This window comes from uncultured Ruthenibacterium sp., from assembly GCF_963558415.1.
In the GTDB taxonomy this organism is placed as follows: Bacteria; Bacillota; Clostridia; order Oscillospirales; family Ruminococcaceae; genus Ruthenibacterium.
The window spans coordinates 1-57,671 of sequence record NZ_CAUWGY010000009.1; the positions used below are offsets into that span (position 1 = coordinate 1).

Consider the following 57,671-nt stretch of genomic DNA (forward strand, 5'->3'; position numbering starts at 1 on the left):
AATTTGCATATCCATGTGTTTAAAATTCAATACCACGGCGAGCGGTCACACCCTGTTCGTACGGGTGGCGATGACAGCGCATCTCGGTGGAATAATCGGCGGCCTGCTGCATCCACTGCGCAGGTTCGCGTCCTGTCAGCACCACTTCCTGTCGATTGGGCCGCTGCAAGACCGCCTGCTGCAAAAGTTCCTTATCGATCATATCCAACTGCCAAGCGGCACACGCTTCGTCCAAAACCAATAAATCGCACGGGCTCGACAGCGCCAGACGCAGATTTTGCGTTTGCAGATAAGCGGTCTGTTTCTTTTCATCCTCATTCATCTGAAAAACGAATTTCTGTCCGGCCTTGCCCCGGTATACCTTGGCCCCCAATTGTTTCAGAAGATGCACTTCCCCAGTGGAACTGCCTTTCAAAAATTGCACCACTGTCACCGACATTCCATTTCCCAATGCCCGCAGTGCGAGTCCCATGGCCGCGGTTGTCTTTCCCTTGCCATCTCCCCAATACAAATGTACTCGTCCCTGCTCTTCCATATGGCGCCTCCGGTTCTTTTTCCAGTGTTTTTTATCATACCACAAAAAACGGCTGCAATGCAAAATGCGGGACCTTTTTCAGGTCCCGCATTTTTTATACCCAAAGGGGATTGTCCCACAGATTCAACTTGGTGCCAAGGCCCATTTCCTTCGCATTTTTATACAGCATATTGGCAATAAGAATGTCTACTGAGCCAACACCCAGCGTTCCGCAGAAAATGAACTCGTCGTCATTTTCCCGACCCAACTGCTCCACGACCATCTGCGGCATCTCGACCACATCCTCCTTGTTCAGGCGGCCCTCGTGGTACAATTTGCCCTCCAATGTCCCATTATAATGAGAAAGCTGTGTCCAGTTATCCACAAAAATTTTGTCTGCGCTGGTGAGCACGTCTTCCTCATAGGAAGCCGCCTCCATCTGAATGACGGTTGCATTCTTTTTGATCCATTCTTTTTTCAAAAACGGTTTTGCCGCTGTGGTTTCGGTGACGACTACGTCCGCATCCTTCAATGCAGTTTGAGCATCGGTGCAGGCCACCACATTGTATTTTCCCTTGAATTCATCTGCCAGCGACTGCGCTTTGCTCTCGTCCAAATCCACCATATAAATGGTTTCCAACCCCGGCAGAACCTCCATCATGGCCATAATCATCGTACGGCCGATGACACCGGCCCCAAACAGCGCTGCCACCTTGGAGTTTTTACGTGCATTGTATTTGGCCATTACGCCTGCCGCCGCACTGGTGCGCATGGCTGTAGTAATGGTTCCATCCAAAATCGCCTTGGGGAAAACGGTATGAGGATCGCTGAGCACTACAATATCCACACCATAGGGCAACCCCTTGGAAGGATTGTCTTTTGCTTCGGACGCCCACTTGAAACCAACTACGTCCTCATCTCCCCCAATATAGGATGGCATGGACATGCAGTAGGAGTCCCAATCATCCGCATCCATCTCCGGCATACGCAACTGCACCTTTGGCGGATTGCTGACTTTTCCTTCTCCCAGCAGACGGAAGGTTTTCTCGGTGGCTTCCAAGATCTTCTTCATATCCAAAAGGCCCGCCTGAATGACGTCCTCCTGTTTTAAAAATAAAATTTCCGGTACCATTTCCAACACCTCTGTTCTCTGTATGCTGCCGGCCATATCCAGACCGTTTCAGCACGTTTCATTATAGCATCAATATTCATGAAATCAAGCGTTTTGTGAATATTTATTCAGAAAAATGCAAAAAGCAAGGAGTCCCGCTTGGTGGGACTCCTTGGATTAGTTTTGTTTTTCTACAATTTTATACTCATTGTCCATTTGGAAGAAAGGGCACTCGCGGGTATATCCGCCCAAACAATCGCCCATTTCATCCTCATCAAGCGGCACACAGCAAACCCGTTCACCGTATTCTTCATCCCAAACATAATTGAGGCACCACTCACAATGGGTCATGATTCAGACTCCCTTTCATAGCTTTCGTCCGTGAGGAAGGCATCCAATCGGGCAGCCTCTTGTTCAAAATCACAACCGATCAGCGAACGACCCGAAGGCAAATTGATTCCCCAGCAGTAGTCCTGATCGGGAACCGTGAGCTGTTGCGCATCGCTGGTGAGCAACGCAGGCATTTTAAAAGCCAATTGCCACAGTTCGCCGTTGGTCAAATTCGTCTCGATCATCGGAAGCAGCTTGTCCGCAATCAGGTTGATTTTGGCCGGACTGAGCGTAGCAATTTGATCCGCAGCCGCCTGAATGACTTCCTGCTGGCGTTCGACCCGCTTCCAGTCGCTGTCTAAATGACGGATTCGCGCATAGACAAGGGCTGTGGGACCATCCAAACGAGCCTCTCCGGCTTCCCATTTGTCCTCGCCGGCAATTTGATTCATATATTCCGCCTCAGCCTCGCTCAGGTCCACCACCACTCCGCCGATATCGGTGATGCCCTCCTCAAAAATAGTAAAATTCACACGCACGTATTTGCTTACGTCCACTTTATAATAATCCTGCAATGTCTTGAGCAGAAGTTCTGCCCCGCCATAGGCATATGTATGTGTCAGCCAATCATCCCCGTGGTTTGGAATGGACACGCCTACTCCGCGCTCAAAAGACGCCAGTTTCCAAGTGTTCTCCTTGCTGTTGATGGAAAGAAGCATGATACTGTCCGCTCGACCTGTATCCGATTTGTTTTCCTCCCGCTCGTCCGAACCAATGAGCAAAATATTTGTGATGTCCTCATGAACATTCACTTCTCCGTCCGGCGGCGCGATGTTTCCTCCGTTCTCCATCACATCAATGTAATCCAGGTCCAAATGCTCAAAAGAAAGTTCTTCCTCATCTTCCGGAATGGACTCGGCAATGCTATAACTTTCTGATGTGGGCCGAGAAAGCAAATTCATTTTGCTGTTGATGTAAATCGCGCCGGCCGCAACAACCAACACCAAAAGTGCCAAAGCCGCTGCCAAGATAATCAAAATAATTTTGGCACGCTTGGACAATTTCTTTTTCATGGTTGCTTCCTCCGAATTTAAATCTGATGTTACGGCTGTTTGTGCCGCGATGTTTTATTGTAGCAGATATTTGTTAAACTTACATGAAAAATTTGTGTCAAAAAGCGGCTCTTTTCAGTAGAGCCGCTTTGCTTTTTAAAAACCCATGCTCTGCATGCTGTACGGTCGTCTTTACCGCTCCTCCGTTCAGAATTTTCGATTATTCTGCGGAAAATTTATGAAAGCCATATTTCTCTTCTTTTTTGCGCTCTTCTTCCAATCCTAAGCAAAACGCCTGGCGAATCCGGTTCAAAACAGACGCAGATTCCCAGATATCGTAAGCTGTGCCCGCCAAGGCCAGGATCCCTGTTCGGGTGGCGTTTTGTCCGGCAGGAGAAACCGTTGCATCTGCAAACTCTTTTGTATGCAGATCCATCTGCTCGCAACCTTTGATTCCAATCATTCCGTGAAGCGTCGGGATTCGAAAGCTAACGTTTGCCGCATCGGTCGATATCCGATCACGCGGGTCCACTGTCACCGGCTCACCCAGGCGATCCAGATTGGCTTTTAACACATCCTCCAAAGGTCCATTGTTTAAAAATGTGGTGTTTGCCGCCGAGAAGTTTGTGGCCTTCATCTGGACACCCATACTGTCGGCCACGCCTTGCACACAGCGCGTTACCCGCTGGACCGCCAGCTCCGTCTTCCATTGAGCGTCACACCGGATAAAATATTGCAGACATGCATAGTCCGGAATGATATTGGGCAACACACCGCCATTTTTTACGATACCGTGTATATTTGCATCCAAATACTGTTTGATTTGATTGATGCTGACATAGCTCATTACGGCCGCATCCAGCGCATTGATGCACTGCGGACCAGCTTCGTTTGCATGACACTTTTTACCGAAGAATTCAAACTGGATGGGATAGATCCCCATGCTGCTGATCTGTGTGCAAGTATGCTTATAGGGATGCAGCATCAATGCCACATCCAACTCATCAAATACACCCTCATCCAAAAACTGCACTTTGGTGCAACTTACTTCTTCATCCGGAGTTCCATACACCACAATGGTTCCTTGGCCGTTCAAAACCGTTTTCAACGCTGCCGCCGCGCCTGCGCTGATCACACCGATCAAATCGTGTCCACACCCGTGGCCAATTTCCGGCAGCGCATCATACTCACACAAAAAGCCGATCACCGGCCGACCCGAGCCATAGACGGCGCGAAACGCTGTGGGAACCCCGCTCAACCAAAAAGCCCCGCCTGTCCAGCCAGTTTTCCAGCATCTGCGCGGACTCGTTCTCCTCAAGCCCCAGTTCCGGATGTTCATACATCCGGCGAGAGATCTCCCAAAGTTCCGCAAGCCAAGACTCTACCTCATCAAACATTTGTTGTTTTGGGTCCATTCACACACCTCCTGCCGCCTTCTCATAAAATGGTACTTGCGCGTATTTATTACACGATTGGCCGATTGCAAATCGGTTATAGTATAGCAACTGAACTTCCTTTTGCATAGTTTTTGCTGTAAAAAAACAAAAAATTGTTTTGTAAAAAGACGAACGAAAAAAGCAGAATCCCAAAATTGCGGCTGTACAAAGGAAATCGGGTATAGTATAATATAGGATGAATTACGCCCAGAAGCGGGCGTGGAAACCGGATGGTAAAGGAGTGGAGCGGTTTTGATCAAGTTCTACAATCCCCTGGGCAAAGTATGCATGACCAACGAATACTTTGCGGGCCTTGTCGGCGCAGCCGCGCAAAGTTGCTACGGCGTTTGCGGCATGGCCACAGGCGGTAAATCCGACAGTTTCAAAACCTTGTTCCTCGGCAGCGATTTTCCTGACAAAGGCGTGCGCGTGACCGAGGAAGATGGAAAGCTTGTGATTGAACTGCATATCAAGGTGACTTATGGGTTGAACATCGCTGCCATTGTGCGCAGCATTACCCACAAAGTAAAATACGCCGTGGAAAGCGCTACTTCTCTGGAAGTGCGCCGCATCGACGTGTGCGTGGACGACATCGTCTGATCTTCGCCCGGACGGGGCATCTGCGGCAATGGCCGACAATTTTTTGAGGTGAATAAGCATGATTACTGGCGCAATTCTCAGAGACAGCATTCTCTCCGGTGCGAACAACCTGGCCAACCAGCGTGCGCGCGTGGACGAGTTGAACGTTTTCCCCGTTCCCGATGGTGATACGGGTACCAACATGAGCATGACCATTGGAAGCGCTCGCACCGAGCTGGAGGCTTTGGCAGACGACTGTACCGTGGAGACCGCCTCTCAGGTAGTCGCCGGTGCGATGCTGCGCGGTGCACGCGGAAATTCCGGTGTAATCTCCAGTCTTTTGTTCCGTGGCTTTTCGAAAGCCTTGAAGGGCAAAAAGGCCGCAGATGCGGCTGACCTGGTAGCCGCCCTGCAAAAAGGCGTAGAAGGAGCCTACAAGGCTGTGATGAAACCCACAGAGGGCACAATGCTGACCGTTGCTCGTGTAGCCGGAGAAGAGGCCGCCAAGGCGGACGCCTCCTCGATGGATCCTGCACAAATGTGGGAGCTTATCTGCAATGCTGCACAGGCCGCACTGGACAACACACCCAATCAGTTGCCTGTTTTGAAAAAAGCTGGTGTGGTAGACGCGGGCGGTCAGGGTCTGATGTGCATTTTCCTGGGTATGCTCAGCGTATTGCGGGATGGAAAAATCATCGAGGCCAGCGAGGCACCTGCTAAAAAGTCCAAACTTTCCACTGACGGAGCGGACAAAGGCGTTTACACCGACGATCTGATGACCGTAGAGGATATTGTAAACGGTTATTGCACTCAGTTTTTGGTAAATAAAAATGAGAATGCGTCCAGCGATAAGTTGCGTGCGTTCTTGGAGTCCAATGGTGACAGCGTGGTGGTCATTGAGGACGATGAAGTCATCAACTGCCATGTGCACACGCAGGACCCGGGCAAGATTATCAGCCATGCACTTCAATACGGCTATCTGACCAGTTTTAAAATCGAGAACATGCATGAGCAATTCCTGGCCCGCCAGAAACAGGGCGCTGGATTGCGCAAACAAGCTGCGGCGGAGGCCAGTACTCCTGCCAACGAATTCAGCTATGCCGCTGTGGACCAGAGCCGTGATTTCGGTTTTGTAGCTGTGGCCGCAGGGGATGGATTGAAAACCATCTTTGCTGATTTGGGCGTAGACGCCGTAGTATCCGGCGGACAGACTATGAACCCCGCCACCGAGGACATTGTGGCTGCCGTGCAGAGTGTGCCTGCCAAAACGGTGTTTGTGCTTCCCAACAATAAAAACATCATCATGGCAGCAGAACAGGCCCAGAAAATTGCCGATCGAACCATCGTGGTTCTGCCCACCCGCACCATTCCTCAGGGCATTACCGCTATGTTGAACTTCGACCCGTCCCTGTCTGCGGATGAGAACAATGTGAATATGATGCAGGCCGCCGACCATGTGGCCACAGGCCTTGTCACTTTTGCCGCCCGAGATTCGGACTTTGACGGCAAGAAAATCAAAAAAGGCGAAATTTTGGCGCTGGAAAACGGAAAGCTGGTAGCTACCGGCACCGACATCACCAAAACCACTTATCGTCTGGCCCGCAGCATGTGCAAAAAGGACACCAGCTTTGTCACGGTGATCTCCGGCTGCGACGTCAGCGAAGAGGACGCAGAGCGCACAGCGCAGATGGTTCAGGCCAAGTGCCCCTCCGGTGTGGAAGTTACGCATCTGGTAGGCGGCCAGCCGGTCTACTACTACATCATCAGCGTAGAGTAAAAGGTTCAAAATTTCAAAGCGCCGCCAAAGTGGCGGCGCTTTTTCGTAAATGAAAGGAGGGGCGGCATGGATATTCGTTATTTAAAAGGCGTGGGCGAAAAACGGGCCGCCCAGCTCTCCAAACTCGGTATTTCTACTGTGGATGACCTGCTGGCATTTTATCCCAGGGATTATGTGGACTACTCTCATCCTTATCCCGTAGCCAACGCTCCCTATGACATAAAATGCGTGGTGCGCGCCACTGTTTACAGCATCGGCGCATTGACCCGCATCCGCGGCGGAAAACAAATGGTTCGCGTTGTGGCAGGCGATGATACTGCTGGTTTATCTATTGTATATTTCAACAATCCGTATATTTCCAAAAAACTGGAATCCGGCCGCGAATACTGCTTTTTTGGAAAAGTATCCGGTGGCTTTGCGCAACGGGAAATGATCAACCCCGTAATGATGACCACCGAGGCTGCAGGGGCCACGCCTTTGGTACCTGTATATCCGCAAACCGAGGGGATTAACAGCAGTTATCTTGCCAAGTGCGTGCGTATGGCCTTTGCAGCGGCACCAGACATTGACGAACCATTGCCGCTCTGGATGGTGGAAAAATATCGACTGTGCTCCAAATCGGACGCAGTCCGAATGATACACTTTCCCCGCTCAAGCGCTGACATCACCTGTGCACGGCGGCGGTTGATTTTTGAGGAGCTTTTGGCACTTCAACTGGGTCTGCTCTTACTGCGAAGCCGGGGTGAGCGCTGGACCGGCGCCCCTATGCACCCTGTGGATCTCGGCCCCTTTTGGGCGTCGCTTCCTTTCACGCCCACCGGTGCACAAAAACGAGCAACGGAGGAAATCCTGGCAGATTTGGTCCGGCCGGCTCCTATGAATCGCCTGCTGCAGGGCGACGTGGGAAGCGGAAAGACCCTTGTTGCTGCCGCAGGAATCTATGCGGCCTGGAAAAATGGATACCAAAGCGCACTGATGGCACCCACGGAAATTCTGGCTGCCCAGCACGCGGAAACCTTGGGAAAAATGTTGGAGCCCCTTGGGATGCGCGTGGCGCTTCTGACCGGAAGCGTAAAGGGAAATGCCAAAAAAGCCGTGCATAAGGCCATTGCCCAGGGAGAGGCCGATCTGGTGGTGGGTACCCACGCGGTGTTGGGCCCGGATGTGACGTTCCAGAAGCTGGGATTTGCAGTAACGGATGAGCAGCACCGCTTTGGCGTGCGTCAGCGCTCGGCACTGGCAGGCAAGGCCGATCATCCACATCTTCTGGTCATGAGCGCTACACCCATTCCGCGCACACTGGGGCTTTTGATGTTTGGCGATTTGGATATTTCCATTCTGGATGAACTTCCGCCGGGGCGTACACCGGTCAAAACTTATGCAATTACCGGGAAAAAGCGTGCGGACATGTACGGGTTCCTGCGCGCACAGCTTCAGCAGGGACGCCAAGCATACATCGTATGCCCGGTAATCGACGAAAGCGAAACCGACATGTTGTCCGTAACCTCTTATTACGAAGAGACTGCTCGTCCCCTTTTGGCTGGATATCGGGTAGGACTGATGCACGGACGACTGAAGCCAGCCGAAAAGAATGCCGTCATGCAACAATTTAAAAACGGCGAACTGGATGTTCTGGTATCCACCACGGTGATCGAGGTGGGCGTGGACGTTCCCAATGCCAACATGATCGTGATTGAAAACGCGGAGCGCTATGGTTTGTCGGCATTGCACCAGCTCCGGGGCCGTGTGGGACGCGGCAAGGGAGAGGCCTATTGCATTTTAATCAGCGACCACACAGGCGAAGCGGTAAAAAAGCGGTTGTCTTTCTTGTGCCACACCACCGACGGATTTGCCATTGCAAAATTTGATCTTGAGACCCGCGGCCCGGGAGATTTCTTTGGAAGTCGGCAGCATGGTCTGCCCAGCCTTCACATTGCAAATTTGATGACCGACGCCAAGGCGTTGTACGCCGCTCAGCAAGAGGCCATCCAACTGGTTGCAGCGGACCCCGGACTGCATCAACCGGAAAATGCAGGGCTGCGCGGTTTGGCGGAAGGTTTGTTCCGGGAACAAACCGCCTTAAACTAAGTCTTTTCCTTTGTGATTTTAGGAGGTATTTGATTATGAACATTCGAAGAGCTCTTGAATCTGACATTCCGGGCGTGAACCGGTTATTGTTTCAAGTGAACCAAGTCCACCACCAAGGTCGTCCCGATCTCTTTAAAAGCGGCGGGCGAAAATACACCGATTCGCAGCTAGTGGAAATTTTTTCAGATGACAGCCGACCGGTTTTTGTGGCGGAAAATGAAAACGGCCAAGTTCTCGGCTATGCCTTCTGTATGTTTCAACAGCATATTGACGACAATATTCTAACAGATGTCAAAACATTATACATTGATGACATCTGTGTAGACGAGGAATGCCGGGGTCAGCACATTGGGCGGAGACTGTACGACTATGTAATAGATTTTGCCCGTGCGGCAGGCTGTTACAATGTAACGTTGAATGTGTGGAGCTGCAATCCCACGGCACAAGAGTTTTATGAAAAATGCGGTATGAAACCGCAGAAAACGGGAATGGAACAAATCTTATGAAACGACTGCTGATGCTGATGAATCCCTATGCGGGTACCCAACAGGGAAAACAATTTCTGACCGATATTTTGGCGCTGTTTTATGAACGTGGATACGCACCCTTGACTTTTGTCTCCCACAATCCGGGCGACTGCACAAAACTTGCCCAAGAATACGGCGAACAGGCTGATTTGGTCGTATGCGCGGGCGGAGACGGAACGCTGAACGAAGTATTGACGGGTCTGATCGAATCCGGTTGCCAGACTCCTGTGGGCTACATTCCTTGCGGCTCCACCAACGATTTTGCCAGCAGCCTGCATTTGTCTCGAGACCTTCTTCAAGCGGCCCGAGACATTCTGGATGGACGTGTTCAGCTTTTGGACGCCGGAAAATTTGGCGACCGGTATTTTTCCTACATTGCCTGCTTTGGTGCGTTCACCCGTGCTTCATATGCCACACCTCAGCATATGAAAAACATGTTGGGTCACTTTGCCTATATTCTGGAAGGGATTCGCGACATTGGAGACTTAAAACCGCGTCACATTCAGGTCGTAGCCGGTGAGCACATGGTAGAAGGCGACTATCTGTTCGGCGCCGTGTGCAATTCCACTTCGGTAGGTGGACTTCTCAAACTGGACCCCAACGTGGTGGATTTGTCCGATGGACAGTTTGAGATCATTCTACTGAAACAACCTTCTAACATTCTGGAACTGAACGATTGCCTGTGGAAACTGAATCAGCAGCGGTATGATACTCCCATGGTAGAATTTTTCCGAACAGACAAGGTCACCTTTTATACCCCCGATGCGCCGGACTGGACTTTGGACGGCGAATACGCCCCAGGCTCTGAAAAAATTGAAATCGTGAACATGCACCACGCATTTCGCTTAATGGTCAACGACTAATAAAAACCGCCTGTTCCGTAAGGAACAGGCGGTTTCTTGTTTTAACGGCGCACGCGCACCCGTACGGGCACAGGCTGGGGTTCTCCCCACAATAAGCGTGCCAAAATGTCCCAAAGGGAAAAACGGATGTTCATAGAACCCCTCTCTTTCTATATCTGATTGGATGGTTCTATCATATATGCTTTTTGCTTTACCGTATGTGACAACATCACCATTCAGTCCAAAAACTGGATGCACGCTCCCAGAACCCCGTCACCAATATAACTGCTGAGGGTTGCGTCAATTTCGCCTTCCCAGAAATGTTCGTAATCCGGGAAAGCAGACTTGACCCGCTTGGCCAGTTCTGCCATTTCCTCCGGTGCTCCACCGTTGGCCACTGCCAAATTATAGCGCCGATGCCCGACCGAATAACGGCCCAGAAGTTCTACGATCTTGGGCTGCACCGCCTTTCGGCCACGAACCTTAGCCACACTGGACAGTTGCCCGTCCGCTGAAAACCCAATGATCGGTTTGATGTTCAACATAGTCCCTGCCACAGCGGTGATTTTTCCAATTCGTCCACCCTTTTGCAAATATTCCAATGTATCCACCGAAAAAAAAGGAACCGTGTTTTCCAAAAGATGCGGCACACGAACGTTCAACAATTCTTCCCACCGCATACCGTTCCGAATATCTTCTGCAACCTGCAGCAAGGTGCTTCCAATTCCAAGGCTTCCGCTTTGCGAATCAAATACCCGCACATCCAAATCCGTGCGCTCCTGCCCTTGCAAGCGCATCAAGTTGTATGTGCCTGAAAGTCCTGCCGAAAGATGAATGGCCAATACTTTTTCATATCCTTGGGCAGCGATCTCATCCAAAATTCTCTTAACGCTTCCGCCGTCCGGCAGCGAAGTATGGGGCATCTCGCCCGCCTTCTGCCGTTTGTAAATATCCGCTGCGAAAATATCAACACCGTCGGAAAATTCACCGTCTTCGCAGCGAATCTTCAGCGGCACCACAAAAATCGGTTTTCCTTTTCGCTGTTTTTCACTCAAATCCGCGCAAGAATCCGTCAAAAGAGCAATTTTTTCCGGATTATGAGCAAAGCGCGCCTTTTCAGTTGACAAACAGACCACCTTACTTTACCATAATATATCAAACTGGACACTGTCACATAACAGTGTTATGTGATTATTATAAAAGGTTCTTTTTGCTCTGTCAATGACATAAGGAGTGTTTTTATGTGTGATTACCAAGAACGCCGGCGCCAGCAGGCCCAAAAGACCGAACAGGCCATTTTAGAGGCTGCGATGGAACTTTGCCGCCAGGAAAGCTTTGATAAAGTATCCGTGCGGGACATCTGCAAATATGCGGGAATCACCACCGGCGCATTTTATCACCACTTCCGTTCCAAGGACGAACTGTTGAGTCGGGGATTTACCTCTTTAGATGTTTACATGGAACAGGTTTTGCGCGGACATGAATCCGAACCGCCGGAGCAGCGGCTGCGGTTGATTTTATTCAGCTACGCCTCATTTATGGAGGATTTGGGTTGGGAACTGGTGGCCCGCTATTACCAGCACCGGCTGGGGCAGCCCGATTTTCATTCCATCGACCCCAGACGTTTCACCCTGCAGGCCTTGCTGAAATGTCTGACAGATGCACAAAGCCAAAAGCTTTTGCTGACCGTCCAAACGCCTGAGTGGATCGCTCAATTTTTATTAACCGCGGCAGCTACTCTCTTTTGGAAAAATTAGAGCAGGATTATCTCTTTTTCAAAAGGATTTTTCAGGCAAATCCAAAGTGAATTTGTAAAAGTTTTTTCACAAATCGGTACGGCAATCAAAATATGCTATAATAAAAAGCGGCTGGCGATTGACTGCACAGTCTCATCCACTTTCTCACAGGAGGCCTGTTTGAACATGTTTTGGGATACTTCTAGCACAATTGCTCCGGGGAATGGTTTTTCCCTGTTTTCGGCCACTCACTTGGCTTGGCTGACGGCGGCGGCCCTTCTTTTCTTTGTAGCGGGAAGATGGTATCGCACCGCACCGGAATCCTCGCGCCAGCGCTTACGCCTTTTGATTGGCATTTTGCTTCTCATCGACGAGTTTTTGAAGGATGCCTCCACGCTGGCCACCGGGCGCTTTGAATGGGCGTTTCTTCCCTTTCATCTGTGCAGCATCAACATCTTTGTGATTTGGGCGCACATTCTCCGCCCCAGCGACGCGAAAAGCGAATTTCTGTATGCGATTTGCCTTCCCGGCGCACTTGCAGCGCTCTTGTTCCCCTCTTGGGCCCAACTGCCGGCTTGGAATCTAATGTGCATTCATAGCTTCTCTGTACACATCCTTTTGATGCTTTATCCCATTCTGCTGCTGTGCGGAGGATACCGTCCTCATTTTTCCCGGCTGCGGCCTGCGTTATTCCCCTCGCTGGTGACCGTATGCGTGGTTTTTGGAATCAACAAACTGCTCGGCACCAATTTCATGTTCTTAGACAACGGCGGGTCGGGCAACCCGCTTGCTTGGGCAGAAAGCGCTCTTGGAAATCCGGGATATCTGATTGTTCTTCCCGTTTTGATTGGACTGGTATGGCTCATTCTTTACCTTCCGCTGATGGTCCTGCGCAAAAAACGTGCTGCTTGATTTGGCTGCTACCGTTTTATAATCATAAAAAAGCCCCCGCCAAATGGCGGGGGCTTTTTTATGATTAATCCAATTCTTTCTCGTAACTGAGTATCTCTCCTGTGGCGGCATCCACCTCATAAGAATACTCCATCCGGTCCACATTCCACTCCAGTTCATACTTTGTGCGGCCATCGTCCCGGTCCAGTTCGATTTTCAAACGGGAGATGTCTGTCTCAGACAGGCCCGCGTGGGACAGCGCCGCGCTCAGAGCCTCATCTTCCGTAATCTGAGCCGATGTCGAACCAGCCTGGGTCTGGCCCGGTGCATAAAACTCGGCGTCAGAGTCAAAGGACAGAATTTCGCCTGTCTGCGCATCGATATCGTAGTCGTATTCGGTGTTGTCTTTATAGAACTCGACTTCGTACTCCTGCCGGCCATCGTCCCAGTCCAGTTTTACGTGTACAAACGTCACATCCGCTTGTTCCAATCCCGCGTGTTCCAGCGCAATCTGCTTTGCCTGCTCTTCGTCGATGCCTCCAGTGACCGTCGACGTAGAAGCAGTTGACTCGGTACGGGGGGTCACTGTGCCCGAGGGAGAGGCAACCGGAGCCACCGCAGAAGAAGAACCGGAAGCGGAACTTGCTGCGTTCGCACAACCCGCCAGCAGCACACCTGTCAAAGCCAGAGCAATCAAACCAAATTTTGTCTTTTTCATATTGTAATCATCCTTTCCCATGAGAGGGTGTTCTTTTGTTCTGGCTTTAGTATAGGCGCCAAAGATTAAAGGCGCATTAAACAAAGCAACTTTTTTTCATTTTTTTCAAAGAACTCGAGAAAGTGTAAACGTAAACGATGTTCCCTTGCCCAGCGTGCTCTGCACTTGTACGCTCCCGCCATGTGCCTCGGCGATCCATTTTACCATGGACAGTCCCAATCCGGCTCCCTGCGTACTGCGGGCCGGATCCGCCTGCCAAAACCGGTTCCACACCTTGTCCAAATGTTCCGGCGCAATGCCAATGCCATTGTCCTCTATCGTGCCGGTTACCCATTGTTCATTTCCTGAGAGCGTCACACGAAGCCACCCGTCTTGCCGGCCATATTTGATTCCATTTTCCATCAAATTCATCAGCAGCCGCATAAGCATGGTCTCATCGCCCTGTACCACCAAATCCGGCTGAATTTCGGTTTCAATGGAAATGTTCCGAACCCGGGCTGTCTCCTCCATCTGTTCGGCCACAACCGTCGTCAGCTCGCTCAAATCCACCCGTTCCAAATTCAGCCGCTGCCGGCTGCCAGTGGTGCGCGCCAACAGCAAAAGCTGAGAAATCAATGCCGCCATCTTTTCGGCCTGATCGAGTACCGCACTCAGGGCCGACCGCGCCTGGTCCAGCGTGTCTGCATTTTCCAGAGCGTCCTCACACTGCGACAAAATGATGGAAGTGGGTGTCCGCAGTTCATGAGATGCGTCGGAGGCAAACTGTTTCTCCGCTTCAAAGGCGGCCTGCAACCGCTCGAACATATGATCAAACTCCGCCGCCAGAGCATAAATTTCATCGCGGCCTTCGCCCAAAGCAATGCGGCGGGACAAATCGTTTCCTGCACTGATCTCTTGCGCGGTCTGGGCAATACGCCGTACCGGACGGAAAGCTCTGCGGGCAATAAAATAACCGCCCACAGCCGCCGACACTACAAAAAACGGAAACACGACCAATGCCAACTGCAACATGGCCCGCAAGGTAGAATTGACATCGTCCGCGGAAGCTACACCGCGCACCCACACCGCACCGTAGCCGTCAATTTCGTGCCGTGCATCGTACACATACCAGTTGGTCTGCCCGGTTCCCACGGCGCGCATCCGGCGGTCGGAAAAGGCAGATGTATTGTCAAACTGACCCGGAACTGCACCGTACAGCGGCTCACCCGCGCTGGTGTAAACGGATAAATATACACCATCGTCGAAATATTCCAACTCATTGCTGATTTCCAAGCTGCCATTCACTGCCACCATGGCAGCTCTGCTCTCTTCCACCAGAGATACCATGCGGTCCCGTGTGGCCAGACGGGCGGACTCGCCTCCCGCGGAAAACAACAGCCACAGCGCCAGCCCGGCCAGCAGCGCCATAAAAAGCGTGAACCAAAGCGTCACTTTCAGCCGGATGGTCAGCCGCCTCATGGTTCCTTTCGCAGCACATAGCCTGCGCCTCGCACCGTATGCAAAAGTTTTGGTTCAAATCCGTCATCCAGCTTTTTGCGCAGATAGCGAATGTAAACATCCACTACATTGGAACCGCCTTCATAGTCATAATTCCAGATATGACGGCTGATTTTCTCCCGAGAGAGCACTACGCCGCTGTTGCGTGCCAAATATTCCAGTACGGCAAACTCTTTGCTGGAAAGCGTCACAGGCTTACCGGCCCGTTCCACCGTTCGGCCGGCACAATCCACCACAAGGTCCGCCACGGTAATCACATCGCTGACGGCGCCCGTATTGCGGCGCAAAAGCACACGCAAACGGGCCAGCAATTCCTCGAAGGAAAAGGGTTTTACAAGATAATCGTCCGCACCTGCGTCCAGTCCTGTAACACGGTCCTCAATGCTGTCCCGTGCGGTCAAGAGCAACACCGGCGTTCGATTGCGATCGTTGCGCATACGGCGCAACACATCAAGGCCACTGAGCCCAGGAAGCATAATATCCAACACCAGCGCATCATACTCCGCCCCAGGCAAATGATCCAGCGCGCTCTGCCCGTCGGTACAACTATCCACACTGTAACCGGCATCTTTTAAACGTTTGGTGAGCAGACGGTTTAATTCCGGCTCATCTTCTACCACCAAAATGCGCATGGCACAGCCTCCTTTTCACCCCAGCCTTTTTACAATTGATTTTATTTTATCATAGCCCCTGTTGTTTGTCATCCCAGCGCCACATCGAGAATCATCATGATCACAAATCCTACCAAAACTCCCCATGTTCCCGCTCGGGACCTTTCATCCCGGCGCGCTTCGGGAATCAACTCCTGCGCGACCACGTACACCATTGCACCTGCCGCAAAGCTCAAAAACCACGGCATAAGAGGCTCCACGCTTCCGGCGGCCAGCACTGCCAAAATTCCGCCCACCGGCTCTACCACACCGGAGAGCGCTCCCCCGGCAAAGCTTTTCAGACGAGAGTCCCCCTCTTTGCGCAAGGGCAAGGAAATCGCCGCACCCTCCGGAAAATTCTGCAAGCCGATTCCCAAAGCCAAAGCCGCCGCTCCCGCTGCCTGCCCCGCCCCCTGCGTTCCTGCCGCCAGCGCGCAGGCCAGGCCTACCGCCATTCCTTCCGGAATATTGTGCAGTGTGATTGCCAAAACCAGCAGTGTGGTGCGCCGATTTTTTCCAGTTTCCTTTCTTGAGCGGAGCAAGAGCGGTCGTAGCATATCCAAAAGCACTAAAAACAGCGCACCCAATAAAAATCCTCCTGCCGCCTGCACCCATCCCGAGTGCCCCTGTGCCACCGCGGTATCGATGGCGGGCAGTAAAAGGCTCCACACAGACGCCGCAATCATCACCCCTGCTGCAAAGCCCAAAAACACACGCTGGAATACCGGAGCGATTTCTCTTCTGAAGAAAAAGACCACCGCTGCCCCTGCTGCGGTCATTAAGCAGGTAAATCCTGTTCCCAACGCTGCCATTTGTACCGGTCCCATGCTTCTTCCTCCTTTTTTGCGCTGAGGCGCAGATTCTCTCCATGCGCACAAAAGCGCGCACTGGGTCTGTTGTCACCCTATGCACACAGCAATCAAATGGTTCCTGTAACTCCGTCTTGACAATCCTGTCAGGGTGCGCTAATATTTGAATATTGTGTAAATTTGGTGAAAAAACGGGTCGATCAATGGACCCGATGGGTTGTGTGTGAGAATATGGTCGAGCAAGTCTTGGTATTAAAGGAAGAAGCAGATTTTTCAGCCGGAAACTTCGAACGGACGGAGTGGAAAAACGGTCGGTTGATGCTTGTTTCGAGTGAAAATGAAGACACCGTACGCGGCAGCTACACTTCGCCTGAGTACCGCGCTGTGGCATTTGAGGAATTGGCGGTCTGCTGGAACGCCAGTATCCCCGCAGGGTGCTCGCTGGAGGCCTTTGCCCGCGTGCGTATTTCTGAACAGTGGAGCCATTGGTTTTCCTATGGAAAATGGAGCGTTTTTTCTTCTCGTTCCAGCTTATCCGGACAAGACGCAGGCCGGGTGCGAATGGAAAACGGCGTTCTCGTCATTGATGCGCCCGGAGGAGCGGACCAGTTTCAGATTCGGGTGGAATTGACGGCCCAACCGGGCGCAGAAGTTCCCACTGTCTCTTTGCTGGCGGCCGGTATCCGCGCGCAAAAGGTTTCGCTGGATGTAGGCGATGCTGTACAGCACCGGGTGCTGCCCTCTCCTGCATACTCTTTACATACCCGGGACCCTCGGCTGGAACCGATGCTGGCGGGCCCGTGCACTTTGGCCATGCTGGCCAACCGCTGGGGTGCTGACGTTCTGCCGGAAGAGGCTGCTTATGCGTGTTATGACAGCGTTCTCGGCAACTGTTCCAATCCCTGCTTTGCAGCCGCTTTTTTGGGCTGCTACGGGCTGGAAAGCTACGTGATGTACTTGGACTGCGCCGGACTGAAAAAGGAAATCAAAAACGGCTGTCTGTGCGCGGCCTGGATGAACTTTTCTCCACAAGAGGGTGGTTCCCGCGCCGTGGTGGTGCGCGGATTTGAGACCGACCAGGACGGAGCAGAATATGTTTTCGTGAACGATCCGGGCTGTGCGGACGATGCTTCCACCGAACAGCGCTGGCCTTTGGAACGGCTGCGGCAATTTTGGGACCGAATGGTCCTTGTGGTACATGGAAGGCTGGACAACTGCGATGTGTGTGCGCCTGCCCGATATGCCGGAGAGTTGCGGCCCACACAAATCCCAGGAGAATACGCGCTTTTCATCCGCGGAGAACGCCACAGCATTCCCACGGATTTGTGCACGCGCAACGGCCGTTGTACCGCCACAGTGTGCTACACTGTGCGGGATGAACACGCCTATGCGACTACTGCACAAAAAAGATTCTACTATACGAACGTGACCTCTTCGGGCCACATTTGGCTGGATACAAGCCTCATGCCGGCAGGGACCCGCCTGACTGCCTATCTGATTACCGATCGCGGAAATATGGTGACCGCCGGACTGACTGTGGAAGCTCGGAATGATTTATAAAAAACAGGGAACCCTCCTTATTAAAGGAGGGTTTCTTTTGAATGTATTCATCAATGACGCCTGCATCGGATGCGGTCTTTGTGCGGACACCTGTCCCGAGGTTTTCCAAATGATCGAATACCGGGCACAACCAAAGGTTTCCACCGTACCTGCAAAGTGGGCGAACAATGTTCAGCAAGCTGCAGACACTTGCCCTGTGAGTGCCATCGAACTGTCTTAAACAAAAAAGCGGAGCTATACAGCTCCGCTTTTTTATTTATGCGAACTGAGCCATCACAATGGCCACAAACATCATCAGGCAACCAAGCATCTCTTTGGCCGAGAGTGCCTCGCCCAGCAGCAGCCAGCCAAACAATACGGCAAACACCGACTCCAAACACATGATGAGAGAAGCAACCGTGGGATCGGTGTCCTTTTGTGCCAACACCTGCAATGTATAGGCCACGCCGCAAGACAAAATGCCCGCGTACAAAATGGGCACGCCAGCACTGAGAATGGCAGGAACAGACGGGGTTTCGAACAGGAACATACACACCACAGACAATGTGCCTGCTACCAAGAACTGCAAACAGGACATACGTACGCCGTCCACTTTTTGAGAAAAGTGGTCGATGATCAAAATATGTGCGGTAAAACCAAATGCTCCCAATAAAACCAGCACATCGCCCTTGGACAAGGAGAAACTGCCGTCCATGCACAAAAGGTACATACCAATGGCGGCCAACACCACACTGCCCCACAATAACTTGCCCGGTCTTTTTCCTACGAACAACCGGCAAAGCGGGACAAAAATGACGTACAGCGCTGTGATAAATCCGGCCTTTCCCGCAGTCGTATACTGCAGACCAAACTGCTGCAATGTAGATCCGGCAAACAGGGCCAAGCCGCAAAGCGTTCCGCCCAGCCAAAGGTCTTTTCCCGCATTGCGCCAACCCAGACGCACATGACGCATTTTATCAAACAAGACAATGCACGGAATCAGCACAATGCCGCCTAAGAGCAACCGAATCCCGTTGAATGTAAAAGGTCCATTCTGCTCCACGCCCGCGCTCTGCGCCACAAAAGCTGCGCCCCAGATCAAAGCTGTGAGCAAAAGCAGCAGATTTCCCTTCCATTTTTTTCGCTCCAAATCAAAACACTCCCCTCTGTTTACCGCACGCGATGCAGCAACTTTTCTTATTATAACAGATACAAAGCCCGCAGTGTACCTTTTTCTTTGCACTGAATAAAAAAAGATGCTATACTGATAATATTTCAACCAGGAGGCGATGTTATGGAAAATAAGCCATCCTTTTTTCTGCGCCCCGGTCAGCCTCGGGATCTTCCGGAACTAGCCCGTCTGTTTCGGGACACCATCCGAACGGTCAACCGGAACGACTACTCTGCGCAACAGGTAGATGCTTGGTCCGGACGCTGGAAAACCATTTTATCCCGCACGGATTTCTTTGGCCCGCTGTTTACGTTGGTGGCTGTTTCACAAGGGCATATTGTGGGATACGGCAACATCACTTCTGATGGATATTTGGATCATTTATACGTTCACAGCCGCATGCAGGGTTGCGGTGTAGCCACGGCGCTGTGCGAAGATTTGGAACGCCATGCCAAGTCCTGCGGGGCACAGGAGTTGACCGTTCAGGCGTCTGTGACTGCCCGGCCTTTTTTCGAACATCGCGGCTACCGATTGATCGAAGAGCGCACTTCCGAACTGGATGGTGAAAAGCTGACCTGTTTTTGGATGCAAAAATAACAAAAAGACCCTTCCCAAGAAGTGGTGTTCATAAGACAGTTAACAGACACAGCAGTTTGCACTGCTGTGTCTGTTCTTGCGTTTTATCCTGCTCTGCGATAGTATGGGACAAAACAAACCTACATAGGGAGATACACGATATGACAGAAATTAGATATGTCCAAGCGGAAGATAAAGAATTTTGGTATGGTCTTGATAAGCATTTGCCAGAACAAGAATTTGATAATAAAATTAGGAATCAGCAGGGATATATTCTATTCGAAAACAAAAAACCAATTGGGTTATTGAGATACAATCTTTTTTGGGATAACACGCCATTTTGCACAATGCTTGTGATTGATTTGGGTTATCGGGGAAAAGGATACGGAAAAAAGCTCATGGAGCATTGGGAAACAGACATGAAATCTCGAGGATATGGTATGCTGCTAACATCTACGCAAGTTGACGAAGAAGCACAACATTTCTACAGAAAATTGGGATATAAAGATTGTGGCGGATTCGTAATCAATATTCCAAAGTATGAACAGCCAATGGAACTGTTTTTGATAAAAAGTATTTAGATAAATTGAAGTTTGTCGAATCGCGAAGGGCGCACTTCTATACGAGTATTCCTTGTATGTGCGTCCCGCGGAGCAAAACAGCCCGGACACCTAAATGTCCGGGCTGTTTTGCGTCACTGCGTTTCGAACAAAGAGCGGTCCCCCTTGCGCCACTACATCGACTATCCCTACATAACAAAAGGCATGACCATTTTCGTCATGCCTTTTGCCTATTCAACTGTCTTATGGACACCGCCCGAATTGGGAAGTATCTTTTCTTTTGGAGGAAGCCAGGCCTAATCAGCGGCCCACCTCGGACAGACGGAGTCCCTCGTTGTGTTCCAAGGCCCAGTCAATATTCCACGGGCTTGTGAACAACAAAAGGCGACGCCCCTTGAAGTCCTCTACCCGCTTTGTATCACTTGTCAAATTCAAAGTCTTGGGGTCCAAATCCTCGTTCTCGATCCAGCGGATATAACTGTAAGAAAGATCGTTGCGGCGAATGTCCACATTGTACTCGTTTTTGAGACGATACTCCAGCACTTCAAACTGAAGCACACCTACCACTCCGACAATGACCTCTTCCATGCCGCCGCCCAGCTCTTTAAAAATCTGAATGGCACCCTCTTGGGCAATTTGCTCCATACCTTTCACGAACTGTTTACGCTTCATTGTATCCACTTGCGAAATACGCGCAAAATGTTCCGGTGCAAAAGTGGGAATGCCCGCATAGGCAAAGGGGACTTTGGCCGTGGTGATCGTGTCGCCAATGGAGAAAATACCCGGGTCAAAAATACCGATGATATCTCCTGCAAACGCCTCGTCCACGATCTCTCGCTCTGAGGCCATCAATTGCGTGGACTGGCTGAGTTTGATTTTTTTGTCTCCCTGTACATGGTACACGTCCATACCGCGTTCAAAGCGGCCGGAGCAAATGCGCATAAAGGCAATACGATCTCGGTGCGCCTTGTTCATATTGGCCTGAATTTTGAAAACGAAGGCCGAAAAATCATTTGAAAACGGGTCAATCTCACCGCGGTCAGACACACGGGGCAAAGGCGGCATGCTCAGACGCAAAAAATCCGCCAAAAACGGCTCTACGCCAAAGTTGGTTAGTGCCGAACCAAAGAACACTGGTGTGAGTTTTCCATGGTCCACCTTGTCCTTATCAAATTCGTAAGCCGCGCCGTCCAAAAGCTCAATGTCATCCTTCAGGGTATCGTGCAGAGGTTTGGTCAGCAAATCATCCAGGTTTGCATCTCCCAAATGCGCTTCGATTTTCTGAGCCTGCTGTGTGCCCACTTTTCCCACATTCTGAAACGCAAGAATCTCCTTTGCATTCCGATCGTACACGCCCTTGAACTCCTTGCCAGAGCCGATGGGCCAGTTCATGGGATAGGTTTCAATTCCCAATACTTGCTCGATCTCTTCCAACAAATCAAAGGGATTGCGTGCCTCCCGGTCCATTTTATTAATGAACGTAAAAATGGGAATGCCGCGCATCGTGCATACTTTAAACAACTTTTTGGTCTGGGCCTCAACGCCCTTGGCGGCATCGATCACCATGACCGCCGAATCCGCCGCCATCAGCGTGCGGTAGGTATCCTCGGAAAAGTCCTGGTGGCCAGGAGTATCCAGAATGTTGATGCAATAGCCGTTGTATTCAAATTGAAGCACGGAAGAAGTGACCGAGATTCCGCGCTGTTTTTCAATCTCCATCCAATCGGACACAGCGGCGCGGGCACCTTTTTTGCCTTTGACAATACCCGCTTGCTGAATAGCACCACCGTACAAAAGCAACTTTTCTGTCAGCGTGGTTTTACCCGCGTCCGGGTGTGAGATAATGGCAAATGTGCGCCGTTTCTCAATCTGATCCACAAAATCTTTCACAGTACTCCTCCTACCGGCCCGAATCTATCTACGGCTGTTTTTCAGCCGTCTGTTATTGTATGCCTTTTTTAGCTCCAATGCAAGAGCGGCATGACCTCAAAAACTCCTGTATCATTGGATACAGGAGTTCTTTCATTATATTACATAGAGTCCTTTGCCGTCAAATCTTTTTCATTTGACATATAAAAAAGAGCCACGGCCTTAAACCGTGGCTCTTTTACTTGTGTGCAATTAACCTTCGCTGGTTTGCGTCTGAGTCTGCGGCTGAGATTCCTGCAATGTCAAGCTGACTTCTACCATCTGCTTGCCGCGCACGACCTGCACCTCAATGGTGTCGCCCACTGCGTGGTCGTCCAGAATGCTGGTGACGTCGCTTGTTGTGCTGATGGCATTGCCGTCGATGCTAACCAGCAGATCGCCTACTTCCAGACCGGCTTCATCCGCTGCGCCGCCCTCGTTCACCTGTGCGATATACACGCCCATCTGGGATACGCCGTACTGCATTGCGGTCTGAAGATCGCTGATGGAGATGACCGACACGCCCATAGCCGGACGGCCTGTGACGTAACCGGTTGTCATCAGGGACTCTGCCACTTCCATGGCGGTGTTGATAGGAATTGCAAAACCAAGACCTTCTACGTCGCTGCCGTCCGATTTTGCATTTACGATGCCGATCAGTTCGCCGCGCTCATTGAACAGGCCGCCGCCGGAGTTTCCGGGGTTCACAGCCGCGTTGGTCTGCAGAAGGCTCATGGTCTGATTGTTCACGGTGATATCACGGTTCAGCGCGGAGATGATGCCATCGGTGACCGTACCGCCCAAAGTGCCCAGAGGATTGCCAACTGCCAGAGCGAACTCGCCGACTTTCAAGGTATCGGAGTCACCGATCACCGCCGGGGTCAGACCCGTCGCCTCGATTTTCAAAACAGCGATATCTGTTTTGCTGTCCGTACCTACGAGAGTAGCGTCGTATTCCGTCTTGTCGGACAGACGAACCTTGATGGAGCTTGCGCCCTCGATCACGTGATTATTGGTAATAATGTAGCCATCCTCGGAAATAATCACGCCGCTGCCTGCACCGCTGGTGACGTACTGGCCAAAGAAGTTGCTGTAAGAAACTGTCTCCGTGGTAACCTCCACGACGCTTGGACCAACCTTTTCGGCGATTTGTTCCACACTCATGCTGGCCGAGTCGGTAGGTGTACCGCTGGTGGTACCGTCCGAGCTATCACTGGAGTTATCCGGTGCAGCCTGATAAATTACTGTGCGGCCACCGTTGTTGGCCACCACACTTCCCACATAGCCACCGCCAAATCCGATTGCACCACACAGCACCAACGCAAGCACGGCACACGCAATACGTTTTCCACGTCCGTTGCCAGGTTTCTTGGGGGGCTGCATGCCCATGGGAGAGTAAGGTGGCTGGCCACCCGCCATCGGATCCGGCTGAGCGCCGTTGTTAAAGTCGTACTGGTTGTTGTTCATGGGTTCGCCGGATTGGGGAGTTCCCGTGCAATTATTTTGATTAAGATTCGAATAATCGAATTCCCAATTGTTATTCATGATTACATCCTCCTTTTCTGATGTTGACCTTATTGTACCTGCGGGGTATGAAAAAAGTATGCCAGGCTTGTGAAAGAACGGTGAAACTGCAGGGTTAAAAAACGGACTTGTATCCAAGGTGTCACGCATGTATCTTTAAGAAATTTTCTGTGTTTCTTTCGAAATTCTTTCGTTTTTCATATCGGTGTTCTTATGGTTTCCTTTTTAAAATAAAAGCATCAAATGGAAACGAGGTGTGCGTTGATGACGGTGCGCGAATACGAGGCCATGGTACTTCAATATGAAAAACTGGTATATACAGTTTGCTATCAGTTTGTGCAAAACAGTCATACTGCTGAGGACTTGGCGCAAGAGACCTTTCTTTCAGCCTGGACACACCGGGACGACTGCCGTCCCGACGCCCAAAAGGCCTGGCTATGCCGCATTGCCGCCAACAAGGCCAAGGACTATCTGAAAAGTGCCTATCACCGGCACGCTCAGGCCACAGACGATGAAATGCTCTGTCAATTCTTTGACACGAATCCGTCTCCGGCTCATACCGCAGAAATACGGGAAATGGCAAACAGTGCACTGGAAAATATTTGCGAGATGGATGACATTTACCGGGATGTATGTCTGTTCTACTTTGTGAATGGCTGTTCTGTTTCTGAGATCGCGCACAGGCTAAACCGGCCGCTGCGCACAGTTCACACACAGATTTACCGTGCCCGCACCCGGCTGCGCCAGCAACTGGCAACCGCTTAAACAATATGGTATACTGGGACGGGCGACCGGGACCTTTCCCGGAAAACAATGCACCGGGAGGTTGTTTATGGACGCGCATATTCTTGTTGTGGAGGACGACGCCGAAATCCGCAACGCCATTGGCATCTATTTGGAAAATCAGGGTTACACCGTTCACAAAGCGGAAAATGGAGCCGATGGCCTGGCCCTTTTAAAACACCAGGAAATTCATCTTGCGATCGTGGACATCATGATGCCCGTGATGGACGGCATTACCATGGTAATGAAGCTGCGAGAAGAATACGAATTCCCTGTGATTTTCCTTTCGGCCAAATCCGAGGACATCGACAAAATCACCGGCCTGAACATCGGTGCAGATGATTATGTGACAAAACCTTTTGTTCCGCTGGAGCTACTGGCGCGCGTTCACTCGCAGCTTCGCCGATACGAACGATTTTTAAAACTGGCCGGGCAAACCATTCAACCGCCCGAGCGCTGTTATATGATTGGCGGACTGGAATTAAACGAAGATACCGCCGCTGTCACCGTAGACGGCACACCCGTGAAAATGACACCGCTGGAATTTAAAATTCTGGCGCTGTTAATGAAATATCCCGGACGTGTTTTTTCCGCCGAAGAAATTTACGAGCGGGTGTGGAACGAACGGGCAGTAAACACGGACACCATCATGGTACATGTGCGCAACATTCGCGAAAAAATTGAGATCGATCCGCGAAATCCCAAATATTTGAAGGTGGTGTGGGGCATTGGATACAAAATTGAAAAACTTTAATCTGGCGCGTTTTCTTCTGACTGCCGTATATCCTTTGGTGGCAGTGTTTGTATTTGCCCAGATGTTCCCCTACTTCGAAAGTTCCATGAATCAGGGCATCGCCGAAGGTCATTTTGAAATAAGCGCGCTGTTTTACTTCGGTGGTTTTTCATCCCTGTACGCACTGATGCTGATCGGCAGCTCGGCGGTGGGCGCCGTACTTGCCATTCCCCGTCCACTTGGAATCGGACGCGGTCTGTGGTGCCGCCTGCCTTTGGAAGTGTATCTGGCACTGATATTGCTCATCACCCAAACCCCTTGGACCGTGGCCCGGATTTTGGTCGGCATTTTTAACGGCAGCTACGCCGAGGACATGCAGCACATTTTCTCCTCTTCGGAACCCATGGAGGGGCCTGTGAATCTTTTGCTTGCCTCTCTTTTGTATTTGTTGTTTCTGTGCATGTTCCAGGTGGGCGCCGTATGGATGGCCGCCTTGCGGGATGGCGTATGGAAATATCTGCGCACCCACAGTCTGACTGTGCGCCTGCTTATCTGGATTTTCAAAAAATGCGGCGTATGTCTGAGTGCCGTAACCGTAGCGTTGCGCCGGGCCATACACGGCTTGGGCCAGGTGGACCTGAGCGCACCCGTGGAAAAAACTCTGCTCAAGTGGCTGTTTGCCAATTTTTTACTGGTGACGTTGTGCTGCTGTCTGTGGTTTTGGGGATTGATCGGATGCATCATTTATTCGGTGATCCTGTTCTTTCTTCTCCGCAAGTATATGCAAAAAATCCAGCGGCAATACAACGAGTTGCTGGTTGCCACACAGCGCATGGCCCAGGGCGATCTACATACGCCGGTGGAAGGCGATGCGGGCATTTTCTATCCTTTGCAGGACAGCCTCAACGACGTGCGCACCGGATTTGAAAAGGCGGTCGAAGAAGAAGTGCGCAGCCGCAACATGAAAACCGAATTGATCACCAATGTCTCCCATGATTTAAAAACACCTTTGACCGCCATCATCACCTATGTGGACCTTTTGAAAGACCCCTCTTTGAGCGAGGAAAAACGCACGGAATACGTAGCAACGCTCGACAAAAAGAGCCAGCGTCTAAAGCGGTTGATTGAAGATTTATTTGAAGTAAGTAAGGCTACCAGCGGAAATGTTGTTCTTCATCCCCAACCCATGGACTTGACCGCTCTTTTAAAACAGGTACAGTATGAGATGGAAGATCAACTGGATGCTTCGGCCATTGATTTCCGCTGGCATCTGCCCACGGAAAAGGTACCTGTGATATTGGATGGCCAACGCACCTGCCGCATCTTTGAAAACCTTTTGGGCAATATTTTAAAATATGCCATGTCCGGAACCCGTGCCTACATTCAACTGGAAGAGGACGATGGGCAGGCAGTGGTAACGATGAAAAACATTTCTGCCACCGAACTGACATTTGATCCTTCCCACATCACCGAGCGCTTTGTGCGTGGGGACGCCTCTCGTAACACGGAGGGCAGCGGGCTTGGATTGGCCATTGCCCAAAGTTTTACCGAATTGCAGGGCGGACGATTTGCAATCGAAACAGACGGCGATCTGTTCAAAGCCATTGTCTCTTTTCCGTTGAAATCGATCGCTCCTCAAAACGAGCCGGAACCTTCCCCTCAATAACTTAAAATGCCGGTCAAACCTTGCGGTTTGACCGGCATTTTTGAAATTTCGAACATTATTCCCGACCGCTCAGGTGATGTTCCACCCGGCGGACCAGCATATCCAGCGCCACTGCATTCCGGCCACCTTCCGGCACGATAATGTCGGCATAGCGCTTGGAAGGCTCCACAAACTGCTCATGCATGGGTTTTACAGTAGTCAAGTACTGGGTGACCACACTTTCCAGGCTGCGGCCCCGCTGCTTTACATCCCGCACTACCCGGCGAAGAATGCGCACGTCTGCGTCCGTATCCACATAGATTTTCACATCCATCTGACTGCGCAGCCGCTCGTCGGCCAAAATCAAAATGCCTTCTACCAGGATGACACCGGTGGGCACAATGAGCATGGTCTCACTGGAACGGTCGTGCTGTTTAAAATCATAAACCGGAGCAGCAATGGTCTCACCACGGCGCAGCGCAGCCAAATGCTCCACCAGCAATTCGGTGTCAAAAGCGGACGGATGGTCGTAATTTAAGCGTTGCCGCTCGTCCAAAGGCATGTCCGGATGACTCTTATAATAATTGTCGTAACTGAGCACAGTCACCTGGTCGCCCAGCCGCTCTTTCAGGCGTTTTGTCAGCGTGGTCTTTCCGCTGCCGGTTCCGCCCGCGATGCCAATGACAAAGCATTCCATTCCAATCCCTCCTGTCCGTTAATAGGCGATTTTGAACACTGCTTTCTTCACATGATCAAATCCTTGGGCTCGAATGCCCGGTTTATGGGGTTCTTCCACCATGAAAACGGCAAACCGATCCGTGCCCAGCACCAGCGCGGCGCTGGTGTCGGAATGGTAAAGAGCCGTATCCTTTTCCTCGTCGTAAGGCTGTTTTTCCGTCAGTTCTCCCAGGGCCACCTCACACAGTTCTGCCCCTTCCAAGTCCACCTGCAAATCCATGTAGCGGGTGTGGGTCTCAAAAGGAATCTCCTCGCTGGGTTTGGGGTCCAGTTCAAACACGTTTACATACACATTGTCCCCGTCAATGTCGGTGCGTCCCAGGGCGAGTTCGGCCAGATCATGGGTCTCGATGTATTCGATGGCCGTGTCCAGGTGTTCAAACAGGCCCGTGTACTGATTTAAGTTTTCCAGTCGGTCAAAAATCATATGGCAAAGACCTCTCTTTCTGTTTTGAGTATAGCAGATTTTTCCCTTTGCCACAACCAAAAAGCGGCCCTCTTGCAAGAGGGCCGCTTGTATCATTCTTATTTTACTTCCGGCAGGCTGGCCGCGGCGGCAGACTGACCCACTCGACGGGTCTTTTCATCCGGTGCCTCGGGACGGAACGCCACGTCGGGATATTCTTCATTCATCACACGGCTGGCCACATCCAGAATGATGTCGCCGCCCTTTCCGGACATGACGCGGCCCATCATCTGCACGTGACGAATGTCATAGAACATGGCATACAGCGCCAGCGTATGACCCAGATACACGCCGATGGACTCATACACCTTCACAGCGCGGGGGTCGTTCTCAGCCATCAAAGCCTGTACCTCTTTCAGCTTTTCGGCCGGGCTTTCCCCTTTCAATTCAATGCCTGCACGGGGCGCCAGCTTGATGACGCTGTCCTGGCTGAAGTACTTCACGCCGCAGCCGATGTCGCCGCTCCACTCATCTTCCATGGCGTCGGGCTGACCGTCCACGGGAGCGAAGGCCAGCTCGTTCAGCCAGCCGCAGATGTTGCCATCGCCGTCCACATAGCCCACGGCTTCGCTTGTGCCCATGGCAATGCCCATGATGCCGTTCTCTCCAAGGCCCATGGCGCCCGCCAGCGCAGACACGTCGCCATCGTTGGCCACGACAACGGGAATTTCGTATCCCAGCGTATTGGACAGCTCTTTGGCGGCACGCGTATAAATATTCTTGACCTTCTTATCAAAGTCCTCTTTGCCTACTTTCAAGAACAGGCTGGCCACCATGCATTTGTTGTCGATGTACACGCCTGCGGAAGAAATGCCGATTCCGTCCACATGGCCGCCCTTTTCCAGAATTTTGGCCGCAGCGGTATGGAAGGCCGCCAGAATGCCCTGGTAGTGATAGTCGGGATTGGAGATGGTTTTGGGGAACCAGACCACTTCTTCGCTGTAGATGGGCTCGCCGTCGATGACAGCGGACACCTTGCGGTCCGAGCCGCCGGCGTCAAAGCCGATGCGTCCGCCGTTGGTGTGACGGCCGATGCTCTCAGACCGGTGCACGGCCGTGGGTTTTTGGTCGTAGGGAAGGCTTTCCACCACAAAGTCGGTCTCGTACACCTGCTCCATAAAACCCTTGTCAAAGGCGCGGGAACCATTTTCGCTGTACGCGCGACGAATGGTCTGAGCCACTTCATCGTCGCCGCAAATGCTCACTTTGAAACCGCCCCAACTCCATAGAAGGAACTTGACTAGACGATCCACATAATAATCATCCGCTTTTTTCATCTCCGGAGTGCCGTAAATGCGCGTCTCGTACACACCTACCTGACCACCGGAACGCTCCACAGCGATGCACAACGGTTTTTGTGCGTTTTTGGAATATTCTTTAAAAAACAAGCCCAGAGGAACAAACCCCTGGTCCAATTCCGGCAGATTCTTGACCGGAATGTCCACGTTGAGAAATTTCATATTCCTTCTCCTTTTCTGTTGTGGGGTATTTGCCGGCTATGTGCACCGGACTTTGTAGATTCATTCTAACACAGGAACGCAGGGAAATCTTGCACGATTTGTATGACATTTTTGCATTTTCTGCCATGAAAAAAGCGCCGCCTAAAAAACAGGCGGCGCCAAAGCAACAAACATCGTTTTCAACGGTATCTTGAACCAAGGATGTTTTCGCATTTCTATGCGTTTTTTCGGTTTTTCTGGCTTTTGATGACCTTCATGCGTGTGAATTCTTCGCGCTCGTGTTCCTCCAACGTGCTGGAAATAAACCGAATGTTATTTTCCAGCTTGGGAATGACCACGTTTTCCAACATATTGGCCCGGCGCTGCGTCTTTTTGATGGCCGTAGCCAACCGGTACACGCTGTTTTCAATGCCTGCCAATTTGGCGCACAGGTGTTTGACCCTGTCAAAGCACATGTAGGCATAGTCCAGTTGCGAATTGGTATCTGAAAAACCGTAATAAGGGAAAATCGGCGGACTGTCCAAATGACCCGTGGGCAAATCTACCCCCATAATGCTGTGACTGGTAACCGAAAACCCTTTTTCTTCGGGCACCGCATTCTCCAGCGAGCGGTCGATGCCCAGAGTGATGTTGGCGCTCTGCAATGCCGTGTAAGAGCGGATGAATGTATCGCCGATTTCCTTTTGCATATCGGCGGCCTCGTCAATCAGTTTCATCATCTCTCGCATAAGGACGTTGCGCTTGCGGTCCAGCAGGTCAAAGCCCAGTTTGGCCAGAGACAGGTTCTTTTTGCAGGCGATCAGATTGCCTTTGGTGGGAAATATCTGTTCGGCCATGGTACAACACCTCCCGGATAGTCAAAATAGAAATCAATGCTTGCCGTAGTGTTTTTCCAGCACTTTTTCGTCGATGCGCTCCAGTTCTTCCCGCGGCAGAATGGACAAAAGCCGCCAGCCCAGATCCAGGCTCTGATCGATGGTGCGGTCCTCATTGGGACCCTGACCCAGAAACTCACGTTCAAAATGGTCGCCAAAGTCCAGGTACAGTTTGTCCGTACGGGACAACTCCTCCTCGCCGATGACGCTGGCAAGGCCACGTGCGTCGGACACTTTGGCATAACTGGCGAACAACTGATTGGACACATCGGCATGGTCTTCTCTTGTAAAGCCCGCTCCGATGCCATCCTTCATCAAACGGGACAGACTGGGCAAAACACTGATGGGCGGATAGATGCCCTGCTGGTCCAGATAGCGGTCCAGCACGATCTGCCCCTCGGTGATGTAGCCGGTCAAGTCCGGAATGGGGTGGGTAATGTCGTCGTTGGGCATGGTGAGAATGGGAATCTGCGTCACACTGCCCTGGCGCCCCACAATGACACCGGCCCGCTCATACAAGCTGGCAAAGTCGGAATACAAATAACCCGGATAGCCTTTTCGGCCCGGAATCTCCCCTTTGGAAGAAGAAAGCTCGCGCAGCGCCTCCGCATAGCTGGTCATGTCCGTCATGACCACCAATACGTGCATGTTCTGCTCAAATGCCAGATACTCTGCCGCGGTCAAAGCGCAGCGGGGCGTGAGAATACGCTCAATGATGGGGTCCGAGGACAGGTTTAAAAACATGGTCACGCGGCTGAGCGCGCCGGACTCTTCAAAGCTGCGGCGGAAGTACTCGGCCACGTCCTTGGTGACGCCCATGGCGCAGAACACAATGCCGAAGTTTTCGCTTGTCTCGCCGCTGAGCTTGGCCTGGCGCACGATCTGAGCGGCCAGTTTGTTGTGGCTCATACCGGAACCGGAGAAAATGGGCAATTTCTGACCGCGAATCAGAGTGATAAGCGTATCGATGGAAGAAATGCCCGTGCGAATGTAGTTGCGGGGATAGGAACGGGACACCGGATTGATGGCGCTTCCGTTGATATCATCAAATCGGTTTGCGAACACCGGACCAAGACCGTCAATGGGTTCTCCCGCGCCGTTGAAAATACGGCCCACGATCTCCGGCGCCAGCGCCAGGCGCATGGGCTCGCCGGTAAACCGGGCGGAAGTTCCGTTCAGCGTCAGGCCATTGGTACCGGCGAACACCTGCACCACGGCCCGCTGACCTTCCAGGGCAATTACACGGCCTGTGCGAACACCGTCTTTTGTTTTGATCTGAACCATTTCCTCGTAACTGGCGTTTTCCACGCCGTCGATGGCGACCAACGGGCCGTTGATATCACTCAGCCCCAAATATTCCATGGCCATGGCAGATCACTTCCCTTCCGCTTTCGCCGCGTTCAGCGGCTTTTGTTTTTCCAAGAGTTCGGCGCAAATAGCGTCCAGCTCCTGATTGTACTGTCCAAACATCTCGGGCTTATCGTTGGGAATCTCGTACTTCACTTTGATAAGCTTATCGAACAGACCTGCATCGCTCATACTGCTGACGGGAACTCCTGCATTCACCAGCTCCACCGCACGGTCGTACAAGTGCAGAATGGCCTCCATCATCCACATCTGTTTGGACAAAGGCACATAGGTGTCGTTCTTGTGAAAGGCGTTCTGCTGCAAAAAGCCCACACGAATCACCCGGGCCACTTCCAGCGTGACTTTCTGGGAGTCGGGCAGCACGTCGGAACCGATCAGCTTGACGATTTCCATCAGCTTATTTTCCTCGCTGAGCAGGCCCAGCATACGTCCACGCATTTTGCAGAACTCTTCGCCTACATTTGCAATGTAATAGGGGTCCAAATCCTCGTAGTATTCGCTGTAACTGATGGTCCAGTTGATGGCCGGATAGTGCCGCGCATAGGCCAGACTCTTATCCAAAGCCAAAAAGCAGCGCACAAAGCGCTTGGTGTTCTGAGTGACCGGTTCCGAAAAGTCGGAACCTTGGGGCGACACCGCGCCGATGACGGACACGCTGCCGCTGGTGCCGTTCAGATTCTCAACGCAGCCAGCGCGCTCATAAAACGCGGCCAGGCGGCTGGGCAGATACGCGGGGAAGCCCTCTTCCGCAGGCATCTCCTCCAAACGGCCAGAAATCTCGCGCAGGGCCTCGGCCCAGCGGGAAGTGGAATCGGCCATCATGGCCACGTCGTATCCCATGTCCCGGTAGTACTCGGCCAGGGTGATGCCTGTGTAAATGGACGCCTCACGGGCGGCCACCGGCATGTTGGATGTATTGGCAATGAGCACAGTGCGCTGGGTCATGGGTTTGCCACTCTTGGGGTCTTCCAATTCCCGGAACTCGTTCAAAACCTGGGTCATCTCGTTGCCGCGCTCGCCGCATCCCACATAGATGATGATGTCCGCATCGCACCACTTGGCAAGCTGGTGCTGGGTCATGGTTTTTCCGGTTCCAAATCCGCCCGGAATGGCGGCCGTGCCGCCCTTGGCGATGGGGAACAGCGTATCGATGACGCGCTGGCCCGTAATCAGCGGCCGGCTGATGGCCTCGCGGTCCTTCACGGGCCGAGGCACACGGATGGGCCATTTCTGCGCAAGGCACAGCGTTTTCTCCTCGCCGTCGGCGGTGCGCACTTTGCAAATTGGTTCTGTGACCGTATAGGCACCGTCCTCAGCCACCCAAGTGACCACACCGGATACATCCGGCGGGACCATACTTTTGTGAGTGATGATGCTGGTCTCGGGACAGGTGGCGATCACATCGCCGCCCTGTACATTGGCCCCGGGTTTGACGGTGACCGTCACGTCCCACTTGCGCGTTTCATCCAGGCTGCTCACATGCACGCCCGTGGCAATGAAAGCGCCGTTCTTCTGGGCAATCTCGCCCAGAGGGCGCTCGATGCCATCAAAAATATTTTCCATAATGCCCGGCCCCAGTGTGGCGGAAAGCGGCGCGCCGGTGCCTCTGACCGGCTCGCCCACTGCCAGGCCGGTGGTGTTTTCATACACCTGAATGGTGGTCCGGTCATCGCTGACATGGATGACTTCGCCGATCAGGCCCGCGTTGCCCACGTAGACCATTTCCATCATGCCGAAGCTGTCCGTGTCACGCACGGTGATGACCGGTCCGTTGATTGAATAGACCGTATCTTTCATAGGCTGCTCCTAACTGTCTGTACTGTAATTGGGCGCCTCACTCGACGCGCAGGCCGCACCGGCCCAAAAACTTTGTACGCTGGGTGCGGATGGCGTCGTCCAATGTCTCATCAAACAGCAAACGCCCTTTGCGCACTTTTACACCACCAAACCGGATGTTCCGGTCCTGCTGAATACAGCAGCCCGGAATCGCCTTTTCCAGCGCAGGCCGCAAACGGTCCTCATCCCCGGCACGCACTCCAATCACGCAGTTCTCGGGGTCTGCGTTCACATGAGCACGTACAATGTTTACGACCCACTCTACATAGGCCGGTGTCTCCACATAGGCCGCCAGATTTTCCTCCACCTCGGCAAACAGCGAATTCACCAACTGACCGCGATAGCCCAGCAGCTTTTTACGGTTTTCCTGGCGTGCAGCCGCCAATTCACGCTCCAGCTTTGCCCGAGCTTCCGCCCGATAGCTTTCCAGCGGGTCCGTGCGTTGAACGCCCACAATCGTGGCATACTTTTCGTCCGCCTGCACCTTTGCCTCGGCCAGAATGTTCTCGGCCTGCTGGCGCGCAGCGTCCAGGACAGAATCGGAAAACTGGGCAAAAGACTGCCCGTTTTCCGAGATTTTCCGTGCAGTGTTCTGCATCTCCACGTTCTTTCTGCTCATTCCCGTCACCTCAAATCTTCACACCCACCGCCTCGGAGATGTAGCGACGAATGCTGTCTCCGGGGTTGGTGTCACTGTGCCGGTCCGGCATCTCCACGATCAGTGGCCGTTTGCGATTCAATTTGTATGCAAACACTACATCCGCGCACTTGGCCACCAGCTTGTCCGTAATTAACACCAGCCCGATTTCAGGATCGGCGCAGGCCTTTTCCAGCGCCGCATTCATCTCTTCTGGCTCATGCACCACAACGCCACGCACACCCACCAGGCGCATGCCTGCCAGAGTGTCTACGTTGTCGCTGATGAGAAAGTATTTCATGAACTTACACCTTCGTCCAGATCAAGATGGCAACGAGCATGCCGTACAGGGCAATGCCTTCGCCCAAAGCTACGAAAATCAGCGCTTTACCGAAGCTCTTGGGGTCTTCCGTCAAAGCACCGATGGCGGCAGGAGCACCTGCGCCTACGGCAATGCCGGAACCAATGGCCGCGATGCCCATTGCCAGCGCAGCAGCCAGAAGGCCCAAGCCTTGATTGATGTCGGGTGCAGCGGCAACGGCAGTAGTATCCTCAGCAAATGCAATGCTGGACAACGCACAGGCCAGTACGAACACGGCCAACAGGACCACAAAAGTACGGACAGCTTTTTTCATGTTTTGATTTTTCATAATGTGTCTCCATTCTGCCGCGCAAAGCGGCTTGTAATGATCTATGGAATCAAATCCGGCAGGGCCGGATGAGACGTCTCAGTTCTCGGCCTTGGTGCCGTCCAACCGGACACGCAACGGGTCGAAAGGACGACCGGTTGCGTCGAAAAAGCGGCTGAACATTTCGTAAAATTCCAAACGCAACACCTGAATACCCACAAACAATCCTTCCAGTGCCATGACAAACAGATTGCCCACCAGCACGATAAGCCAGTAAAGGATCGGATTGGTGGTCATGTCACTCAGCGTGAACACCATGGTCATCATACCGGCGTGAGCCAGAGCAAAACCGCCTACACGCAAAAAGCTCATGGTGTTGGACGCAAAGCTGAGAAGTGCATCAAACACTTCAAAAAAGCCATTCATAAAGATTTCGCCCACGGTCTCCTCCACCGGTTTTCCCTTGATGCGTGCACAGATAAACTCGGAGAAGTAAATGCACAAAAACGGCACCACAAGACACAGAACATAAAACGCCGGCGTGCACACAAAGGGCACACTGTATCCCAGTGCCAATTCGACCAACGTGGCCAGCAAGCTAAAGTAAAATACCAGCCCCGCCACTCCGTTGACTGAGAAAACAGCCTCGGGCCACAGGCCCCGGCGGATACAGGACAAAATGCCCGTGATCATGGCCGCCGCGATTAGGAAGATGCCCGCGATGACGCTGGACACCAAAAGCACAATGATGCTGTTGGGCTCCAACACGTCCATGGGTTTTTCCGCAAAGCCAAGCATCCGGTAAAATCCGTCCAGCGCATGCTCAAAGCCAAACACACTGCCGTATACAAACCCGAACAACGTGGAAAAAATGCTGCATCGGGACAACACTAAGCCGATCTGCATGTGCATTTTTTTGTACATGATAAAGTAACCGATCAGCCCCAGCAAAATGCCCTGACCCACATCGCCGAACATGATGCCGAACAACACCGCATAGGTGATGGCCACAAAGCCCGTGGGGTCCAAATCGCCGTATTCCGGCAGACCGTACATGTCCACAAACATCTCAAAGGGACGGAACAGCCAGTTGTTCTTCAATTTCACCGGCGGTTTGCGGTCCGGCGGAGTTTCGGCGTCTTCCAGTTCGCTGTCCCGGCACAGACGCACTCCAGGCAGAATGGCCAGTGCGTTCTTCACCCGCTCCACCTCATCACAGGGGACATAACCGCTGATATAATACGTGTGTTCCAGAACAATGACGTATTTGTACATATCATAAATCTGGGACTCATAGTTCAGCCATGCGGCGCACCGGCGCAAATACTCCAGCATTTTTTCATCTGCTAGCTGTGCATTGTTTTTCAGCTCTTTCTGCCGGGCGCGCAATTCGTTTTCCTCGGTGATGATCTGAGCAATGGCGTCCTGCGGCGTGCCGTGCACAAAGTCCGGCACCCAGACCCGTTCAAAATACAGCGAAGCGAAAATGTCGTCCACTTCATGGGCTTTGTCCTCGGGCACAAAGTACATGCCCCAGTAGTACTCGCCGTCAAAATCGTATTCGTGGAACGTAAAGGAATGTTCTTCATAATAAGGGAGCTTGATGAAGCTGTCCTTTGGCAAGCGTCCAAACCGCACCTTCAGATACTTGCAGCTAAAAATCTCATCAATGCTGGTCTTGAGTCCTGTCAAATGGTACAGTTGCGCCTTCGTCTGCTCGTAGGTAGTCAGCTTGGCATTGATCTCTGTCTCCTGACGATTGCGCTCAGCCACCTGTTCGGCCAGTTTTTCCACATCCCGGCGGACGTCTTTGTACTCGTACATCCGTCCATCGTAAGCCAGCAAATGATTGTCCTGTCCCAGGTCCTTGATGAGGCCCAGCGTCTGATTCAACAAGGGCGTATATTTGTTCTCCGCCTGCCCGGTGGCCGCGTTGATGCTCTCTGCGGCGTCATCCGGCTGGAAACATGCCGCCCGTGCCAGCACTTCCAGCGTTGCCTGCGGGTCGCGCTCGGGGCCGTAGATATTGACATGCTCCATTTTTACCATGCCCATCTTGTGACACCTCGTTTCTTTGATTGATTTCAATACTTGAGGAACGTATTGATCTGCGCGGCCGGCAGACCGTAGCGAACACCTTCGATGATATTGATGATGTTGCTGCGCTGGATATCCGCCAAACACAGCGTGGCGGCAAGCACCGTCTGCGGCGTGCAGGAAAAATGCAAAAGCCGCTCCGCCGAATGGTACAGCGCCCTATCCGCCTCGATATCCGAAGGCTTGTCCAACTCGTCCGTTCTTTCTCCGTACACTTTCCGCGCCCGGGAATCGTTGTACAAACGCAAAAACTCCTTCAAATCGCGGGCGCCTGCCAGTTCGTACAACTTTTTCTGGGGAAGAATGTACGTCACGTTTAACAAAAGTTCCCGCAATTTGGCCGGCGGAAGCTGTTCATTGTAAAAAGCCTTGGCCCGATACAAAAGATCCAAATTGTAAATCTCCGCCTGCTGCAAAAACAACCGCTTTGTGTCCGCTTTGATACGACCGGGCACGCTGCGTTCGATCTGACGCACCACTGTGACATAATAATAGTTCCAAAAAGCATGTTCGCACAAAAGATAATCGGGCAACTTGCCTTTGGGCGGCATGACCGCAGCCAGCACCTTGGCATAAGGCGTACCTGCCACAACAGGCACACACTCCTCAATGGTCTCTGCCTTTGCCAATTTCAACAAACTGAAACTGGTTTTGCTGGCCAGAAAGCCCGGCAACTGAACAATGTAATGATGGCGGAATCCCATGCTCAAAAGCCGAATCTTTGCCAAAAGTTCTGTGATCTCACAGCGCATGAGAAAATAGGTGCCAAAACTTCCTTTTTTATCAAACGTATAATGCATCAAGGATTCATATTTATAAAAAATATCCTTGCGCAGCGCTTCTTCGATTTGCGCACGGTGCAGGTTCATGGAAGAAAGCCCTTTGAGACTGTCCGCAAAGTAGGGATGACTTTGCAAAGCGGCCGTCACTTCCAGCACACTGCGCTTGCGTTCCAGTTCCGCATAGTCCTCTTTGGTCAGACGTCGGGCAGCAATCGCCTTCGCCTTGGGCACAACCGCCAACGCGGATTGATTTTCCAGCATGCCCGTTCACGCTCCTTTCCCGCGAATGGCTCTCAGGCTTGTCCGCCCAAAATACCCCGCTGGATCTCATCCAGCCAATGTTCGCGATTTTCCTCAAAGGTGGCATCCAGCGCATGTTTTGCATCCAGATAAGCCTTGTCCATCTCTTCCCGTTCTTTTTGGGTGTCCTGAGCAAGCTGAGCGTCCACCTCTCGCTTGCCCTGTTCCAGAACTGCCTGGCGCTTTTGCAATTCCGCATTGGCACGTTTCTCGGCACCGGCCAAAATCTGCTTTTTTTCTTCCTGTGCCTGATCAATCAACGCTCTGGCCTTGCGGTCGGTCTCCATGATCAAATCAACAAAAGCTTCCATTTTGCACCCCTCCATCCTATATTCCGGCCCGCGCGCAAAACTGCGTGCGGGCCGAAAAATGTCTTACAACTGACAAATTTATAACAAGCAATTGATAGACATAAGATACTCTTTTTTATTTAAAAAAGCAACCCCGGCACACAAAATTTTTGCCTGGCACAAATTCCCTACGATTCTCCTCTCGGACGATAAAGTTCGAGCCAACGTATATCCTGCCGCCAAAAAATTCGATCTGCCGCAAAACCGTCCTCCAACGCTCGTGAGACCGGATAAGTATCTCGAGCCGGCATTTCGCGCACTTCACATACAGGCGGTCTGCCGGCCGTTTTGCGCAAAAGATAATGCGGTCTCAACTGATAAAGCGGACGAACCAAATGTGCCTCAAAGCCGGCGGCCATATACCCGGGCAGAAGGCTTTCTCCCGTCTTGACCGGCACCACTGCCGTCCAGGCGCCGGTGTCTGGCTCGACTTGCGCACATCTTGCTTGAAGCACCTTGAGAAACGATTCCACGATTCCGCTATCCAGCGACGCCACCGCCATAAGATGCCAGCGAACGTCTGGATAAACTTTTCTCAATGCCTCGCTTTGAGGATTGTCCGACGATGCCGGGCAAAATGCACCGCACACCTTGAGAAGCCCCTGAGTGAATCCGCCCCACACTTCGCCTTGCTTGCAAATCGCATCCAGGCACGCTGCCGCGAAAGCACCGTCCCGCCCAAACCGGCTGTAAAGGAACAGCGCTGCTGGTATCTCATGCCGTTTCAAACGGCGCACCGAAAGGTTGTCTGTTTTTTCCATTTGCATTTTCAACACCTCGGTGCATTCTATGCCCTCACCTTTATGGGTTATTCGTTTCCTGCACTGGATTTTTCATTTGCTCCGATATATAATAAAAAAGAATACACAGCCGGAGGGCTTCGCTTTATGAGAATTTCCCGAATTGCACTGCGCAAACTTCTGATCGGCGCAATTTTGCTGGTGATTGCCGCAGCCATCACCATGTTTATCAAAGAGTCGCTGGACACCCAGGACCCGGAATCTGCTCTTCCCATTTTGAGTATTGAATACAACGGTACGCAAATCCCGCCTAGCCAGGAGGGCTTTTTATACCGTGCGGGCTATGAGTGGAACTTTTTCACCACAGTGGAACGCCGGGCTCCCCAACTGGCAGAAAACGATTTGCCGCTGGTGCCCTTGGATGTATCGTCTCAGGCAGAACTGAAACTTTTGTTCTCCAAAGAGCCATCTGGATTGAAAGTGCTGCGTGCGTCCGGAACAAGCTCCACAGAATTTTTGGAACTCACCGATGCATCGGACGGAACCTTCAACACCCCGGCCACACCCGGTACCTATGTTTATAAAATTTTGGCCGAATGGGGCAACCGCGGATATATTCAGTATTACTTTTCCCTTCAAGTGCGATGAAAAACAAAAAGAGCCTGTTTTTAACAGGCTCTTTTTTTATGTCTCGTGATCGAACCGATGCAGACTGTCTTGATAGGCTTTGCTGGTACGCAAACCGAAAAGCAGCAGGCTCATCACAAAGGCTGCGGCCAGCGTATCGCTGAGGAAATGCCGCCCCATCATCAATCGAGAGACGGCCATGCCTGCCACGTAACACCAGCACACCGCCCAGACCGCGGTTCTGCGTCGATTCCAAGCCGGCAGCACGTCGCACAAAAGCACCAGAGCAAAAATACCGCAGGCAGCCGCTGTATGGCCCGAAGGGAAACTGGACCCGCCGTTGCCAAAAGGTTCGAACCAGGAGGTAAAGGCGTCAAAATTTCCGGTCGCCAGCATCTCGTCAAACCGCGCGCGATTCCACACCAGTTTCAAAACATTGATGCACACATTGTCCAGAACCATATAGACGACAGCCCATCCCATGGCCGTACGAAGGCGGCCGCTCAGTTCCGGTCCACTGCGCGCCAATGTCCGGGCCAGCCATAAAGCCAGCGCCAACAGAACGATCCATACCGCTGCCGCGTGCAGCACTCCGTTGTCAATTCCCCGCTTTTGCAGATTGTTCACAGACACGGCAAACAGCGCTGCCGCGCCGACCAAACTCGCCAGACGCGCCATTACGCGCACCGCGCCTGTGCCGCTCAGCCACAGCCACACAAGAGCCGGCAGATACAAAGGATAATACCCAAAACACTCCATCCAGATGGCCGGATAAAAATTCGGCGCATAGATCGCATGATTCAGTGCAAGATCCCAGGCTGCGCCGCCCGCCATTCCCAACGCGAACAGAACAAGCCCCCAAACCCATGCAACGGGTCGTTTGTGCATATAAATTCCTCTTTCTACTCTTTTTTTCATCATATCATATTCTAAAGGATACAATCCAGAAAGAATCACCAAAAAATTTTTGAATAAGTTGTGAAATCTGCCCTTTATCCGTTGACTTTTTCCAAAAAATCGCATAATATACTTTGGTACATTAATCATTAGCTATGCTAACTATTAGGCAACGAAAGGAAGTTTCCATCTTGAATCAGGATGTCTCGCAGCCCACGCGGCTGTTCACCGTGATGGATCGGATGCGCAAAGTCTGGCAGAATCTGCGTCCCTGTCCGGATCTGACCAAAGCGCAATTCCGCACTTTGATGGTTTTGGCAAACGACGGAAAAATGCCCATGCTGGGGCAACAAGGGTGCACGCAGCCCAACCGTTCGGTTATGACGCTCTCTGCACTGGCCGCAGCAATGGGGCAGGCATTGCCGTCTATCAGCCAGCGCGTCAGTGGACTGGAGAGCATGGGATATGTGGAACGAGTGCCCGATCCATCGGATCGGCGCGTGTCCGGCATCCGAATCAGCGACCAGGGCATTTTGCTTTTGGAACAGGCCAAACGAGATATGGGGGCACGCATTGATGCCGCCACCGACATTCTGGGCAGCGACAATTTGGATCTGCTTTTGGATTTGCTGGAACAATTTGCGGCCGCATTGGATGCGTCGGCCGGCGAAAATGGAGGAGTGAGTCAAACATGTTGAAACTGAAGCGGTATATGAAGCCATATTTGGGCTTCCTGCTGGCCGCAGTTCTGCTGCTGTTCGGCCAGGCAATGCTGGAATTGGAACTGCCCAACATGATGAGTGACATCGTCAATGTGGGCATTCAGCAGGGCGGCATTACCCAGGCGGCGCCTGAGGCCATCGACGCCGACGCCATGACACTGATGAAACAGTTTATGTCTCAAGAGGACCAAGCGGCGGTGGACGCGGCCTACACCCCTTTTGGGGAATTGGACCAGGCACAAAAGCTGTACGAAACGTACCCGAATGCCGATGAAAACACACTGGCACTGACCGGTGACGATGAGGCCGCCTGTGCGGCGTTCAGCCGTTCTTCCTACGCTTTTCTGCAGGTTCTGGAACAGAGCGGACAAAGTTTTGGCGATGCCGAGTCTAAAACCATGGACATGTCCAAACTCGGCGATATCCTGCCCATGCTGGCGCAGATTCCTCAGGATGTAATCGACGACGCCATTGCCACAGCGGCGGTTACCCCGGACATGATGCTGGATCAAACGGCCGCTGTGTTCACAAAGAGTTTCTACGTACAGCTTGGCGCAGATACAGACGCCATCCAGAACCGGTATATCTTCGGCACCGGCGCCAAAATGCTGGGACTGGCGATCCTTTTGACCTGCTGTGCCATCGGCGCCGGATTCTGTTTGGCGCGCATGGGTGCAGGCGTGGGACGCGATCTGCGTCACGCAGTGTTTGAACGGGTCACCCACTTCAACAACGCAGAAATGGACCAGTATTCCACGGCCAGCCTGATTACCCGAACCACCAACGACATCACCCAGGTGCAGACATTTTTGTCCATGGGCCTTCGCATGATGTGTTTTGCCCCCATTATGGGCATCGGCGGCTTGATTATGGGCCTGTCCAAATGCGTATCTCTGGCATGGGTATTGGCTCTGGCTCTGATTTTGATGCTGGGACTGATTTTGATGCTGTTCACCGTGGCACTGCCCCGTTTCAAAAAAATGCAGATACTGGTGGACCGTCTGAATCTGGTCAGCCGCGAAGAATTGTCGGGCATGATGGTCGTGCGTGCTTTTGCAAACCAGGACTTCATGCAAAAACGCTTTGACAAGGCAAACCGGGATTTGACCAACAACACTCTGTTTGTAAACCGTGCCATGGCCACCATGTTGCCCTTCATGATGCTGGTGATGAACGGCGTCTCGCTGCTGATCGTATGGTTCGGCGGCCACCAGATCGCCGAGAGCAATATGCAGGTAGGCGACATGATGGCATTCATCCAATACGCCATGCACGTGATCATGAGCTTCTTGTTCATCAGCATGATGTTCATTATGGTGCCCCGCGCCACGGTTTCCGCCGAGCGTATTTACGAGGTCATCACCACGGAGAATACCATTAAGGACCCCGAAACACCCAAACATCTTGCTTCTCAGCCCCAAGGCGTGATTCGCTTTGAGGATGTCAGCTTCCGTTACGAGGGCGCAGACGCCAACGTGCTGGAACACATCAGCTTCACTGCAAAACCGGGCCAGACCACAGCTTTCATCGGGTCCACCGGTTCAGGCAAATCCACGCTGGTAAACCTAGTTCCCCGCTTCTACGATGTGAGCGAAGGCCGCATTACCATCGACGGCATCGATGTGCGGGATCTGACCCAGCACGAGTTGCGCGACGCCATCGGCTACGTACCTCAGAAGGGACTTTTGTTCTCCGGTACCGTGGCATCGAACTTGCGCTACTCGGACCACGAGGCCAGTGACGAGACTTTGCGCCGGGCGGCGGATGTGGCCCAGGCCACTGAATTTATCAATCAGTTGGAAGATGGGTTTGACACCGCCATCAGCCAGGGCGGTACCAACGTGTCCGGCGGTCAGCGCCAACGGCTTTCCATTGCCCGTGCGCTGGTGAAAAAGGCGCCCATCTACATCTTTGACGACACGTTCTCGGCGCTGGACTTCAAAACCGACGCCAAGCTGCGCAAGGCGCTGGCGGGATACACCGAGAACGCCACGGTGCTTTTGGTGGCACAGCGCGTGTCCACCATTATGCACGCCCAGCAGATTGTAGTGCTGGACGAGGGCCGCGTGGCCGGCATCGGCACCCACAAAGAACTGTTGAAAACCTGCAAGACCTACCGTGAAATTGCGGAAAGTCAGCTTTCAAAGGAGGAATTGGCATAATGGCACACGGTGCAAATCAAGGCCCGCGCCCCGGTGGACGCGGCCCCGGCGCAATGATGCCGGGCGAAAAAGCCAAAGACTTCAAAGGAACCATGAAAAAACTGCTGGCGTACTTGGGCAAATTTTTGCCCAGCATCATACTGGTGCTGGTGTGCGCTGCGGCTTCCACCATCTTTTCCATCTTCGGACCGAAGATTCTCGGCCAGGCGACCACCAAACTGTTTGAAGGTGTGATCGCTCTGCTCACGGGAACGGGCACCATCGATTTTGAGGCCATTGCCCAAATTTTGCTCTTTTTGCTGTGTTTGTACCTGATCAGTGCACTGCTGAGCTACATTCAGGGATGGGTGATGGCCGGTGTGGCCACCAAACTGAGCTATTCCATGCGCAAGGACATCAGCAACAAAATCGACCGCATGCCCCTGGCTTATTTTGACCGGGTGCAGTCCGGCGAGGTGCTCAGCCGCATCACCAACGACGTAGACACGGTGACCCAGACGCTGAACCAGAGTCTTTCTCAAATCGTCTCCAACGTGACCATGATGGTGGGCGTTTTGTGCATGATGCTCTCCATCAGCCCGGTGATGACTTTAGTAGCCCTATGCATTCTGCCTGTGAGCGTTGTAATCGTTATGAACGTGGTCAAGCGCAGCCAGCCTTATTTCCAGCAGCAGCAGGAATACCTGGGCCATGTGAACGGCCACGTGGAAGAGATGTACGGCGGGCATGTGATCGTCTCCGCTTTCAACGGCGAAGAGGACAGTCTGGCCACTTTTGACAAACTGAACGACCGGCTGTACAACGCGGCCTGGAAGAGCCAGTTTTTGTCCGGCATGATGATGCCTTTGATGAACTTTGTCGGAAACCTGGGCTATGTTGGGATTTGTGTGTTGGGCGGATTTTTGTCTTTGAATGGCACCATCACCGTTGGTGACATTCAGGCCTTTATTCAGTATGTGCGCCAGTTCACCCAGCCCATCAACCAAATCGCCAACATTTCCAACGTGTTGCAACAGACTGCGGCTGCGGCCGAGCGTGTATTTGCGTTTTTGGAAGAAGCAGAAGAGACGCCCGACGTTGAAAAGCCCCTGTCGGTGGATGTGGTCAAAGGCGAGGTAGACTTTGCTCACGTGCACTTTGGATATGTGCCGGAAAAGACCATCATCAACGATTTCTCCGCCATCATCAAACCCGGCCAGAAGGTGGCCATCGTAGGACCCACAGGCGCAGGCAAGACTACCATGGTCAAGCTGCTGATGCGCTTTTACGATGTGTCCGGCGGTGCGATTCTGCTGGACAAATACAACGTAAAGCAATTCCGCCGCAACGATCTGCGTGATATGTTCGGCATGGTGTTGCAGGACACCTGGCTTTACAACGACACCATTCGGGAAAATATCCGCTATGGCCGGCTGGGTGCCAGCGATGAAGATGTTTTGAACGCGGCCAAGGCCGCTCAGGTGGACCACTTTGTGCGCACGCTGCCCCACGGCTATGACACGGTGCTGAACGAGGATGCCACCAACATCAGCCAGGGTCAAAAACAGCTTTTGACCATCGCCCGCACCATCATTTCCGACCCGAAGATCTTGATTTTCGACGAGGCCACCAGCAGCGTGGATACCCGCACGGAGATCGCCATTCAGAAGGCCATGGACCACCTGATGGAGGGCCGCACCAGCTTTATCATTGCGCACCGGCTTTCCACCATCCGTGATGCAGACATCATCCTGGTTATGCGGGACGGTGACATTGTGGAAACCGGCAACCACGAAGAATTGCTGGCCAAGGGCGGTTTTTATGCCGAATTGTACAACAGCCAGTTCGCCACACCCGACGACGAAGCTGTATAAGAAAAATGAGCTCCGGGCATTGCCCGGAGCTCATTTTATTAAAAAAGGACCGCTTTGAAAGCGGTCCTTTTTGATGCAAAAGAGAGATTAGCCCTGCTCTTTCATCTTGGCGAAGCACTCGCTGCAATACACAGGACGATCCTCGCGGGGTTTGAAAGGCACACGGGCCTCTTTGCCGCAGGAAGCGCACACAGCGGTGAACATCTCGCGGGTGCCACGGGTGGCATTCTTGCGGGCATCGCGGCAAGCTTTGCAGCGCTGCGGCTCGTTCTCAAAGCCACGGCTGGCATAGAACTCCTGCTCACCTGCGGTGAACACGAACTCCTGGCCGCAATCTTTGCATACTAAGGTTTTGTCTTCGAACATAATGGGTATCTCCATTCATTAGTATTTGCCCGCGGAAGGATTTAAACCGACACCTTTGATCTGGGACCAACGCTCTGACTTTAAGCTACTAAGGGCATATGAAGACGCATCCGCGTCCGGGAAACATTATTTGAGTTTTGCGCGCACCCGCTGAAGCGCATTGTCCACAGCTTTCTGTGAAAGATTCAGCCGTGCGGCGATCTCACCGTAACTGCACCCGTCCAGAAACAACGCCAGCACCTGTTTTTCCCTGGCCGAAAGACGCGTGGCAATGCTGTGCAGCATGCTGGAATAGGCTTCCTGCGCCTCGGTCTGTTCTTCCGGACCAGGAGTCTGTCCCTCTGCATCCAAAGGGACGGACTCATTCAGCGGCGCATGCTTGCGGCGGGTGGCCGCGCGCTGCGCATCGGTAATGGCATTTTGTACGCACACATTGGCATAGGTGGAAAAGGAAGCGCAGCCGTCGGCATCGAAGTTCTCGATGGCGTGGAAAAGACCAATCAGGCCTTCCTGTACCGCATCGTCAAAAGCAAGCCCTGGACACACCGCACGAGACGCCAAAGCACGAATGGCCGGCATCTGCCAGGTGATGAGCGCCGCGAGCGCCGGTTCATCCCCCGCGCGGGCACGGCACAGCTTGTATTTGAGTTCGGAATCTTCCATTTTATTTCCCCGTATGCGTGCTATGTTTCTCATTTTACCAGCCCCGGCTTAAAAGTCAAGTAAAATCCGGTTTCTGGCAGAACTTTGTAGCATCCTCACAAAGAAAAGCCGGCGGCTATTGGGCAACATTTCCAGTTGTTTGTTCGCGCTCCACCGCCATTTCGCGTACGGTGACATTGCGAATCCATTTTCCGCTGCGCAGCCGGAAAAACGAAAAGATGGATTTAAAGATGCTGTCACTGCGCAGACACAAATACACCACCGTCACCGGGAGCTTCCAAACAATGCCTGTCAAGAAGCCCAGAGGAATGGCAATGAGCCACAACGTGCCGCACTCGTTATAAAAAGCGAACCGCGTATCGCCGCCGCCACGCAGCACGCCCACGATGCATGTGACGTCAAAACCGATGACCAGTTGCAGGATCGCCAACTCACGAATCAAAGAGGAGGCCGCGGCGTGGGTTTCGGCGCTGACGTGGTAGAAGCTCAAAAACAACGGTCCAATCACCAACAGGAACACGCAGTTCACCACGCTGACCCCTATTGCCAAAAGCAACAACGTATTGGCTACTTTTTGCACTCGGGCACGACTGCCCTCACCCACTGCTTTTCCGGTGATGACCGCCGCCCCGCTGGCAACGCCGGACAAGGTGACAAACGCCAGTTGGTTCAAAATACCCACAATGCTGTACGCGGCCATAAACACGCTGCTGATTTGCCCGATAATGACGCTGATCATGGAAAAACCTACGCCCCACAAAAGCTCGTTTCCCAAAACCGGCATGCTGTGCTCAATATAACTTGGGAACATTTCCCGCTCTTTGCGCAAACAATCGCCCAGACGGAAACCTACCACACGCTCTTTGCGGTACATATAAATCAGCACCATCACAAGTTCGGAGCAGCGGGCCAGCACGGTACCCACCGCCGCACCGCGCACTTCCAGCCGCGGCGCGCCAAAGGCACCGAAAATAAACACGTAATTGAAAAACACGTTTACAAAAAAGCTGATGGCGTAGATGACGGCACTGACCTTGACCTGCTCCACCGCTCGCAAACTCATCATGTAATTGTTGGAAACACTGTATGGCACATATGAAAAAACCACCAAAGTCAAATAGGACACGGCCGCCTGTACAATGGCTTCATCTTTCGTGTACAGCCGCGCAATGGTTTGCGGAATCAGCAAACAGATGGCCGTCATGGCCAGAGCGGCCACAAAGACAAGCTGCATACTGATGCGCATTACTTTTCGAATACTGTCCGTGTCCTTGCGGCCCCAGTACTGGGCGATGAGCACCCCGCCGCCCGACGACAGGCCGAAACCAATGGACATCAAAATGGAAAAAGGCTGGCCACCCACATTGGCCGCACTGATGGCCACATCGCCAAAACTGCCCAGCATCACACTATCCATCAGGTTTACGCCAAAGCTGATCATATTTTGCAAGGCGATGGGAACGGAAATTGCGAGCAGCGAGGCAAAAAAACGCCGCTCCAAAATGAAATGATGTTTTAAGGTTTGTACCATAGATCCTCCTTATTGATTTTTACGCTTGTTTTTGTTCTCCTTTCGGCTGTTTCATGGTCAGGGCAATACGTTTTTTCGCCACATCTACGCTGAGCACCCAGACGGTGACCACGTCGCCCACCTTCAGCACCTCGCCCGGGTGGCGAATGTACCGATTTGAAATTTGGCTGATATGCACCAGACCGTCCTGATGGACGCCGATGTCCACGAAGGCACCAAAGTCAATGACGTTGCGCACGGTGCCTTTCAATTCCATGCCGGGCAAAAGATCTTTCAGATCCATCACGTCCGTGCGCAGCAGCGGTTTGGGCAGGCTGTCGCGCATGTCCCGGCCGGGACGCAAAATCTCCGCGATGATGTCCTCAAGGGTGGGAACACCCACGCCGATTTGCTGGGCAAGACCGGAAAGACCGATCTCCTTTGCTTTTTGAGGCAGGGTCTGTACTGCGTCGGTACCGATGTCCTGCACAGAGAACCCGCACACTTCCAGCAATTTTTCCGCCGCGGCATAACTCTCCGGGTGAACGGCAGTTGCGTCCAGTTTGTTTTTGGCCCCGGGCACCCGCAGAAAGCCCGCGCACTGTTCAAAAGCTTTGGGTCCCAGTTTGGACACCTTTAAAAGCTGTTTGCGGGTGGTAAATGCGCCGTTCTCCTCCCGGTATTTTACAATGTTTTTGGCGGTGGCGGCGGTCAGGCCTGCCACACGGTTCAAAAGAGGCGCCGACGCGGTGTTCAAATCCACGCCCACGGTGTTCACGCACGCCTCCACCACGCCATCCAGCGCGGCGGACAATTGCGCCGGCGGCATATCGTGCTGATACTGGCCCACGCCCACGGCCTTGGGATCGATTTTGACAAGCTCGGCCAAGGGGTCCTGCAGGCGGCGGGCAATGGACACCGCACTGCGCAGGTTTACGTCGTATTCCGGGAACTCCTCGGCCGCCAGTTTGGATGCGGAATACACGCTGGCGCCCGCCTCGCTGACCACCATGTAACTGACCGGACGCTCCAGCTCCCGAATGACCTCGGCAGCGAAAATTTCCGTTTCCTTGCTGGCGGTGCCGTTGCCGATGGCGATGATCTCCACGCCGTACTTTTCAATCAGCGCTTTCACCTTGCGCTTTGCTTCGTCCACGCGTTTAAATTCCGGCACCGGATAGATGACTGCTGTATCCAACACCTTGCCGGTGGGGTCTACCACGGCGGTTTTGCAGCCCATGCGATAGCCTGGGTCCAGCCCCAAAGCCACCTTGCCTTTGATGGGCGGCTGGAGCAAAAGCTGTTCCAGATTTTTGGAGAACACACGGATGGCGCCCTCGCAGGCCTTCTCTGTCAGGCCCGCGCGAATCTCCCGCTCCAGGCTGGGATGAATCAGACGCGCATAGGCGTCGGCCGCGGCCTCGCGCACCTGCTGGCCGCACAGAGAATCGTTTTTCACCGTGCGCCGGTACACCAGATCCAGCGCGCGCACGCTCTCCACTTCCACACTGACTTTCAAAAATCCTTCGCGCTCGCCCCGGTCCACGGCCAGGACCCGGTGACCCGCCATTTTGGAGGCCGGTTCCGAATAGTCGTAATACCCGGAATACACGCTGTCCTCGTCTTTTTTGGCGGCCTTGCTGACCACCAGCGCCGTGGCGGTGTAAAAGTTGCGCAGCGCGGCGCGAATGTCGGCGGAGTCGGAGATGTTCTCGGCCAGAATGTCCCGGGCACCTGCCAGAGCAGCCTGCACATCGGGCACTTCGTCGGTTACAAAATCAGCCGCTAATACCGACGGGTCGTCGCCGGTGTGCTGCTCGGCAATGCGGACGGCCAAAGGCTCAAGTCCCTTGGCCTTGGCCACACTGGCCCGTGTTTTCCGTTTGGGTTTATAAGGACGATAGATGTCTTCTACTTCGGCCAAAGTCTGGGCCTTTTCAAGCGCCGCGGCGATTTCATCGGTCATGGCGCCCTGCTCTGTGATGGAGTTGGCCACCGTTTGTTTTTGCTCGTCCAGTTTGCGCAGATAACTCAGCCGCTCGTCCAGTTGACGAAGCTTCTGGTCATCCATACTTCCGGTGGCCTCTTTGCGGTAGCGGGCGATAAAGGGAATGGTATTGCCCTCGTCAATCAAATCCACGGCCGCTTGTACGCGGGCCGGGTCCAGTTCCAGTTCTTTCGCAAGGATCTGTGCGTAATTGGTCATAATCGTTTCCTCAATTTCCTTTTTTCTTTTTGCGGCGGATCAGCACGGCGGCTGTGTACACCACCCAAACAGCCAGCGCGGTCAGCGCTACGGTGGAGCTGGCCCGCAGGCCCGGTGTACTGTAATGGAACTCGATATGGTTCTGCCCGGCGCTGCACAGCACTGCGCACATGCCGCCGGAAACTTTCTCCACCTTTACCTCTTCGCCATTGACCGTGGCGCTCCAGCCCTCGTCGTAAGGCACGCTGAAGAACACCAGATTATCGGCATTCAGCTCGATGGACGCGGTGAACCCCTCGCCGTTGGCCTCAAAGTCCGTCACGGCCTCCGTCCGGCGCTTATTCACATCCCAGACGTATCCGTCGTAATCCAGATTCATGCGGTCATCGTTTGTCACGGGCTCCATGAGATGGCCGTAGGTCTCGGCCTGCTCCTCGCTCAGGCCAATGGCCCGCACCAGCATGTTGGCCCGGTCCGCCTCCGCCATGCCCAGAAGGGTATTGGGGTCGTTGTTTGCGTCTTCTTCGGAATCACTGCCCATGAGAATGTATTTATCGTAGGCAAAGCCCATGGGCAGTTCGTTTTCATTGTAATAGTACGTATACGTATCGTCACTGAAGGCATACGTGTAACCATAGGAGCCGTACTTCTCCTCAAACTCGGCGGTGCTGTCATGAGGCATCATCACATACTTGACGCCCAGAAGCCCGCGCAGAGCGTATTTTTCATGGTCCGGTTTTGAGGATACATCCCGCTTGACCCCCAAGTTGGGATAAAACTCCATGATGGACGGCGAAACCGTACTGTTAAAACACAAAAGTGTGGGCCGTTTCATCCACAAACTTAAATTGTCAAAGCAATCGTAAGTGTCCACCCGGTAGAAGCTGTCGTCGGGCCAGTCGATGTTCTGGGCCGCCTCGTAACACTCGGAGCGGTAATTCTTGTCTCCTTCCCACTGAGGGAATTTTCCAAGGCTGATGTGCACCACCGAGTAAAACACCGAAAAGCCCAAAATCACTGCCAAAAGCGTAGAGGTCATGCGGCGGCGGTCATGCCCCCAAAAACGCAGCACCCCGTAGAACAGCAGCAGACCGAGAATGGCCGTCAGGTAGGACAGCCAGAACTGGGCCTGATTTTGCACCACGCCGATGCTCCAGACGCCGTCCTCTTCTTTTGGCACCAGTGCGAACACCGCATAGGCCAGCGTGATGGCGACCACAGGCCGGAAACCTTTTTGCAGATCGATGTCCTCATCTTCACACGCGTGCATGGTGGCGGCGCACAAAATTAGAATGGGCATGTAGTACCAGCGGGCGTAATAGCTAGAATTGAGGGCATAGAACGAAGAGTTCAGCACCGGCACCATGGCCATCAAAAAGCACACCGAAAGGATGCGCTTCCAGCTCGTTTTCTGGCGGCAGCGCAGATAAGCCATGCCGCCCACAAAGCCAACCACCGGAAGATAAGCGGTCATGCTGGTGTGCTTGATGACCGCGTCGGTGAAGATGTTGGGCAGATACGTGGGGTCCGGCGGCAGGAACAGCGAGGTGAAAATGGCAAAATACTGCTGGACCCGGCCGTACAAAAGCAGGCCGAATCCGTCGGACATGCTCACGGTGCGGGGATTGTCCATCAAACTCAGCGCCGCAGGCCACAAAAGCACGCAGCCCATGGCCACGCCCAACAGCGACTCAAAGGCCAGCAGGAAGAACTTTTTCGGCCGGATGCGGTACGCGCGGCAGGACAGCTTTGCGAAAAAGTAAATGAACAAAAATACGATCTGCCCGGCAAAGAAGAAATAGTTGTTGACTAAGTTCAGCGCCACAGTCACCGGGAACAGCGCGTGCACATCGTCGTACATATACTTGTCCAGCGCCCACAAAAGCAGCGGGAACAACGCGATGCAGTCCACAAAGTGGTTGAAAAAGGTATTGTACACCGTAAAGCCGGAAAAGGCGTACAGGCACGCGGCGATGACGGCCCAACTTTTGGTTTTTGCATAGCGGTGCAGCCACATATAGGCGGTCAGGCCGCACACGCCGAATTTCAAAATCAGCAGCGGAACCATCAAAAAGGGCAGCGCCTTGGCCGGGAACAACGTGCTCAGCCAGAAAAAGGGCGAGCCCAGCAAATAAAAGGAATAGGAGTTCACCGCCGAGGAACCAAGGTCCGTTTCCCAGCTCCACTGGCCGGCGGAATTTTTTACAAAATCGTTCATATAAGCATAGAACGGAATCTGCTGCGAGTTGAAATCGCCGCAGTACTGGAACAGTCCCTTGTCAATGATGACAAAAGGAAGGTAAATCAGCGCGGCCGTAGCCACACAAATCAGAAAGGTAAAGAGATACCCATTACCCAGATTTTCACGTTTCAGAGTTTTCATTCGCACATACTCCCGGTTGTTGTGTTATAATAACCCCAAAGCCGACGCGTTCGGCTTTGGAAATGCGGTTTTGTGGTGGCCGCATTGCAAGTCTGCACATCGAACGATGCGCCCCACAGGCAAAGAAAAGCGGCCGCGGCCGCCTTCTATACAATAAACGAAGAAAGGCAGGAAAATCTTCCCGTGAAAGTATATCCCTTCAATGCGCTTTTGGCGCGCATGAAATACATTTCCCGCTGGGGCCTGATGCGCTCGGCCCGCACCGAAACCCTCAGCGAGCACACAGCCGATGCGGCCATTTTGGCCCACACCCTGTGCCTGATCGCTCAAAAACAGTTTGGCCAAAATGTGCGTCCGGAAACCGTGGCCGTGGCCGCTTTGTACCACGACGCCAGCGAGATCATGACCGGCGACATGCCCACGCCCGTCAAATACAAGACCGAATCCCTGCGCAAAGCCTACAAGGCGCTGGAAAAAGACGCGGCCCTGTCCATCGCCGGGCTCTTGCCCGAGGCGCTGCAGCCGGAGATGGCCGGCTATCTGACCGGCGAAGTGCTGAACGACAAGGAAAAACAGCTTTTGAAAGCCGCCGACCGCCTGTCCGCCTATCTCAAGTGCATCGACGAAGAGCGCTCTGGCAACCGGGAATTTCGCGGTGCCAAAGCCCAACAGGAAGCGGCCATCGACGAGATGGACTGTCCTGAAGCCAACTATTTCATGGCCCATATGCTGCCTTGCTATCACTGGACACTGGACGAGCTGAGTTCGGGCGAACACGCCGAATGACCGTTACTCTTGCAGCGCCCAGGCGTGCTCGATCACCCGGTCCAAATCGGTGAAATGGACCATGGAACAGCACTCTCTGCGCAAAGATGCGGCGCCCCGCAACCCGTGCATGTACCAGGCCGCGTGGGTGCGGGCCTGCTGCATGGCCACCCGCTCGCCCTTGTCCTCGCACATGTCGTAGATGTGTTTTCGCAAAGTGGCAAACCGCTGGTTCAGGGTGGGCGGCTGCGGAATCGGCTGCCCTGAGAGCGCCGCGCGAATCTGGCCGAACAGCCATGGGTTGCCCATGGCGCCCCGGCCTACGGCCACGCCGTCGCAGCCTGTGGCGCGCAGCAAAGCCAGCGCGCTCTCGGCACTGGTCACGTCACCGTTGGCCAGCACCGGAATGCGCACCGCTGCTTTGATCTTTGCAATTTCCTCTTCGTGGATGCCCGGGTTGTACATCTCCTGCCGGGTGCGTCCATGCACCGTCAACAGAACGATGCCTGCGTCCTCGCAGCGCTTGGCCACTTCCACGCCGGTGAGCGTATCCATGTCCCAGCCGATGCGCATTTTGGCACTGACCGGATAGGAACCCGCATTCTGCACCACGGCCCGGGCCACCTGCCCGGCCAACTTCGGGTCTTTCAAAAGTGCCGACCCAGCCCCGGAACCAGTGATCTTCGGCGCCGGACAGCCCATGTTGATGTCCAAAAAGTCAAAGGGCACGTGATATTTGCCCCCGGCGGTCATGGCCGCCGCCTCGCCCATAGACTGTGGTTCGGCCCCGAACAACTGAATGCCATAAGGTGCATCCCCGCCGCCCCCGGCCATCAGCCGCGGGCTTTTTTTGTCTCCAAAGGTCAACGCCTTTGCGCTGACCATCTCGCTGACAGTGCAGCTTGCGCCGTGGTGCGCGCACAAAATGCGCATGGTGGTGTCGGTCACGCCCGCCATGGGCGCCAGCGCCGCACCGGGCGCCAGGGTCAAGGACCCCAATTGAATTGTATTCGCAAACTTTTCCATAACTTAATTATTGTATCATATATTCATGATTTATGGTATAATATTTTCAAATTGCCGCGCTGTGCGGCCATCAACCTAAAACATCGGAGGTCTCGCTTTGAAACTTCTTGTACTGGACGGAAACAGCATCGTCAACCGGGCCTTTTACGGCATCAAGCTGCTGACCACAAAGGACGGCCGCTACACAAACGCCCTGGTGGGCTTTATGAACATTCTTTTGAAACTGCAGGCCGAGCAGAACCCGGACGAAGTGGCCATCGCCTTTGATTTGAAGGCGCCCACCTTCCGCCACAAACTGTACGACGGCTACAAGGCTCAGCGCAAGGGCATGCCCCAGGAACTGGCCGATCAGATGCCGGTTTTGAAAGAGCTTTTGGCCGACTTGGGTTATCAAATGGTCACCTGTGAGGGCTACGAGGCCGACGACATTTTGGGCACCCTCAGTGCCGCGTGCGAAGCGCGGGGCGATGAGTGCGTACTGGCTACCGGAGACCGGGATTCTTTGCAGCTCATCGGGCCCCATACCACCGTGCTGCTGGCTTCCACCCAGATGGGAAAGAGCGTGACCATCCCCATGGACGAGGCCGCTGTACAGGAGAAATACGGTGTGTCGCCCCGGCAGCTCATCGACGTGAAAAGCCTGATGGGCGATACTTCGGACAACATTCCGGGCGTGACCGGCGTGGGCGAAAAGACTGCGCTGGCCCTGATTCAGGCCTTCGGGTCCCTGGAGGGAGTATACGAAAATCTGGACGATGCACGCATTAAAAAAGGCGTGCGCGAAAAACTGGTGCGCGACAAGGCACAGGCCGAGATGAGCCTTGCCCTGGCACGCATTGACCGGGCCGCGCCCGTGGCCACCGAGGCCGGCACGTATGTAAAAAGCCAGCCCGACGCCGCCGCAGCCAGTGCCCTGTTGACCGGGCTAGAGATGTACTCGACTTTGGAAAAACTGCATCTGGACAAGGCCGATGTTCCGGCTGTCCAGGCGGAGCCTTTGCCCCAGGTGGAACTGCTGCCTTTGCCCGCGCTGCAAAAGGGACCGGTGTTCCTCTATTTCGAGGGCGACGCCCCCATTATTGTAAATCAAGGCAAGGTTTATACTTCTAGTATAGATTCTCCCGTTTTTTTGGATCTTTTGGCCGACGAAAGCATTCACAAAGAATGTTTTGATGCCAAACTCTTTTACAAAGCTGCGCTGACGGCCCACCGGCAGGCCAAGGGCATCGTATTTGACGCCAAACTGGCCGCTTACCTTTTGAATCCATCCGCCAGCGAGTACACCATCGCCCATCTGGCGGGGACCTACGGAGTGAAGGCTGCTTTTGCGTGCGAGGCGGCCGAGGCGGCGGTTTTGGAACCTCTGTGCGGGGTGCTGCGCCAGGGCTGCGCAGACCAGGGCATGGAGAAACTGTTGGACGACATGGAACTGCCCCTGTCCGAGGTGCTGGCCCAGATGGAATACACGGGCATTCAGGTGGACAAAGAGGGCATCGAGGCCTTCGGCAAGGAGCTGCAAACCGCTTTGAGCGAAGAGCTTGCGGCCATTTACAAAGAAGTGGGGTACGAATTCAACGTAAACAGCCCCAAACAACTGGGAAAGGCACTGTTTGAGGACTTGGGGCTGCCCACCCGTAAAAAGACGAAAAGCGGCTATTCCACCAACGCGGAAGTGCTGGAGAGCCTGCGCAAATACAGCCCGGTCATCGACCACATTTTGCAGTACCGCACCTATCAGAAGCTGAACTCCACTTACGTGGAAGGACTTTTGAAGGTGATTGGGCCGGACGGGCGCATTCACTCCACCTTCAATCAGACGGAGACCCGCACGGGACGCATTTCCTCAAACGAGCCGAATTTGCAGAACATTCCCGTGCGCACCGAGCTGGGCAGCCGGTTCCGCCGGTATTTTATCGCGCCTGCATCCAGCACCTTGCTGGACGCGGATTACAGCCAGATCGAGCTGCGCATCATGGCGCACATCTCGGGGGACGCCCACATGCGCCAGGCCTTTGCCGACGGCGAGGACATTCACCGGGCCACTGCGTCCCGCATTTACGGCGTTGCGCCCGAGCAGGTGACGCCGGCCATGCGCTCCTCGGTGAAGGCCATCAACTTCGGCATCATTTACGGCAAGGGCGCTTACAGCCTGTCTCAGGATCTGGGCATCTCGGTGAAAGAGGCCGAGGCGTTTATTCACGCCTATCTGGGAGCCTATCCGAAGGTGAAAGAATACATGGACGCCACCGTGGCCTTTGGCAAGGAGCACGGATACGTGGCCACGCTGTACGGCCGGCGCCGGGCGCTGCCGGAGCTGGCGGCCAGCAATTTCAACGTGCGGGCGCAGGGCGAGCGCATGGCGTTGAACACGCCCATCCAGGGCACGGCGGCGGACGTGATCAAATTGGCCATGGTGCGGGTGTTCCGCCGTCTGCGGGACGAGGGGCTGCGCGCCCGGCTGATTTTGCAGGTACACGACGAACTGATCGTGGAGTGCCCGCTGGAAGAAAAAGAACAGGCCGCCCGTATCCTGGGCGAAGAAATGCGCAAGGCAGCGGATCTTTCGGTGCCGCTGGTTGCGGATGTGAACAGCGGCGACACCTGGTACGCCGCCAAGGGATGAGCGCCGCGGTGCGGGGCATGCGCCCCGAGGACGCGGCGGTGGCCGCCGCGCTGGAGGCAACGGTGCCGGACTCCTGGAGCGAGGAATCCATCCGGCAGACCTTGGCACAGGGGCACTGCTGTGTGGCCGAGGCCGAGGGGCGGATTGCGGGACTGTGTCTGTGCGGACTGGTGCTGGACGAGGCGTCTGTGTACGCGGTGACCGTGGATGCATCTTTTCGCCGCCAAGGCATCGCCCGGGCCATGCTAAGCTGGATGTTTTCCCATCTGGCAAGCCAGGGGGCCAAACGGGTGTATCTGGAAGTGCGCAGTCAAAACGTGCCGGCCCGGGCACTGTACAAAGCGCTTGGGTTTTGCGAGGCAGGGCTGCGCCGGGGCTTTTACCGAAATCCCGCTGACGATGCGGTTCTGATGACAAAGGAGCTGTGAGAAAATGGAACTTGTGTTGAAAATTGTAGGCGGCATCTTTGCGGCACTGGGCGCGGTGTTCGGATTTTTGGGACTGTTTTTATTGTACAAATTGAGTTTTACTCCCATGCTGGTCTTTTGCGCTTTGGGCGGCATTTTTCTGGCGGTGGGAATTGGCCTGCTGGTT

General features: G+C 53.3%; 55 protein-coding genes and 1 pseudogene (1 of these 56 running past the window's edge). 22 read left to right on the forward strand and 34 right to left on the reverse strand.

Annotated features, from left to right (window positions below; all coding sequences use genetic code 11):
* Positions 1-19 precede the first annotated feature (19 nt).
* The 6 genes from AB5H98_RS02730 to AB5H98_RS02755 form a co-directional block, all read right to left on the reverse strand.
* Complete coding sequence (locus AB5H98_RS02730) at positions 20-535, reverse strand: cob(I)yrinic acid a,c-diamide adenosyltransferase (protein WP_367924384.1); 516 nt, start codon at positions 533-535, stop codon at positions 20-22.
* Positions 536-629: 94 nt separating this feature from the next.
* Entirely contained in the window at positions 630-1,646 is a 1,017-nt protein-coding gene (locus tag AB5H98_RS02735; RefSeq protein ID WP_367924385.1) for an ornithine cyclodeaminase family protein, read from the reverse strand.
* A gap of 156 nt (positions 1,647-1,802) precedes the next feature.
* Complete coding sequence (locus AB5H98_RS02740; protein ID WP_367924386.1) at positions 1,803-1,976, reverse strand: DUF6472 family protein; 174 nt, start codon at positions 1,974-1,976, stop codon at positions 1,803-1,805.
* Positions 1,973-3,028, reverse strand: coding sequence for an LCP family protein (locus AB5H98_RS02745; RefSeq protein ID WP_367924387.1), 1,056 nt, complete (start codon positions 3,026-3,028; stop codon positions 1,973-1,975). Before AB5H98_RS02745 ends, AB5H98_RS02740 begins: the two co-directional genes overlap by 4 nt.
* A 199-nt stretch (positions 3,029-3,227) precedes the next feature.
* Entirely contained in the window at positions 3,228-4,202 is a 975-nt protein-coding gene (locus tag AB5H98_RS02750; protein WP_367924388.1) for a M20/M25/M40 family metallo-hydrolase, read from the reverse strand.
* Positions 4,195-4,422, reverse strand: coding sequence for a hypothetical protein (locus tag AB5H98_RS02755; RefSeq protein ID WP_367924389.1), 228 nt, complete (start codon positions 4,420-4,422; stop codon positions 4,195-4,197). The genes AB5H98_RS02750 and AB5H98_RS02755 overlap by 8 nt, the downstream gene beginning before the upstream one ends.
* A 273-nt stretch (positions 4,423-4,695) precedes the next feature.
* Between AB5H98_RS02755 and AB5H98_RS02760 the strand changes: the two genes are divergently transcribed.
* The 5 genes and pseudogenes from AB5H98_RS02760 (at position 4,696) to AB5H98_RS02780 (ending at position 10,277) form a co-directional block, all read left to right on the forward strand.
* Complete coding sequence (locus AB5H98_RS02760; protein WP_349215472.1) at positions 4,696-5,043, forward strand: Asp23/Gls24 family envelope stress response protein; 348 nt, start codon at positions 4,696-4,698, stop codon at positions 5,041-5,043.
* A gap of 58 nt (positions 5,044-5,101) precedes the next feature.
* Positions 5,102-6,799, forward strand: coding sequence for a DAK2 domain-containing protein (locus AB5H98_RS02765; protein WP_367924390.1), 1,698 nt, complete (start codon positions 5,102-5,104; stop codon positions 6,797-6,799).
* 63 nt (positions 6,800-6,862) lie between these two features.
* Positions 6,863-8,887: pseudogene (gene recG / locus AB5H98_RS02770) on the forward strand (ATP-dependent DNA helicase RecG); the annotation flags it as partial.
* A gap of 35 nt (positions 8,888-8,922) precedes the next feature.
* Entirely contained in the window at positions 8,923-9,393 is a 471-nt protein-coding gene (locus tag AB5H98_RS02775) for an N-acetyltransferase family protein (protein ID WP_367924391.1), read from the forward strand.
* On the forward strand, positions 9,390-10,277 hold the full coding sequence (locus AB5H98_RS02780; RefSeq protein WP_367924392.1) for a diacylglycerol kinase family protein: 888 nt from the start codon (positions 9,390-9,392) through the stop codon (positions 10,275-10,277). Before AB5H98_RS02775 ends, AB5H98_RS02780 begins: the two co-directional genes overlap by 4 nt.
* Before the next feature lie 215 nt (positions 10,278-10,492).
* Here AB5H98_RS02780 and AB5H98_RS02785 read toward each other — a convergent pair whose 3' ends face one another.
* Positions 10,493-11,383: a DegV family protein gene (locus tag AB5H98_RS02785; RefSeq protein ID WP_367924393.1), complete on the reverse strand. Its 891-nt coding sequence runs from the start codon at positions 11,381-11,383 to the stop codon at positions 10,493-10,495.
* 114 nt (positions 11,384-11,497) lie between these two features.
* Between AB5H98_RS02785 and AB5H98_RS02790 the strand changes: the two genes are divergently transcribed.
* Together AB5H98_RS02790 and AB5H98_RS02795 are read left to right on the forward strand one after the other, a co-directional pair.
* Positions 11,498-12,013 carry a TetR/AcrR family transcriptional regulator gene (locus AB5H98_RS02790; protein ID WP_367924394.1) on the forward strand — a complete coding sequence of 172 codons (516 nt, stop codon included), beginning with the start codon at positions 11,498-11,500 and terminating at the stop codon, positions 12,011-12,013.
* A 159-nt stretch (positions 12,014-12,172) separates the two neighbouring features.
* Positions 12,173-12,904 (forward strand): YwaF family protein, encoded by a 732-nt coding sequence (locus AB5H98_RS02795; RefSeq protein WP_367924395.1) that lies wholly within the window; start codon positions 12,173-12,175, stop codon positions 12,902-12,904.
* 64 nt (positions 12,905-12,968) lie between these two features.
* On the opposite strand, the gene AB5H98_RS02800 is transcribed toward AB5H98_RS02795, so the two are convergent.
* The 4 genes from AB5H98_RS02800 to AB5H98_RS02815 all read right to left on the reverse strand — a co-directional run bounded on the left by AB5H98_RS02800 (position 12,969) and on the right by AB5H98_RS02815 (position 16,575).
* Positions 12,969-13,601, reverse strand: coding sequence for a PepSY domain-containing protein (locus tag AB5H98_RS02800; RefSeq protein WP_367924396.1), 633 nt, complete (start codon positions 13,599-13,601; stop codon positions 12,969-12,971).
* 105 nt (positions 13,602-13,706) lie between these two features.
* A complete protein-coding gene (locus AB5H98_RS02805) occupies positions 13,707-15,059 on the reverse strand; it encodes a sensor histidine kinase (protein WP_367924397.1) in 1,353 nt (450 codons plus the stop codon).
* Positions 15,056-15,730: a response regulator transcription factor gene (locus AB5H98_RS02810; RefSeq protein WP_367924398.1), complete on the reverse strand. Its 675-nt coding sequence runs from the start codon at positions 15,728-15,730 to the stop codon at positions 15,056-15,058. The genes AB5H98_RS02805 and AB5H98_RS02810 overlap by 4 nt, the downstream gene beginning before the upstream one ends.
* A 68-nt stretch (positions 15,731-15,798) precedes the next feature.
* Positions 15,799-16,575, reverse strand: a complete 777-nt coding sequence (locus AB5H98_RS02815; RefSeq protein WP_367924399.1) for a ZIP family metal transporter — start codon at positions 16,573-16,575, stop codon at positions 15,799-15,801.
* A 213-nt stretch (positions 16,576-16,788) separates the two neighbouring features.
* On the opposite strand from AB5H98_RS02815, the gene AB5H98_RS02820 reads away from it, so the two are divergent.
* Together AB5H98_RS02820 and AB5H98_RS02825 are read left to right on the forward strand one after the other, a co-directional pair.
* Positions 16,789-18,117, forward strand: a complete 1,329-nt coding sequence (locus AB5H98_RS02820; RefSeq protein WP_367924400.1) for a hypothetical protein — start codon at positions 16,789-16,791, stop codon at positions 18,115-18,117.
* A 37-nt stretch (positions 18,118-18,154) separates the two neighbouring features.
* The gene (locus tag AB5H98_RS02825) at positions 18,155-18,337 is read left to right on the forward strand and encodes a ferredoxin (RefSeq protein WP_367924401.1); all 183 of its coding nucleotides are present in this window, start codon (positions 18,155-18,157) and stop codon (positions 18,335-18,337) included.
* Positions 18,338-18,373: 36 nt separating this feature from the next.
* On the opposite strand, the gene AB5H98_RS02830 is transcribed toward AB5H98_RS02825, so the two are convergent.
* Entirely contained in the window at positions 18,374-19,246 is an 873-nt protein-coding gene (locus tag AB5H98_RS02830; RefSeq protein WP_367924402.1) for a DMT family transporter, read from the reverse strand.
* A gap of 144 nt (positions 19,247-19,390) precedes the next feature.
* On the opposite strand from AB5H98_RS02830, the gene AB5H98_RS02835 reads away from it, so the two are divergent.
* Positions 19,391-19,864 carry an N-acetyltransferase family protein gene (locus tag AB5H98_RS02835; RefSeq protein ID WP_367924403.1) on the forward strand — a complete coding sequence of 158 codons (474 nt, stop codon included), beginning with the start codon at positions 19,391-19,393 and terminating at the stop codon, positions 19,862-19,864.
* A gap of 140 nt (positions 19,865-20,004) precedes the next feature.
* Positions 20,005-20,424, forward strand: coding sequence for a GNAT family N-acetyltransferase (locus tag AB5H98_RS02840; RefSeq protein ID WP_367924404.1), 420 nt, complete (start codon positions 20,005-20,007; stop codon positions 20,422-20,424).
* A 279-nt stretch (positions 20,425-20,703) separates the two neighbouring features.
* Here the strand turns inward: AB5H98_RS02840 and AB5H98_RS02845 are convergent, their stop codons facing one another.
* Both AB5H98_RS02845 and AB5H98_RS02850 read right to left on the reverse strand, forming a co-directional pair.
* Entirely contained in the window at positions 20,704-22,293 is a 1,590-nt protein-coding gene (locus AB5H98_RS02845) for a peptide chain release factor 3 (protein ID WP_367924405.1), read from the reverse strand.
* 231 nt (positions 22,294-22,524) lie between these two features.
* Positions 22,525-23,856, reverse strand: a complete 1,332-nt coding sequence (locus AB5H98_RS02850) for a S1C family serine protease (protein WP_367924406.1) — start codon at positions 23,854-23,856, stop codon at positions 22,525-22,527.
* Between the two features lie 243 nt (positions 23,857-24,099).
* Here AB5H98_RS02850 and AB5H98_RS02855 point away from each other — a divergent pair, with 243 nt between their 5' ends.
* From AB5H98_RS02855 to AB5H98_RS02865, 3 genes are all read left to right on the forward strand, one after another.
* Complete coding sequence (locus AB5H98_RS02855; RefSeq protein WP_367924407.1) at positions 24,100-24,600, forward strand: RNA polymerase sigma factor; 501 nt, start codon at positions 24,100-24,102, stop codon at positions 24,598-24,600.
* Between the two features lie 67 nt (positions 24,601-24,667).
* Entirely contained in the window at positions 24,668-25,372 is a 705-nt protein-coding gene (locus AB5H98_RS02860; protein ID WP_367924408.1) for a response regulator transcription factor, read from the forward strand.
* Positions 25,347-27,017, forward strand: a complete 1,671-nt coding sequence (locus tag AB5H98_RS02865; RefSeq protein WP_367924409.1) for a sensor histidine kinase — start codon at positions 25,347-25,349, stop codon at positions 27,015-27,017. Before AB5H98_RS02860 ends, AB5H98_RS02865 begins: the two co-directional genes overlap by 26 nt.
* Positions 27,018-27,072: 55 nt before the next feature.
* Here AB5H98_RS02865 and udk read toward each other — a convergent pair whose 3' ends face one another.
* The 13 genes from udk to AB5H98_RS02930 form a co-directional block, all read right to left on the reverse strand.
* Positions 27,073-27,693, reverse strand: coding sequence for a uridine kinase (udk, locus tag AB5H98_RS02870; RefSeq protein WP_367924410.1), 621 nt, complete (start codon positions 27,691-27,693; stop codon positions 27,073-27,075).
* An 18-nt stretch (positions 27,694-27,711) separates the two neighbouring features.
* On the reverse strand, positions 27,712-28,161 hold the full coding sequence (locus AB5H98_RS02875; RefSeq protein ID WP_367924411.1) for a YhcH/YjgK/YiaL family protein: 450 nt from the start codon (positions 28,159-28,161) through the stop codon (positions 27,712-27,714).
* A 98-nt stretch (positions 28,162-28,259) separates the two neighbouring features.
* Complete coding sequence (locus AB5H98_RS02880) at positions 28,260-29,660, reverse strand: ROK family protein (RefSeq protein WP_367924412.1); 1,401 nt, start codon at positions 29,658-29,660, stop codon at positions 28,260-28,262.
* Between the two features lie 215 nt (positions 29,661-29,875).
* Entirely contained in the window at positions 29,876-30,496 is a 621-nt protein-coding gene (locus AB5H98_RS02885; protein ID WP_367924413.1) for a V-type ATP synthase subunit D, read from the reverse strand.
* 33 nt (positions 30,497-30,529) lie between these two features.
* A complete protein-coding gene (locus tag AB5H98_RS02890) occupies positions 30,530-31,903 on the reverse strand; it encodes a V-type ATP synthase subunit B (RefSeq protein WP_367924414.1) in 1,374 nt (457 codons plus the stop codon).
* Between the two features lie 6 nt (positions 31,904-31,909).
* Positions 31,910-33,700 carry a V-type ATP synthase subunit A gene (locus AB5H98_RS02895; RefSeq protein ID WP_367924415.1) on the reverse strand — a complete coding sequence of 597 codons (1,791 nt, stop codon included), beginning with the start codon at positions 33,698-33,700 and terminating at the stop codon, positions 31,910-31,912.
* 37 nt (positions 33,701-33,737) lie between these two features.
* Positions 33,738-34,358 (reverse strand): V-type ATP synthase subunit E, encoded by a 621-nt coding sequence (locus AB5H98_RS02900; RefSeq protein ID WP_367924416.1) that lies wholly within the window; start codon positions 34,356-34,358, stop codon positions 33,738-33,740.
* 10 nt (positions 34,359-34,368) lie between these two features.
* A complete protein-coding gene (locus AB5H98_RS02905; protein ID WP_367924417.1) occupies positions 34,369-34,677 on the reverse strand; it encodes a V-type ATP synthase subunit F in 309 nt (102 codons plus the stop codon).
* Between the two features lie 4 nt (positions 34,678-34,681).
* Positions 34,682-35,026 carry an ATP synthase subunit C gene (locus AB5H98_RS02910; RefSeq protein ID WP_367924418.1) on the reverse strand — a complete coding sequence of 115 codons (345 nt, stop codon included), beginning with the start codon at positions 35,024-35,026 and terminating at the stop codon, positions 34,682-34,684.
* A gap of 78 nt (positions 35,027-35,104) precedes the next feature.
* Positions 35,105-37,060 carry a V-type ATP synthase subunit I gene (locus tag AB5H98_RS02915; RefSeq protein ID WP_367924419.1) on the reverse strand — a complete coding sequence of 652 codons (1,956 nt, stop codon included), beginning with the start codon at positions 37,058-37,060 and terminating at the stop codon, positions 35,105-35,107.
* A gap of 29 nt (positions 37,061-37,089) precedes the next feature.
* Entirely contained in the window at positions 37,090-38,145 is a 1,056-nt protein-coding gene (locus AB5H98_RS02920; protein ID WP_367924420.1) for a V-type ATPase subunit, read from the reverse strand.
* A gap of 32 nt (positions 38,146-38,177) precedes the next feature.
* The gene (locus AB5H98_RS02925) at positions 38,178-38,495 is read right to left on the reverse strand and encodes a hypothetical protein (protein ID WP_367924421.1); all 318 of its coding nucleotides are present in this window, start codon (positions 38,493-38,495) and stop codon (positions 38,178-38,180) included.
* A gap of 167 nt (positions 38,496-38,662) precedes the next feature.
* Entirely contained in the window at positions 38,663-39,301 is a 639-nt protein-coding gene (locus AB5H98_RS02930) for a hypothetical protein (protein ID WP_367924422.1), read from the reverse strand.
* Positions 39,302-39,421: 120 nt separating this feature from the next.
* Between AB5H98_RS02930 and AB5H98_RS02935 the strand changes: the two genes are divergently transcribed.
* On the forward strand, positions 39,422-39,922 hold the full coding sequence (locus AB5H98_RS02935) for a hypothetical protein (protein WP_367924423.1): 501 nt from the start codon (positions 39,422-39,424) through the stop codon (positions 39,920-39,922).
* Positions 39,923-39,958: 36 nt separating this feature from the next.
* On the opposite strand, the gene AB5H98_RS02940 is transcribed toward AB5H98_RS02935, so the two are convergent.
* Positions 39,959-40,789, reverse strand: a complete 831-nt coding sequence (locus AB5H98_RS02940) for a phosphatase PAP2 family protein (RefSeq protein ID WP_367924424.1) — start codon at positions 40,787-40,789, stop codon at positions 39,959-39,961.
* A 200-nt stretch (positions 40,790-40,989) separates the two neighbouring features.
* Between AB5H98_RS02940 and AB5H98_RS02945 the strand changes: the two genes are divergently transcribed.
* The 3 genes from AB5H98_RS02945 to AB5H98_RS02955 are packed head-to-tail and all read left to right on the forward strand — an operon-like array spanning position 40,990 to position 45,535.
* Positions 40,990-41,496 (forward strand): MarR family winged helix-turn-helix transcriptional regulator, encoded by a 507-nt coding sequence (locus tag AB5H98_RS02945; RefSeq protein ID WP_367924425.1) that lies wholly within the window; start codon positions 40,990-40,992, stop codon positions 41,494-41,496.
* Positions 41,490-43,682 (forward strand): ABC transporter ATP-binding protein, encoded by a 2,193-nt coding sequence (locus AB5H98_RS02950; protein WP_367924426.1) that lies wholly within the window; start codon positions 41,490-41,492, stop codon positions 43,680-43,682. Before AB5H98_RS02945 ends, AB5H98_RS02950 begins: the two co-directional genes overlap by 7 nt.
* The gene (locus AB5H98_RS02955; protein WP_367924427.1) at positions 43,682-45,535 is read left to right on the forward strand and encodes an ABC transporter ATP-binding protein; all 1,854 of its coding nucleotides are present in this window, start codon (positions 43,682-43,684) and stop codon (positions 45,533-45,535) included. Before AB5H98_RS02950 ends, AB5H98_RS02955 begins: the two co-directional genes overlap by 1 nt.
* Before the next feature lie 87 nt (positions 45,536-45,622).
* Here AB5H98_RS02955 and AB5H98_RS02960 read toward each other — a convergent pair whose 3' ends face one another.
* The 5 genes from AB5H98_RS02960 to AB5H98_RS02980 form a co-directional block, all read right to left on the reverse strand.
* Positions 45,623-45,901, reverse strand: a complete 279-nt coding sequence (locus AB5H98_RS02960; RefSeq protein ID WP_349215108.1) for a zinc-ribbon domain containing protein — start codon at positions 45,899-45,901, stop codon at positions 45,623-45,625.
* 126 nt (positions 45,902-46,027) lie between these two features.
* The gene (locus AB5H98_RS02965) at positions 46,028-46,564 is read right to left on the reverse strand and encodes a sigma-70 family RNA polymerase sigma factor (RefSeq protein WP_367924428.1); all 537 of its coding nucleotides are present in this window, start codon (positions 46,562-46,564) and stop codon (positions 46,028-46,030) included.
* 115 nt (positions 46,565-46,679) lie between these two features.
* Positions 46,680-48,095, reverse strand: coding sequence for an MATE family efflux transporter (locus AB5H98_RS02970; RefSeq protein ID WP_367924429.1), 1,416 nt, complete (start codon positions 48,093-48,095; stop codon positions 46,680-46,682).
* A gap of 19 nt (positions 48,096-48,114) precedes the next feature.
* Positions 48,115-50,280: a Tex family protein gene (locus AB5H98_RS02975; RefSeq protein WP_367924430.1), complete on the reverse strand. Its 2,166-nt coding sequence runs from the start codon at positions 50,278-50,280 to the stop codon at positions 48,115-48,117.
* 10 nt (positions 50,281-50,290) lie between these two features.
* The gene (locus AB5H98_RS02980) at positions 50,291-52,663 is read right to left on the reverse strand and encodes a YfhO family protein (protein ID WP_367924431.1); all 2,373 of its coding nucleotides are present in this window, start codon (positions 52,661-52,663) and stop codon (positions 50,291-50,293) included.
* Between the two features lie 75 nt (positions 52,664-52,738).
* Here AB5H98_RS02980 and yfbR point away from each other — a divergent pair, with 75 nt between their 5' ends.
* Complete coding sequence (gene yfbR / locus AB5H98_RS02985; protein ID WP_367924432.1) at positions 52,739-53,449, forward strand: 5'-deoxynucleotidase; 711 nt, start codon at positions 52,739-52,741, stop codon at positions 53,447-53,449.
* 3 nt (positions 53,450-53,452) lie between these two features.
* Here the strand turns inward: yfbR and dusB are convergent, their stop codons facing one another.
* A complete protein-coding gene (gene dusB, locus AB5H98_RS02990; protein WP_367924433.1) occupies positions 53,453-54,454 on the reverse strand; it encodes a tRNA dihydrouridine synthase DusB in 1,002 nt (333 codons plus the stop codon).
* Positions 54,455-54,551: 97 nt separating this feature from the next.
* Between dusB and polA the strand changes: the two genes are divergently transcribed.
* The 3 genes in view from polA to AB5H98_RS03005 are tightly spaced (at most 4 nt apart) and all read left to right on the forward strand, a layout consistent with a single transcriptional unit that may run on beyond the window.
* Positions 54,552-57,077: a DNA polymerase I gene (polA, locus tag AB5H98_RS02995; RefSeq protein ID WP_367924434.1), complete on the forward strand. Its 2,526-nt coding sequence runs from the start codon at positions 54,552-54,554 to the stop codon at positions 57,075-57,077.
* Entirely contained in the window at positions 57,074-57,505 is a 432-nt protein-coding gene (rimI, locus tag AB5H98_RS03000) for a ribosomal protein S18-alanine N-acetyltransferase (protein WP_367924435.1), read from the forward strand. Before polA ends, rimI begins: the two co-directional genes overlap by 4 nt.
* Before the next feature lie 4 nt (positions 57,506-57,509).
* A protein-coding gene (locus AB5H98_RS03005; protein ID WP_367924436.1) for a hypothetical protein crosses the window boundary here: on the forward strand, positions 57,510-57,671 show its 5' end (the start). Its footprint extends 303 nt past the window's final position; 162 of the gene's 465 nt are visible here — the first part of the coding sequence; it begins with the start codon at positions 57,510-57,512; the stop codon falls past the right edge of the window.

Bases quoted from the DNA above. Each gene is read 5' to 3' on its own strand.
- AB5H98_RS02740 (WP_367924386.1), bottom strand. From the start codon at position 1,976: ATGACCCATTGTGAGTGGTGCCTCAATTATGTTTGGGATGAAGAATAC.
- AB5H98_RS02955 (WP_367924427.1), top strand. From the start codon at position 43,682: ATGGCACACGGTGCAAATCAAGGCCCGCGCCCCGGTGGACGCGGCCCC.
- AB5H98_RS02755 (WP_367924389.1), bottom strand. From the start codon at position 4,422: ATGGACCCAAAACAACAAATGTTTGATGAGGTAGAGTCTTGGCTTGCG.
- AB5H98_RS02730 (WP_367924384.1), bottom strand. From the start codon at position 535: ATGGAAGAGCAGGGACGAGTACATTTGTATTGGGGAGATGGCAAGGGA.
- AB5H98_RS02880 (WP_367924412.1), bottom strand. From the start codon at position 29,660: ATGAAATTTCTCAACGTGGACATTCCGGTCAAGAATCTGCCGGAATTG.
- AB5H98_RS02850 (WP_367924406.1), bottom strand. From the start codon at position 23,856: ATGAATAACAATTGGGAATTCGATTATTCGAATCTTAATCAAAATAAT.
- dusB (WP_367924433.1), bottom strand. From the start codon at position 54,454: ATGGAAAAGTTTGCGAATACAATTCAATTGGGGTCCTTGACCCTGGCG.
- AB5H98_RS02745 (WP_367924387.1), bottom strand. From the start codon at position 3,028: ATGAAAAAGAAATTGTCCAAGCGTGCCAAAATTATTTTGATTATCTTG.
- AB5H98_RS02815 (WP_367924399.1), bottom strand. From the start codon at position 16,575: ATGGGACCGGTACAAATGGCAGCGTTGGGAACAGGATTTACCTGCTTA.
- AB5H98_RS02835 (WP_367924403.1), top strand. From the start codon at position 19,391: ATGGAAAATAAGCCATCCTTTTTTCTGCGCCCCGGTCAGCCTCGGGAT.
- udk (WP_367924410.1), bottom strand. From the start codon at position 27,693: ATGGAATGCTTTGTCATTGGCATCGCGGGCGGAACCGGCAGCGGAAAG.
- AB5H98_RS02855 (WP_367924407.1), top strand. From the start codon at position 24,100: ATGACGGTGCGCGAATACGAGGCCATGGTACTTCAATATGAAAAACTG.
- AB5H98_RS02960 (WP_349215108.1), bottom strand. From the start codon at position 45,901: ATGTTCGAAGACAAAACCTTAGTATGCAAAGATTGCGGCCAGGAGTTC.
- AB5H98_RS02805 (WP_367924397.1), bottom strand. From the start codon at position 15,059: ATGAGGCGGCTGACCATCCGGCTGAAAGTGACGCTTTGGTTCACGCTT.
- AB5H98_RS02885 (WP_367924413.1), bottom strand. From the start codon at position 30,496: ATGGCCGAACAGATATTTCCCACCAAAGGCAATCTGATCGCCTGCAAA.
- AB5H98_RS02970 (WP_367924429.1), bottom strand. From the start codon at position 48,095: ATGGTACAAACCTTAAAACATCATTTCATTTTGGAGCGGCGTTTTTTT.
- rimI (WP_367924435.1), top strand. From the start codon at position 57,074: ATGAGCGCCGCGGTGCGGGGCATGCGCCCCGAGGACGCGGCGGTGGCC.
- AB5H98_RS02860 (WP_367924408.1), top strand. From the start codon at position 24,668: ATGGACGCGCATATTCTTGTTGTGGAGGACGACGCCGAAATCCGCAAC.
- AB5H98_RS02735 (WP_367924385.1), bottom strand. From the start codon at position 1,646: ATGGTACCGGAAATTTTATTTTTAAAACAGGAGGACGTCATTCAGGCG.
- AB5H98_RS02765 (WP_367924390.1), top strand. From the start codon at position 5,102: ATGATTACTGGCGCAATTCTCAGAGACAGCATTCTCTCCGGTGCGAAC.
- AB5H98_RS02965 (WP_367924428.1), bottom strand. From the start codon at position 46,564: ATGGAAGATTCCGAACTCAAATACAAGCTGTGCCGTGCCCGCGCGGGG.
- AB5H98_RS02895 (WP_367924415.1), bottom strand. From the start codon at position 33,700: ATGAAAGATACGGTCTATTCAATCAACGGACCGGTCATCACCGTGCGT.
- AB5H98_RS02935 (WP_367924423.1), top strand. From the start codon at position 39,422: ATGAGAATTTCCCGAATTGCACTGCGCAAACTTCTGATCGGCGCAATT.
- AB5H98_RS02790 (WP_367924394.1), top strand. From the start codon at position 11,498: ATGTGTGATTACCAAGAACGCCGGCGCCAGCAGGCCCAAAAGACCGAA.
- AB5H98_RS02780 (WP_367924392.1), top strand. From the start codon at position 9,390: ATGAAACGACTGCTGATGCTGATGAATCCCTATGCGGGTACCCAACAG.
- AB5H98_RS02875 (WP_367924411.1), bottom strand. From the start codon at position 28,161: ATGATTTTTGACCGACTGGAAAACTTAAATCAGTACACGGGCCTGTTT.
- AB5H98_RS02900 (WP_367924416.1), bottom strand. From the start codon at position 34,358: ATGAGCAGAAAGAACGTGGAGATGCAGAACACTGCACGGAAAATCTCG.
- AB5H98_RS02925 (WP_367924421.1), bottom strand. From the start codon at position 38,495: ATGGAAGCTTTTGTTGATTTGATCATGGAGACCGACCGCAAGGCCAGA.
- AB5H98_RS02915 (WP_367924419.1), bottom strand. From the start codon at position 37,060: ATGGGCATGGTAAAAATGGAGCATGTCAATATCTACGGCCCCGAGCGC.
- AB5H98_RS02940 (WP_367924424.1), bottom strand. From the start codon at position 40,789: ATGCACAAACGACCCGTTGCATGGGTTTGGGGGCTTGTTCTGTTCGCG.
- AB5H98_RS02840 (WP_367924404.1), top strand. From the start codon at position 20,005: ATGACAGAAATTAGATATGTCCAAGCGGAAGATAAAGAATTTTGGTAT.
- AB5H98_RS02800 (WP_367924396.1), bottom strand. From the start codon at position 13,601: ATGAAAAAGACAAAATTTGGTTTGATTGCTCTGGCTTTGACAGGTGTG.
- AB5H98_RS02820 (WP_367924400.1), top strand. From the start codon at position 16,789: ATGGTCGAGCAAGTCTTGGTATTAAAGGAAGAAGCAGATTTTTCAGCC.
- AB5H98_RS02910 (WP_367924418.1), bottom strand. From the start codon at position 35,026: ATGAAAAATCAAAACATGAAAAAAGCTGTCCGTACTTTTGTGGTCCTG.
- AB5H98_RS02810 (WP_367924398.1), bottom strand. From the start codon at position 15,730: ATGCGCATTTTGGTGGTAGAAGATGAGCCGGAATTAAACCGTCTGCTC.
- AB5H98_RS02890 (WP_367924414.1), bottom strand. From the start codon at position 31,903: ATGGCCATGGAATATTTGGGGCTGAGTGATATCAACGGCCCGTTGGTC.
- AB5H98_RS02975 (WP_367924430.1), bottom strand. From the start codon at position 50,280: ATGACCAATTACGCACAGATCCTTGCGAAAGAACTGGAACTGGACCCG.
- AB5H98_RS02775 (WP_367924391.1), top strand. From the start codon at position 8,923: ATGAACATTCGAAGAGCTCTTGAATCTGACATTCCGGGCGTGAACCGG.
- AB5H98_RS02905 (WP_367924417.1), bottom strand. From the start codon at position 34,677: ATGAAATACTTTCTCATCAGCGACAACGTAGACACTCTGGCAGGCATG.
- AB5H98_RS02920 (WP_367924420.1), bottom strand. From the start codon at position 38,145: ATGCTGGAAAATCAATCCGCGTTGGCGGTTGTGCCCAAGGCGAAGGCG.
- AB5H98_RS02930 (WP_367924422.1), bottom strand. From the start codon at position 39,301: ATGCAAATGGAAAAAACAGACAACCTTTCGGTGCGCCGTTTGAAACGG.
- AB5H98_RS02980 (WP_367924431.1), bottom strand. From the start codon at position 52,663: ATGAAAACTCTGAAACGTGAAAATCTGGGTAATGGGTATCTCTTTACC.
- AB5H98_RS02950 (WP_367924426.1), top strand. From the start codon at position 41,490: ATGTTGAAACTGAAGCGGTATATGAAGCCATATTTGGGCTTCCTGCTG.